General features: G+C 74.0%; 47 protein-coding genes (1 of these 47 running past the window's edge). 21 read left to right on the plus strand and 26 right to left on the minus strand.

The genetic code is table 11. From position 1 onward, the window contains the following. Window positions 1–3,026, minus strand: the 5' portion of a protein-coding gene (locus tag C9F11_RS32945) for an NACHT domain-containing protein (RefSeq protein WP_138962680.1). 202 nt of this gene lie to the left of the window's left edge; 3,026 of the gene's 3,228 nt are visible here — the first part of the coding sequence; the start codon lies at window positions 3,024–3,026; the stop codon falls past the left edge of the window. Window positions 3,027–3,117: 91 nt separating this feature from the next. Here C9F11_RS32945 and C9F11_RS32950 point away from each other — a divergent pair, with 91 nt between their 5' ends. Continuing rightward, a complete protein-coding gene (locus C9F11_RS32950) occupies window positions 3,118–3,987 on the plus strand; it encodes a metallophosphoesterase (RefSeq protein ID WP_138962681.1) in 870 nt (289 codons plus the stop codon). Window positions 3,988–4,012: 25 nt separating this feature from the next. Here C9F11_RS32950 and C9F11_RS32955 read toward each other — a convergent pair whose 3' ends face one another. Beyond that, entirely contained in the window at window positions 4,013–4,639 is a 627-nt protein-coding gene (locus C9F11_RS32955; RefSeq protein WP_171075900.1) for a response regulator transcription factor, read from the minus strand. Between the two features lie 247 nt (window positions 4,640–4,886). On the opposite strand from C9F11_RS32955, the gene C9F11_RS32960 reads away from it, so the two are divergent. The 3 genes from C9F11_RS32960 (at window position 4,887) to C9F11_RS32970 (ending at window position 8,599) form a co-directional block, all read left to right on the plus strand. Then, a complete protein-coding gene (locus C9F11_RS32960; RefSeq protein WP_138962683.1) occupies window positions 4,887–5,645 on the plus strand; it encodes an SDR family oxidoreductase in 759 nt (252 codons plus the stop codon). 70 nt (window positions 5,646–5,715) lie between these two features. Then, window positions 5,716–6,864 carry a galactonate dehydratase gene (gene dgoD / locus C9F11_RS32965; protein WP_138962684.1) on the plus strand — a complete coding sequence of 383 codons (1,149 nt, stop codon included), beginning with the start codon at window positions 5,716–5,718 and terminating at the stop codon, window positions 6,862–6,864. A 91-nt stretch (window positions 6,865–6,955) separates the two neighbouring features. Next, entirely contained in the window at window positions 6,956–8,599 is a 1,644-nt protein-coding gene (locus C9F11_RS32970; protein ID WP_138962685.1) for a cytochrome bc complex cytochrome b subunit, read from the plus strand. Between the two features lie 11 nt (window positions 8,600–8,610). Here C9F11_RS32970 and C9F11_RS32975 read toward each other — a convergent pair whose 3' ends face one another. Further along, window positions 8,611–10,845, minus strand: coding sequence for a terpene synthase family protein (locus C9F11_RS32975; RefSeq protein WP_138962686.1), 2,235 nt, complete (start codon window positions 10,843–10,845; stop codon window positions 8,611–8,613). A 177-nt stretch (window positions 10,846–11,022) separates the two neighbouring features. Between C9F11_RS32975 and C9F11_RS32980 the strand changes: the two genes are divergently transcribed. Together C9F11_RS32980 and C9F11_RS32985 are read left to right on the plus strand one after the other, a co-directional pair. After that, window positions 11,023–11,520, plus strand: a complete 498-nt coding sequence (locus C9F11_RS32980) for a thioesterase family protein (protein ID WP_138962687.1) — start codon at window positions 11,023–11,025, stop codon at window positions 11,518–11,520. A 66-nt stretch (window positions 11,521–11,586) separates the two neighbouring features. Next, on the plus strand, window positions 11,587–12,927 hold the full coding sequence (locus C9F11_RS32985) for a 6-phospho-beta-glucosidase (RefSeq protein WP_138962688.1): 1,341 nt from the start codon (window positions 11,587–11,589) through the stop codon (window positions 12,925–12,927). 14 nt (window positions 12,928–12,941) lie between these two features. On the opposite strand, the gene C9F11_RS32990 is transcribed toward C9F11_RS32985, so the two are convergent. The 3 genes from C9F11_RS32990 to C9F11_RS33000 form a co-directional block, all read right to left on the minus strand. Beyond that, window positions 12,942–13,454 (minus strand): FBP domain-containing protein, encoded by a 513-nt coding sequence (locus C9F11_RS32990; RefSeq protein ID WP_138962689.1) that lies wholly within the window; start codon window positions 13,452–13,454, stop codon window positions 12,942–12,944. Between the two features lie 13 nt (window positions 13,455–13,467). Continuing rightward, the gene (locus tag C9F11_RS32995; protein ID WP_138967294.1) at window positions 13,468–14,235 is read right to left on the minus strand and encodes a GNAT family N-acetyltransferase; all 768 of its coding nucleotides are present in this window, start codon (window positions 14,233–14,235) and stop codon (window positions 13,468–13,470) included. A 122-nt stretch (window positions 14,236–14,357) separates the two neighbouring features. Then, window positions 14,358–15,278: an NADP-dependent oxidoreductase gene (locus tag C9F11_RS33000; RefSeq protein WP_138962690.1), complete on the minus strand. Its 921-nt coding sequence runs from the start codon at window positions 15,276–15,278 to the stop codon at window positions 14,358–14,360. 242 nt (window positions 15,279–15,520) lie between these two features. On the opposite strand from C9F11_RS33000, the gene C9F11_RS33005 reads away from it, so the two are divergent. Both C9F11_RS33005 and C9F11_RS33010 read left to right on the plus strand, forming a co-directional pair. Next, window positions 15,521–17,578 carry a phospholipase C, phosphocholine-specific gene (locus C9F11_RS33005; RefSeq protein WP_138962691.1) on the plus strand — a complete coding sequence of 686 codons (2,058 nt, stop codon included), beginning with the start codon at window positions 15,521–15,523 and terminating at the stop codon, window positions 17,576–17,578. A 188-nt stretch (window positions 17,579–17,766) separates the two neighbouring features. Further along, window positions 17,767–18,663, plus strand: a complete 897-nt coding sequence (locus C9F11_RS33010) for a phospholipid scramblase-related protein (protein WP_138962692.1) — start codon at window positions 17,767–17,769, stop codon at window positions 18,661–18,663. A 112-nt stretch (window positions 18,664–18,775) separates the two neighbouring features. Here the strand turns inward: C9F11_RS33010 and C9F11_RS33015 are convergent, their stop codons facing one another. Further along, on the minus strand, window positions 18,776–19,696 hold the full coding sequence (locus C9F11_RS33015) for a DMT family transporter (protein WP_138962693.1): 921 nt from the start codon (window positions 19,694–19,696) through the stop codon (window positions 18,776–18,778). Next, the gene (locus tag C9F11_RS33020) at window positions 19,693–20,607 is read right to left on the minus strand and encodes a phosphatase PAP2 family protein (protein ID WP_138962694.1); all 915 of its coding nucleotides are present in this window, start codon (window positions 20,605–20,607) and stop codon (window positions 19,693–19,695) included. The genes C9F11_RS33015 and C9F11_RS33020 overlap by 4 nt, the downstream gene beginning before the upstream one ends. A gap of 174 nt (window positions 20,608–20,781) precedes the next feature. On the opposite strand from C9F11_RS33020, the gene C9F11_RS33025 reads away from it, so the two are divergent. Then, on the plus strand, window positions 20,782–21,423 hold the full coding sequence (locus tag C9F11_RS33025) for a TetR/AcrR family transcriptional regulator (protein WP_138962695.1): 642 nt from the start codon (window positions 20,782–20,784) through the stop codon (window positions 21,421–21,423). Between the two features lie 179 nt (window positions 21,424–21,602). Here the strand turns inward: C9F11_RS33025 and C9F11_RS33030 are convergent, their stop codons facing one another. The 4 genes from C9F11_RS33030 to C9F11_RS33045 all read right to left on the minus strand — a co-directional run bounded on the left by C9F11_RS33030 (window position 21,603) and on the right by C9F11_RS33045 (window position 26,800). Beyond that, entirely contained in the window at window positions 21,603–22,601 is a 999-nt protein-coding gene (locus C9F11_RS33030) for a DUF2510 domain-containing protein (RefSeq protein ID WP_138962696.1), read from the minus strand. Between the two features lie 475 nt (window positions 22,602–23,076). After that, a complete protein-coding gene (locus C9F11_RS33035) occupies window positions 23,077–24,261 on the minus strand; it encodes an anhydro-N-acetylmuramic acid kinase (protein ID WP_138962697.1) in 1,185 nt (394 codons plus the stop codon). A gap of 353 nt (window positions 24,262–24,614) precedes the next feature. Then, window positions 24,615–25,613: an acyl-CoA dehydrogenase family protein gene (locus C9F11_RS33040; RefSeq protein ID WP_138962698.1), complete on the minus strand. Its 999-nt coding sequence runs from the start codon at window positions 25,611–25,613 to the stop codon at window positions 24,615–24,617. Continuing rightward, window positions 25,613–26,800, minus strand: coding sequence for an acyl-CoA dehydrogenase family protein (locus C9F11_RS33045; RefSeq protein WP_138962699.1), 1,188 nt, complete (start codon window positions 26,798–26,800; stop codon window positions 25,613–25,615). The genes C9F11_RS33040 and C9F11_RS33045 overlap by 1 nt, the downstream gene beginning before the upstream one ends. A gap of 107 nt (window positions 26,801–26,907) precedes the next feature. Between C9F11_RS33045 and C9F11_RS33050 the strand changes: the two genes are divergently transcribed. The 4 genes from C9F11_RS33050 to C9F11_RS33065 all read left to right on the plus strand — a co-directional run bounded on the left by C9F11_RS33050 (window position 26,908) and on the right by C9F11_RS33065 (window position 32,406). Continuing rightward, window positions 26,908–27,690 carry an SDR family oxidoreductase gene (locus tag C9F11_RS33050; RefSeq protein WP_138962700.1) on the plus strand — a complete coding sequence of 261 codons (783 nt, stop codon included), beginning with the start codon at window positions 26,908–26,910 and terminating at the stop codon, window positions 27,688–27,690. Between the two features lie 60 nt (window positions 27,691–27,750). Further along, entirely contained in the window at window positions 27,751–28,365 is a 615-nt protein-coding gene (locus C9F11_RS33055; RefSeq protein ID WP_171076147.1) for a TetR/AcrR family transcriptional regulator, read from the plus strand. Window positions 28,366–28,410: 45 nt separating this feature from the next. After that, window positions 28,411–29,568, plus strand: a complete 1,158-nt coding sequence (locus C9F11_RS33060) for an acetyl-CoA C-acetyltransferase (protein ID WP_138962702.1) — start codon at window positions 28,411–28,413, stop codon at window positions 29,566–29,568. 192 nt (window positions 29,569–29,760) lie between these two features. Further along, complete coding sequence (locus C9F11_RS33065; RefSeq protein WP_138962703.1) at window positions 29,761–32,406, plus strand: AAA family ATPase; 2,646 nt, start codon at window positions 29,761–29,763, stop codon at window positions 32,404–32,406. A 137-nt stretch (window positions 32,407–32,543) separates the two neighbouring features. Here C9F11_RS33065 and C9F11_RS33070 read toward each other — a convergent pair whose 3' ends face one another. Genes C9F11_RS33070 through C9F11_RS33085 form a run of 4 tightly spaced genes read right to left on the minus strand, consistent with a single transcriptional unit; the run spans window position 32,544 to window position 36,143 of the window. Further along, a complete protein-coding gene (locus C9F11_RS33070; protein ID WP_138967296.1) occupies window positions 32,544–33,590 on the minus strand; it encodes a nitronate monooxygenase in 1,047 nt (348 codons plus the stop codon). A gap of 14 nt (window positions 33,591–33,604) precedes the next feature. Next, complete coding sequence (locus C9F11_RS33075; protein ID WP_138962704.1) at window positions 33,605–34,372, minus strand: CoA-transferase; 768 nt, start codon at window positions 34,370–34,372, stop codon at window positions 33,605–33,607. Beyond that, the gene (locus C9F11_RS33080) at window positions 34,369–35,361 is read right to left on the minus strand and encodes a CoA-transferase (RefSeq protein ID WP_138962705.1); all 993 of its coding nucleotides are present in this window, start codon (window positions 35,359–35,361) and stop codon (window positions 34,369–34,371) included. Before C9F11_RS33080 ends, C9F11_RS33075 begins: the two co-directional genes overlap by 4 nt. Next, window positions 35,358–36,143: an enoyl-CoA hydratase family protein gene (locus C9F11_RS33085; RefSeq protein WP_138962706.1), complete on the minus strand. Its 786-nt coding sequence runs from the start codon at window positions 36,141–36,143 to the stop codon at window positions 35,358–35,360. The genes C9F11_RS33080 and C9F11_RS33085 overlap by 4 nt, the downstream gene beginning before the upstream one ends. Before the next feature lie 71 nt (window positions 36,144–36,214). Here C9F11_RS33085 and C9F11_RS33090 point away from each other — a divergent pair, with 71 nt between their 5' ends. Next, window positions 36,215–36,979 (plus strand): SDR family oxidoreductase, encoded by a 765-nt coding sequence (locus tag C9F11_RS33090; protein ID WP_138962707.1) that lies wholly within the window; start codon window positions 36,215–36,217, stop codon window positions 36,977–36,979. An 85-nt stretch (window positions 36,980–37,064) separates the two neighbouring features. Further along, the gene (locus C9F11_RS33095; RefSeq protein ID WP_138962708.1) at window positions 37,065–37,991 is read left to right on the plus strand and encodes an SDR family oxidoreductase; all 927 of its coding nucleotides are present in this window, start codon (window positions 37,065–37,067) and stop codon (window positions 37,989–37,991) included. Window positions 37,992–38,015: 24 nt separating this feature from the next. Here the strand turns inward: C9F11_RS33095 and pcaG are convergent, their stop codons facing one another. From pcaG to C9F11_RS33115, 4 genes are read right to left on the minus strand one after another with little or no spacing between them, the layout of a single operon-like run. After that, window positions 38,016–38,582 carry a protocatechuate 3,4-dioxygenase subunit alpha gene (gene pcaG, locus C9F11_RS33100; protein ID WP_138962709.1) on the minus strand — a complete coding sequence of 189 codons (567 nt, stop codon included), beginning with the start codon at window positions 38,580–38,582 and terminating at the stop codon, window positions 38,016–38,018. Further along, on the minus strand, window positions 38,579–39,355 hold the full coding sequence (pcaH, locus tag C9F11_RS33105; protein WP_138962710.1) for a protocatechuate 3,4-dioxygenase subunit beta: 777 nt from the start codon (window positions 39,353–39,355) through the stop codon (window positions 38,579–38,581). The genes pcaG and pcaH overlap by 4 nt, the downstream gene beginning before the upstream one ends. 39 nt (window positions 39,356–39,394) lie before the next feature. Beyond that, on the minus strand, window positions 39,395–40,033 hold the full coding sequence (locus C9F11_RS33110; RefSeq protein ID WP_138962711.1) for a 3-oxoacid CoA-transferase subunit B: 639 nt from the start codon (window positions 40,031–40,033) through the stop codon (window positions 39,395–39,397). Next, window positions 40,033–40,788, minus strand: coding sequence for a CoA transferase subunit A (locus tag C9F11_RS33115; protein ID WP_138962712.1), 756 nt, complete (start codon window positions 40,786–40,788; stop codon window positions 40,033–40,035). Before C9F11_RS33115 ends, C9F11_RS33110 begins: the two co-directional genes overlap by 1 nt. A gap of 162 nt (window positions 40,789–40,950) precedes the next feature. On the opposite strand from C9F11_RS33115, the gene C9F11_RS33120 reads away from it, so the two are divergent. Beyond that, window positions 40,951–41,406, plus strand: coding sequence for a MarR family transcriptional regulator (locus C9F11_RS33120; RefSeq protein WP_138962713.1), 456 nt, complete (start codon window positions 40,951–40,953; stop codon window positions 41,404–41,406). Window positions 41,407–41,444: 38 nt separating this feature from the next. Here the strand turns inward: C9F11_RS33120 and C9F11_RS33125 are convergent, their stop codons facing one another. From C9F11_RS33125 to C9F11_RS33135, 3 genes are all read right to left on the minus strand, one after another. Further along, window positions 41,445–42,410 (minus strand): DUF3048 domain-containing protein, encoded by a 966-nt coding sequence (locus C9F11_RS33125; RefSeq protein ID WP_138962714.1) that lies wholly within the window; start codon window positions 42,408–42,410, stop codon window positions 41,445–41,447. 29 nt (window positions 42,411–42,439) lie between these two features. After that, a complete protein-coding gene (locus tag C9F11_RS33130; protein ID WP_138962715.1) occupies window positions 42,440–44,224 on the minus strand; it encodes an FAD-dependent oxidoreductase in 1,785 nt (594 codons plus the stop codon). A gap of 178 nt (window positions 44,225–44,402) precedes the next feature. After that, a complete protein-coding gene (locus tag C9F11_RS33135; RefSeq protein ID WP_138962716.1) occupies window positions 44,403–45,476 on the minus strand; it encodes an ATP-dependent DNA ligase in 1,074 nt (357 codons plus the stop codon). 75 nt (window positions 45,477–45,551) lie between these two features. Between C9F11_RS33135 and ligD the strand changes: the two genes are divergently transcribed. Further along, complete coding sequence (gene ligD / locus C9F11_RS33140) at window positions 45,552–46,574, plus strand: non-homologous end-joining DNA ligase (protein WP_138962717.1); 1,023 nt, start codon at window positions 45,552–45,554, stop codon at window positions 46,572–46,574. A 21-nt stretch (window positions 46,575–46,595) separates the two neighbouring features. On the opposite strand, the gene C9F11_RS33145 is transcribed toward ligD, so the two are convergent. Together C9F11_RS33145 and C9F11_RS33150 are read right to left on the minus strand one after the other, a co-directional pair. After that, entirely contained in the window at window positions 46,596–48,824 is a 2,229-nt protein-coding gene (locus C9F11_RS33145; RefSeq protein ID WP_138962718.1) for a family 16 glycoside hydrolase, read from the minus strand. After that, on the minus strand, window positions 48,821–51,277 hold the full coding sequence (locus C9F11_RS33150; RefSeq protein WP_138962719.1) for a ThuA domain-containing protein: 2,457 nt from the start codon (window positions 51,275–51,277) through the stop codon (window positions 48,821–48,823). Before C9F11_RS33150 ends, C9F11_RS33145 begins: the two co-directional genes overlap by 4 nt. A gap of 324 nt (window positions 51,278–51,601) precedes the next feature. Between C9F11_RS33150 and C9F11_RS33155 the strand changes: the two genes are divergently transcribed. Then, the gene (locus C9F11_RS33155) at window positions 51,602–52,615 is read left to right on the plus strand and encodes a multicopper oxidase domain-containing protein (protein WP_249401974.1); all 1,014 of its coding nucleotides are present in this window, start codon (window positions 51,602–51,604) and stop codon (window positions 52,613–52,615) included. Between the two features lie 25 nt (window positions 52,616–52,640). Here the strand turns inward: C9F11_RS33155 and C9F11_RS33160 are convergent, their stop codons facing one another. Further along, on the minus strand, window positions 52,641–53,159 hold the full coding sequence (locus C9F11_RS33160) for an RICIN domain-containing protein (RefSeq protein ID WP_138962720.1): 519 nt from the start codon (window positions 53,157–53,159) through the stop codon (window positions 52,641–52,643). 177 nt (window positions 53,160–53,336) lie between these two features. Here C9F11_RS33160 and C9F11_RS33165 point away from each other — a divergent pair, with 177 nt between their 5' ends. The 3 genes from C9F11_RS33165 (at window position 53,337) to C9F11_RS33175 (ending at window position 56,751) form a co-directional block, all read left to right on the plus strand. Beyond that, the gene (locus C9F11_RS33165; protein WP_138962721.1) at window positions 53,337–54,413 is read left to right on the plus strand and encodes a LacI family DNA-binding transcriptional regulator; all 1,077 of its coding nucleotides are present in this window, start codon (window positions 53,337–53,339) and stop codon (window positions 54,411–54,413) included. Between the two features lie 120 nt (window positions 54,414–54,533). Continuing rightward, a complete protein-coding gene (locus tag C9F11_RS33170; protein ID WP_138962722.1) occupies window positions 54,534–55,295 on the plus strand; it encodes an NAD(P)H-binding protein in 762 nt (253 codons plus the stop codon). A 298-nt stretch (window positions 55,296–55,593) separates the two neighbouring features. After that, window positions 55,594–56,751, plus strand: a complete 1,158-nt coding sequence (locus tag C9F11_RS33175) for an acyltransferase (protein WP_138962723.1) — start codon at window positions 55,594–55,596, stop codon at window positions 56,749–56,751. Window positions 56,752–56,753 lie beyond the last annotated feature (2 nt).

The following is a 56,753-nucleotide window of genomic DNA, read 5'->3' on the forward strand; positions in this document are numbered from 1 at the left end:
CGCGCCCGCACCTCCAGGCGCGTCAGCTGCGGGATGCGCGCGCCGGGCGGGAACAGCATGATGCTCAGCTGCTCGTGGGACAGGCGCAGCGAGCGCAGGGCGGGCAGCCGGGCGAGCAGCGCGTCCCAGTCGTCGGGCCGGAGCCGGTCGCTCGCGTTGTGCAGACGCAGCTCGCGCAGTTCGGTGAGGTCGGTGACGGCGGCCAGCTCCACGGCGTCCGGGGGCAGCGAGAGGAGCCGCAGCGCGCCGGGCCGCGGCAGGTCGCGCAGGCCCCGCCACGGCACGGCCGCGCCGAGCAGCAGCTCCTCCAGGCGCGGGCAGGCCGAGAGCCGGGCGAGCGGCTCCAGTTGGGGCAGGTCGGCGAGGGTGAGCCGGCGCAGGCACGGAAGGCGGGTCAGCGGCGCGGTGTCGCTGACGGCGCGGCAGCCGTGCAGGGCGAGCGTCTCCAGGGCGGGGAACGCGGCGAGGAAGCCGAGACCGGTGAGGCGCAGATTGCCGCGCAGGCGCAGCTCGCGCAGGGCGGCGGGGGCGAGCGCGCCCAGGATGTCCTGCTCGCTGAAGTCGCCTTGCAGGGCTACGCGTGCGTAGCCGGACAGGGCGCTCAGCGCCTTCAGTTCGGCGGGCGAGCGGACCGTGACGGGCTCGCCCGCCCCGGCGGCGAGCAGGGGCCGCACGATCTCCTCGGCGTAGGCGTCGGTGTCGAAGCGGTCCCAGTGGGCGAGGAGCTGGGCGCGCACCGCGGGCTGCGGCGAGGCCAGGAACTCGCGGAGCCGGGCGAGCGCCGCGTCGCCGCCGATGCGGCAGATGGCGTGCACGGTCGTCACCTCGGCGTCGCCGGTCAGGGTGTCGGCGGCGGGCAGCAGGCCGAGCAGCAGCGTGCCGGTCTCGGCGAGGGCCCGCGCCTCGCGCATGCCGCGCGGCGGCAGGAGCTGCGCGGCCCGCTCCTCGACGGTGGCGCGGACGGCGGGGTCGAGCCGGGTGGCCTGGTCGAGCGAGGCGAGGGCGAGCAGGCGCAGGCGGGTGCGCACCCCGTCGTCCTCCTCGCGGTCGGCCCGGCCGGTCAGCCGCGTCAGGAGCTCGGCGCGCTCGTCGGGCCGGGCCTGCGCGACGGCCATCTGCAGGACGTCCTCCCAGGGGTCCAGGTGCGCGTGCGCGACGAGCGCCCCGATGTCGTGCTCCTCCAGGGCGGCCTTGGCGCCGAGGAAGTCCTGGAAGGTGCGGTGGATGAAGTCCACGGCGTCCGCGGCCGGTTCGCGCAGCAGGCCGGAGCGGTCCAGGAGCAGCCGCAGCACGTCCTCGGCGCTCCCGGCCCGGGCCAGCTGCGGCACCGAGGGGCGCAGTTTGTCCAGGAGGTCGACGGCGGTCTGCCGCTTCAGCCGGGTCCGCTCGTTGCGGATCAGCCAGTACGCGAACCTCTTCAGCGGCTCCGTCGCGGACTTCTCGTCCAGCTTCGGCGGGAGCCTGCCGTACAGGTCGCGTTCGCGGTCACGGCGCTCCAGGAGCATCGAGAGCGCCGCCTCGTACAGCGCCACCCGACCCTGCGGCAGAAAGCCCCTGCGTTCGCGGTGCAGGGCGCAGATCAGCGCGCACAGCAGCGGGTTGGTGGCGAGGTGGCTCAGCTCCGGGCTGGCGCGCACCGACCGCAGCAGGGTCGTGGCGAGCTCCTCGTCCGCGCCCGCCGCCTCGTGCCAGCGCCGCACGAACCGCCGGACGTCCCCGGGTCGCATCGGCGTGAGCGTGAACTCGCGGAACCCCTCGCGGCCCAGCCAGTCCCGGGGCAGCGCCGACGGCCGGGTGGTGACGAGCCACAGGTTGCCGGGGAAGGCGGCGTGCAGCGTGGCGAGCCAGGCCCGCGCGCGGGGGCGCTCCGCCTCCGGGATCTCGTCCACGCCGTCGATCAGGAGCACGCCACGCCCGGCCTGGAGGACCCGCACCGCCCACCCCGCGGGCTCGGTGCCCGTCAGGGGGCAGCCGATCCAGCGCAGGAAGCCGTCGGGCACGGGCAGTTCGGCGTCCTCGCGGGCGAGGGTGCGCAGCGGCAGCACGAACGGCACCCGGCCCAGGAGCTGCGGCAGATGTCCGGGCACCTCCTCCTGCCGGGCGGTGGTGAGGGCCAGCCACTGCACCAGGGTCGTCTTGCCGGTGCCCGCGACGCCGCGCAGCAGGACCCGGTCGTGCCCGGCGAGCGCGGCCTCGACCGGGCCGGCGGCGCGCTCGGAGTCGGGGTCGGCGCCGCCGGGGTCCCCGTCGGCGTAGCCGTTGCCGGACCCGGGCACCGGCTCGCCCGGCTCGCGCGCGGGCACCGCCTCCAGGCTCAGATAGGCGGTCTCCAGGGGCCAGGCCTGGCTCTGCGCGTCGTGCAGGTCCACGCCGTGGAGGGTCAGGGTGCGGTGCTGGGCGGCGACGTAGCGGGCGTAGCGCGCCTCGAAGGCGGTGTCCTCGACGGCGGTGGCGGGCAGCCGCTCCAGGAGCAGCCGCAGCTGCTCCTTCTGCTCGCTCACGGAGCGGCGCAGCTCGACCTGGGTGCGGGCCTCGAAGCCGGGGCGCTTGCTGAACTGGTGGACCAGGTGCAGACAGGCGGTGACGAGCAGCCGGTCGTGCAGGTGCGCGGCGTCGGCGCTCAGCAGCGCCCGGGTCTCCGGGGCGCTGGCCCGCACCAGGGCCTCGGCGAGCCGCTGCGGGCCGAGGTCGAAGGCCTGCACGTCGTCCATGTCGAGGTCGCCGAGGGCGCGCAGGGTGTGGCCGAGGGCGTAGCCCACGGCGTTCTGCTCGTCGGGGGCGATGGGCGGGTCGTGCGGGCCCGCCGCGCGGACCGCGCGGCGCACCAGCTCCCGCGCGAGCTGGTAGAGGTCGGCCTCGCTGAGGGTGCGGCGGTCGCCGGTGAAGGACAGGAGCCGGCCGAGCCGCACCGGCCGTTCGCCGAACTCCGCGCCGGGGCCGCCCTTCGGCGCCAGCAGGAGGCGCTTCACGAGCGGCACCACGACCGATGCCGCGATCCGTAGGCCCGCTGTCGTGCCCGCGTCCACCCCGGCCCCCTCTGCGGTCGCGCTTCCGGGTCCCGGCCCACTATCCCGGCCGGGCTAGGGGAGATCCAGCCCCTTCGGTTAGCCTCACTTGGTGACGACATCTGCAGCACCACGGAGGGCACCGAGGCTGTTCGCCATCAGTGACCTGCACGTGGCGTATCCCGAGAACAGGAAGTTCGTCGACGAGCTCTGGCCGGAACACGAGGGCGACTGGCTGATAGTCGCCGGTGATGTCGCGGAGATGGCGGCCGACATCGAGTGGTCGCTGCGCACCCTCGCCGAGCGCTTCGACACCGTGATCTGGTCGCCGGGCAACCACGAGCTGTGGACGCCCCGGGACGACCCCAACCAGCTGCGCGGCGAGCCCCGCTACCGCCACCTGGTCGAGCTCTGCCGCGAGTTGGGCGTGCTGACCCCGGAGGACCCCTTCCCGGTCTGGCGCGGCGAGGGCGGCCCGGTGACCATCGCACCGCTCTTCCTCCTCTACGACTACACGTTCCGGCCCGAGGGGACGTACGCGAAGCGCGACGCGCTGGAGTACGCGTACGAGACCGGGGTCGTCTGCACGGACGAGGTGCTGCTGCACCCGGACCCCTACCCCAGCCGCGAGGACTGGTGCCGGGCCCGGGTCGCGATCACCAAGGAGCGGCTCGACGCGGTCGACCCCGCCCTGCCGACGGTCCTGATCAACCACTGGCCGGTCGTGCGCGAGCCCACCCGGATCCTGCGCTACCCCGAGTTCGCCCTGTGGTGCGGCACGGAGGCCACCGCCGACTGGCCGGTGCGCTACCGCGCCGCGGCGGTGGTCTACGGACATCTGCACGTGCCCCGCACCACCTGGCACGACGGGATCCGGCACGAGGAGGTGTCGGTGGGCTACCCGCGCGAGTGGAAGCGCGACTGGCACCCGTCGCCGAAGCTGCGGCAGATCCTGCCGGCGCCCGCCCGCTCCGCGCGGTGACGGGCCGGCCGGGGACGGGGGCGGCTCAGGAGCCGACGCGGATCAGCTCCTTCTCATAGGCGAAGATCACCGCGTGCACCCGGTTGCGGAGCCCCAGCTTCTCCATGATCCGCTGGATGTGGAACTTCACGGTGCTCTCGCTGAGCGTCAGCTCCCGGGAGATCTCCGCGTTGCTGAAGCCGCGCGCGACCAGCTTGAAGACCTCCGTCTCCCGGTCGGTGAGGCGGCGCAGCGGCGCCGCGCCGACGCCGGGCGCCCGCGCGGGCCCGCCCGCGGGGCGCCCCGCCGCCGTCGCGCGCACGGCGGCGGCCAGCTCGCCCGAGCCGCTCGCGCTGGACAGCAGGCCGCGCACGCCGACCCGGAGGACCTGTCCGGCCGCCGCGTCCACGTTGTCGAGCAGCACCAGGACGTTCGCGGGCCGCGGCGGGGCCGGGCGGGACAGGGCGCACACGCAGGAGAGCGCCTCCGCCGCGCCGGTGTGCGAGTTGACCACGACGACGTCGGGGCGCAGCTCGCGGAAGCGGACCGCGGCGCCCGGGCCGTCCTCGGCGACGGCGACCACGTCGAGATCGGGACAGGCGTCGAGGATGGTGCGGAGCCCCGTCAGTGAGATGGGATGCGAATCGACCAGGAGGATCCTGGTACACGCCAAGCCTGACATCAATTCCCCCGGTTGCTTGGAGCGTTCGGCCCGTCCCGCCCCCCCGGCGACTGTTCCCCGGCGGCGCGGAACAGTACTCCAGGATAGGACGGGCCGCGCCCTTCACACCGTCGCCCCACACCCGTGCGCGGCGCCGCACGGCCGTTCGCGCGCCCGCGCGGGGTACCGTGCCTGCGAACGACGTGGCCCGCTGCCGCCGGAGGGGAGACAGCCCTCCGCAGAAGGGGACGACCTCGCCATGCACGCAAGCGCTCGCTTCACCGGCCGGGTGGCCGTCGTCACCGGCGCCGCCTCCGGCATCGGCGCCGCCACCGCCGTGCGCCTCGCCGCGGAGGGCGCCGCCGTGGTCGTCGCCGACGTGGCCGCCGAGCGCGGCACGGCCGTCGCCGAGGGCATCCGGACCGAGGGCGGACGGGCGGCCTTCGTCCGCGCCGACGTCGCCGACGCCGCCGACTGGGAGCGCGTCCTCGCCGCCGCCCACGGCTTCGGCCCGGTCGGCGTCCTCGTCAGCAACGCCTACGCCTCCGAGATCGCCCCCGCGCACGCGATGACCCGGGCGTCCTTCGAGCACCAGCTCGCCGTGAACGTGACCGGCGCCTTCCTCGGCGTCAAGGCGGCCCTGGCCGATCTGCGCGCGCACCGCGGCGCGGTCGTCGTCACCTCCTCCGTGCACGCCACCCACGGCATCCCCGGCCACCCCGGGTACGCGGCCAGCAAGGGCGCCCTGGTGTCCCTGTGCGGGCAGCTCGCCGTCGAGTACGGGCCCGAGGTGCGGGTCAACGCGGTGCTGCCGGGGCCGATCCTGACGCCCGCCTGGGACCGGATGACCGAGGCGGACCGGGAGCGGAGCGTCGTGGGCACCGCCGCGCGCCGGTTCGGCTCGCCCGCGGAGGTGGCGGCGGCCATCGCGTTCCTCGCCGCGGACGAGGCCTCGTACGTCACCGGCACGAGCCTGGTCGTGGACGGCGGCTGGAGCGTGGTCAAGGACTCGGCCTGACCCCGCGAGGGCGGCCCGCCCGAGAACCCGCCCGAGAACCCGCCAGGAAGAGGCGTCGAAGGAGCGGCAGTTGAAGATCACCCGGGTGGAAACCTTCCTCGTCCCGCCGCGCTGGCTGTTCTGCCGCGTGGAGACCGACGACGGCGTCGTCGGCTGGGGCGAACCCGTCGTCGAGGGCCGCGCCGAGGTCGTGCGCGCCGCCGTCGACGTCCTCGCCGAGTATCTGCTCGGCAAGGACCCCGCCCGCATCCAGGACCACTGGCAGGTGCTCAGCAAGGGCGGCTTCTACCGCGGCGGCCCGGTGCTCTCCAGCGCCGTCGCGGGCCTGGACCAGGCGCTGTGGGACATCGCGGGCAAGGCCTACGGGGCGCCCGTGCACGCGCTGCTCGGCGGGCCCGTGCGGGAGCGGGCGCGCGTGTACGCCTGGGTGGGCGGCGACGAGCCGAGCGCGCTCGCCGACCAGGTCGCCGCGCAGGTCGACGCGGGCTTCACGGCGGTCAAGATGAACGCGGCGGGGGTGACGTCGCCCCTCACCACCCCCGCTGAGACGGCGGCCGTCGTCGAGAGGGTCGCCGTCGCCCGCGAGGTGCTCGGCGCGCACCGCGACGTCGCCGTCGACTTCCACGGCCGCCTCACCCCCGCGAGCGCCCGCCGCGTCCTGCCCGCACTCGCCCCGCTGCACCCGCTGTTCGCCGAGGAGCCGCTCCTTCCCGACCAGGCGCACCTCCTTCCGGGCCTGGTCGCCGCCAGCCCCGTGCCCCTCGCCACCGGCGAACGGCTCTACTCCCGCGCCGACTTCCTGCCCGCGCTCACCGCGGGCATCGCCGTCGCCCAGCCCGACCTCAGCCACGCGGGCGGCATCACGGAGGTGCTGCGCATCGCCGCGCTCGCCGAGACCTACGGCGCGCTGCTCGCCCCACACTGCCCGCTCGGCCCGATCGCCCTGGCCGCGAGCCTCCAGGTCGCCTGGGTCACGCCCCACTTCCTCATCCAGGAGCAGAGCCGGGGCATCCACTACAACAGGGAGGACGCCGACCTGCTGTCGTACGTGGTGGACACCGAGCCGTTCCGCTTCACCGAAGGGCACGCGCACCGCACGGACCTGCCGGGCCTCGGCGTCGAGATCGACGAGGCCGCGGTGCGGGCCGCGGACCGGCGCGGGCACGCCTGGCGCAACCCGGTGTGGCGGCAGCCGGACGGCTCGTTCGCGGAGTGGTGACCACCGGCCGCCTCGACGCACGGGCGGGTACGCACTGTTGGCCCCGCCCGGACGCGCGCCTACGCTGGTAGCCGCCCGAGGGGGGAGCCGCATGAGCGAACGCACCCAGGACCACGGTCAGGACGGACGCCCCACCCCGCCCGCCAAGGGCGAGCGCCTCGCCGACTGGGCCGACGGCCGCCTCGGCATCCACACCCTCGGCAAGTCACAGCTGCGCAAGGTCTTCCCGGACCACTGGTCGTTCATGTTCGGCGAGATCTGCCTCTACAGCTTCCTGATCCTCATCCTCACCGGCGTCTGGCTGACCCTGTTCTTCGAGCCGAGCGGCCTGGAGGTCGAGTACAACGGCCCGTACGAACCGCTCAAGGGCGTCCTCGTGACCCGCGCCTACGAGTCGACCGTCGACATCAGCATGGAGGTGCGCGGCGGCCTGCTCATCCGGCAGATCCACCACTGGGCGGCGCTCGTGTTCGTCGCGGGCATGCTGGTGCACATGATGCGGGTGTTCTTCACCGGCGCCTTCCGCAAGCCGCGCGAGCTCAACTGGCTGTTCGGCTGGACCCTGCTGATGCTCGGCCTGATCACCGGCCTGACCGGCTACTCGCTCCCCGACGACCTGCTGTCCGGCACCGGCGTGCGCTTCGCGCAGGGCGCCATCCTGTCGATCCCCGTCGTGGGGACCTACCTCTCCTTCTTCCTCTTCGGCGGGGAGTTCCCGGGGCACGACATCATTCCGCGCCTGTTCGCGGTGCACGTGCTGCTGCTGCCGGGGATCATGCTGGGCCTGGTCGTGGCCCATCTGATCCTGGTCTTCTACCACAAGCACACCCAGTTCGCGGGGCCCGGCCGCAGCGAGCGGAACGTCATCGGGGCACCCTTCTTCCCCGTCTACGTCGCCAAAGCGGGCGGCTTCTTCTTCCTCGTCTTCGGCGTCCTCGCCCTCATGGGCGCGGTCGCCACCATCAACCCCGTGTGGGCGCTCGGCCCCTACCGGCCCGACATGGTCGGCACCGGAGCCCAGCCCGACTGGTACCTCGGGTTCTCCGAAGGGCTGATCCGGGTGATGCCGAGCTGGGAGATCAACGCCTGGGGGCACACGCTCGAACTGGGCGTCTTCATCCCGTTCGCGCTGTTCCCGCTGATCATGATGGCGATCGCGGTGTATCCCTTCGCGGAGGCCTGGGTCACCAAGGACCGGCGCGAGCACCACATCGCGGACCGGCCGCGCAACGCGCCCGCGCGCACCTCGTTCGGCGTCGCCTGGCTGTCGCTGTACGGGGTGCTCATGGTCGGCGGCGGCAACGACATCTGGGCGACGCACTTCCACCTGTCCATCAACGCCATCACGTGGTTCGTGCGGATCGCGTTCTTCGTCGTGCCGCCGCTCGCCTACGCCGTCACCTACCGGGTCTGTCTCGGCCTCCAGCGGCGCGACCGCGCCAAGGTGCTGCACGGCCGCGAGAGCGGCATCATCAAGCGCCTCCCGCACGGCGAGTACGTGGAGGTCCACCAGCCGCTCAGCCAGGCGGAGCGGTACACGCTCACCGCCCACGAGCAGCCCGTGCCGTTCGAGGTCGGGCCGCTCGTCGACGCGAACGGCGTGGCCCGCAAGGTCCCCCGCGCCGACCGCCTGCGGGCCCGGCTCTCCCGCGCCATGTACGGCCCCGGCACCCAGGTGCCCAAGCCGACGGCGCAGGAGTACCGCCAGGTCCACAGCGGCGACGGCCACCCCTGAGGGCGGTGCCCTCAGGCCGGCAGGGGCCGGGGCGTGGCGGCGAGCTCCCGCAGCCAGGCGGGGCGCACGACCTCCATGCCGAGCCCCGTCGGCACCGGCAGGGGCCCGCGCGTGAGGTACTCCTCGCGGTAGCGGCCGCAGTCGCGGTGCCAGCGGAGGATGCCCGCCATCCAGTTCTCCAGGTGCCGCACGTGGCCGTCGAGGGCGCTCCGCGTGCGCGCGTCCAGGCCGAGGTCCGCGCACAGGACCGGCAGCTCGTGCGCCACCACGTGCTGGAACTGCCTCATGCGGGAGCGCATCAGGTCGTCGACGATGTGCAGCGCGGTGGGGTAGTCGCAGTCGAAGAAGCTCTGCACGACGAGCACGGCGTTGTGCAGCTCGCCCTCGTACTCGATCTCCTTCTGGTACGAGAAGACGTCGTTCACCAGGGCCGCGTAGTCGGCGGCGGCGTTCTCCAGGGTGCGCAGCGGACCGCTGTCCAGGACCTCGCGCGGGATCGGCTCGCCGTGGGCCAGACGGCTCAGTTTCATCGTGAACTCGGAGCCGAAGGTGTGGCGGCGCATCTCGATGTAGTCGACCGGCTCCGGGACGCGGTGCTGCGCCTGGTTGGCCAGCTCCCACAGCCAGCTGTCCGTCATCTCCACCAGGGACCGGCGCAGCGCGGCCCGCCCCTCCGCGTCCATCGGGGCGGTCGTGCGCGCCCACAGGTCCGCGAGGCCGCGCTCCAGCGCGTTGGCCGGGGGCGGGGGAGGGGAGCCGTCGAGCGGCATGAACAGCGTGAGGCGGTCGGTGCACACCTTCGCGCCGAGCAGATCGCGGGACCTGCCGAACACCGCCGGGTAGTAGTCGTCCCCGTACGTCCCCCACGCCAGCCAGCAGGAGTCCAGGTCCAGCTGCTCGGCGGCGGCGTCCGGGCGGATGCCCGCCGCGCACAGCGCGAAGTCGAACCGGGCGAGCTTGTGCGCGTCCCAGATGTGCGAGGCCGGCACGCCCGGCTGCGGCTGGAGCAGGCCCGTGCGCAGACACCAGTCGACGACCTCGCGCCGGGAGTGCTCCAGGTGCGGGGAGAGCGACGTCGTGAACGGCAGGTCGAAGTCCGGGATCCGGGAGGGGCCCACGCGCTGGAACGGCACGTGCGTGAAGCGGCGCCGACGCTGCGCACCGGTCGCGGACAGCAACTCCTTGACGCCCGTCGCGGCGGTGCCGAGGCCCGAGGGGCCCGCCGGCGGCGAAGCCGTGGCGGTGGCGCCCTCGTTCATGTAGCGGCTGGAGCGCAGGTGCCACTCGTGGCCGCCCGACTGCCAGTCCTGGAGGCCCTTGGCGTACGCCAGGACGTCCGCGCACTGGCCCGGCGGCAGCGCCTTCTCTGCGAACAGCGGCGCCAGCTCCGTGAACAGCGTGTCCTCGAACTGCTGCATGCGCGCCGTGAGGAGCTCGTTCACGGAGTCCGCCGCCTCCTGCGTCGTACAGCCGAGGAAGGTCTCCAGGACCAGGACGCCGTTGCTCAGCTCGCCCTCGTCCTCGACCTCGCGCTGGTACGAGAACAGGTCGTTGCGCAGGTGCACCGCGTCGGCGAACGTGTCCTTGAGGACCCGCAGCGGGCGCGCGTCCGCGACGGCGGCCGGCACCTCGGCGCCCGTCGCGTACTCGATCAGCCCCGCCGACCAGGGCGCGCCGCCCACCTTGCGGCGCATCTCGATGTACTCGACGGGGTTCGCGACCCGGTGGGCGTGGATGTTGGACAGCTCCCACAGCGACTCGTTCAGGAGGTTGCGGGTGCTCTCCGCGAAGCGGGCGCGCCAGTCGAGGGACATGTGGGGCACCGTGCGCCGCCAGAGGTCCGCGAGGCCCGCCTCCACCGGGTTCTCCGGCTTCGGCACCGGTGTCGCCAGGTCCATCGGCATGAACGCGGGCAGCCGGTCGAGGTAGGCCTTGCCGCCCTCGCGGTCCTGGGTGCGCTTGAACAGCTCCAGGAAGTGGTCGTCGAAGAAGAAGACCCACACGTACCAGTCCGTGACCAGCGAGAGCGCGCGGCCGTCGCAGTCGGGGTGGGTGTACGCGCACAGCAGCGGGTAGTCGTGCGCGTCCAGGTCCGCCTGCTCCCAGACGCCCGAGCCCTCCAGCATGCCCATCCCGCGCGCCCACCGCAGGGAGTGCGAACGCGCCTCGTCCACATGGGGATTGAGGCGTGCCGGATGCACCATGTAGAAGTCCGGCAGTTCGAAGGGGCGTGTCGGCCGCGGCATACGGAGGTCTCCTCAGACAGGGGGCGTACGGCAGCCAGGCACTACCCCCGGCGCGCCGCTCGAAGCGGCGCGGGGCTCGCGGTCACACCATCGCGTGATACGCCGATGCGAAAGTGTGGTGCGCCCCAAACGCCCGTGCGAGCTGCCGTGCGCCGGAGCGAACCGTGAGGAGAGCGCATGACCAGGGAAGTCCGGCACGACCTGCCGCTGTACCGCCGGGTCGTGCCGCCCGAGTGGATCGACCGCGACGGGCATCTGAGCGAGGCCCACTACTCCGTGGCGTTCGCCTCCGCCACGGACAGCCTGATGGAGGCGACGGGACTGCACGCCGACTACCGCGCCGCCACGGGCGCCACCCTGTGGACCGTCGAGACCCATGTGCGGCTCCTGCGCCAGGTCGCCGAGGGCGCCCACCTGGTGATCCGCAGCCGCGTCCTCGGCTCCTTCGCACGCCGGCTGCACTTCGCCCACGAGATGTACGTCGTCGAGGGGCCCGGGGCCGCACCCGCGCCGGGCGCCGAGCCCGTCGCGACCTCCGAGCTGCTCGCGGTGCACGTCGACCGGGAGCGGGGCCGTTCGGTGCCGTTCCCCGCGCCCGTGCGGGAGCGGCACGAGGGCCTCGTCGAGCGGCCGCCGCCGTGGGCGGGCAGGGCGGTCGGCGCGCCGCCCCGCTGAAGTGGTAGGAGTTCAGGGGAGCGCCCTGTGCGGCGCAGGGCGACTGGAGGGCAAGGTGGCGCAGACGTGAGGCTGACGATTCTCGGCGGCGGCGGGTTCCGCGTACCGCTGGTGTACCGGGCGCTGCTCGACGACCACGAGGAGGGCCGCGTCACCGACGTCGTCCTGTACGACGTGGACGCCGCGCGGCTCGGCGCGATCGCGCGGGTGCTCGCCGAGCAGGCCGAGGGCGTGCCGGACGCCCCGCCGGTGCGGGTCACCACCGACCTCGACGAGGCGCTGCGCGGCACCGACTTCGTGTTCTCCGCGATCCGCGTCGGCGGCCTGGAGGGCCGCGCCGCCGACGAGCGGGTCGCCCTCGCCGAAGGCGTGCTCGGGCAGGAGACCGTGGGCGCGGGCGGCATCGCGTACGGCCTGCGGACCGTGCCCGTCGCCCTCGACATCGCCCGGCGCGTGGCGCGGCTCGCGCCCGACGCCTGGGTCATCAACTTCACCAACCCCGCCGGGCTCGTCACCGAGGCCATGTCCCGGCACCTCGGCGACCGGGTCATCGGCATCTGCGACTCGCCGGTGGGCCTGGCCCGCCGCGTCGCGCGCCTCCTCGGGATCGCGCCGGGCCGCGCCTGGGCCGACTACGTGGGCCTCAACCACCTGGGCTGGCTGCGCGGCCTGTGGGTCGACGGCCACGACGAGCTGCCGCGCCTGCTCGCCGACCGGGATCTCCTGGAGTCCTTCGAGGAGGGCAAGCTCTTCGGCGCCGACTGGCTCCAGTCACTGGGCGCGATCCCCAACGAGTACCTGCACTACTACTACTTCACCCGTGAGGCCGTCGCCGCCTACCAGCGGGCCGAGCGGACGCGCGGGGCCTTCCTGCGCGACCAGCAGGCGCGGTTCTACGACGCCCTGGGCGGACCCGCGGTGCCCGCCCTGGAGACCTGGGACGCCACCCGCGCCGAACGCGAGGCGACGTACATGGCGGCGAGCCGGGAGGCGGCGGGGGCCGGGGAGCGGGCCGCGGAGGACCTGGAGTCCGGCGGCTACGAGCACGTCGCCCTGGCCCTGATGCGGGCCGTCGCCCGCGACGAGCGGACCACGCTGATCCTCAACGTCCGCAACCGCACGACCCTGCCGGTGCTCGACGCGGACGCCGTGGTGGAGGCGCCCTGCTTCGTCGACGCGAGCGGGGCGCACCCGGTGTCCGTGGATCCGCTGCCGGGGCACGCGGTGGGGCTCGTCTGCGCGGTGAAGGCCGTGGAGCGCGAGGTGCTCACCGCGGTGGAGAGCCGCTCCCGCGCGGCGGCGGTCAAGGCGTTCGCCCTGCACCCCCTGGTCGACTCGGTCACGGTGGCGCACCGCCTGACCGCCGCCTACCAGCAGGCCCACCCCGCCCTGGCGTACCTGACGTAACTGGGCGGTCGCGACTAGGCGGTCGCGCGGACCTGGTCCAGGAAGCCGTGGAGGTTGCGGAGCGTCCGCTCGTTCTGCTCCTCCGGGCTCAGGCTCTCCTCGAACCGCCGGGCCAGGGCCGACGTCTTCTTGCCCCGTACGTACAGCGAGCAGGCGAGGTCGGCGCAGATGTAGAGCCCCACCGAATTCCCCTGGCGCCCCGCCTCGCCCGCGCGGGGCGCCACGAACAGCGTGATCCCCGACCCGGCCTGCGGGGTCACGCACACCGAACAGATGCTGGACTTGAGCAGGCTCCGGCGCGCCCCGGCGGACGCCCGCAGCGCCACCCCGACGGGCTCGCCCGCCCCGCTCCGCCGCCGCGCGACCACATAGCCGCGCTCGGGCGCCTTGGGGTCGCGCCAGCCGAGGAAGTCCAGGTCGTCCCAGGGGGTCTCGGCGAACCCCGGGGGCAGCGCGAGGCGCCGCGCCTCGCCCTTGGAGCAGTTCACGAAGGACGCGCGGATCTCTTTCTCGCCGAGTGGTTCCATGATCCGGAAGTTATCAACCGGAACGGACGGTCGTCCTCCCATTTTCCGCCGCCGCCCCCGTCCCGGGGTCCGGCGCCCTGCCCGCCGCCACCGCCACCAGCGGCGGCCGCGCCGCCCGGAACGCGAGGGTGCGCCGCAGCTCGAAGCCGAGGGCCTCGTACAGGCGGATCGCCCCGGTGTTCCGCGCCGAGGTGTGCAGGAAGGGCGTGTCACCGCGCTCCCGGATGCCGTGGGCGACGGCGCGCACGAGCCGCGCCGCGAGCCCGCGTCCCCGGTACGCCGGGTCGGTGCACACCGCGCTGATCTCCGTGAACCCCGGCGGCCGCAGCCGCTCCCCGGCCATCGCGACGAGCGCGCCGCCCTCCCGCAGGCCCAGATACGTGCCGAGTTCGACGGTGCGGGGCAGGAAGGGGCCCGGCCGGGTGCGCGCGACGAGGTCGAGCATCTCGGGCACGTCGGCGGGCCCGAGCCGCACCGCCTCGGCGTCGGGCACGGCCGCCACGCCCCCGCCGACGAGCTGCACGCCCGGCACGTCGAAGGTGAGCTCCCAGCCCGTGGGCACCCGGGCGCCGACGCCGGGCAGCGGCACCGACCCGTCGGCCCCGGCGAAGGCGGCCAGGTCCGCCCAGTCCGCCGCGTCCGGCTCGGCGGGAAGCCCGAGCCAGGGCGAGACGTCCACGGGGTAGCGCAGCACGCGCCCGCGCCGCTCGGCGAAGCGGGCGTGCGGGCCGGTGAGGGAGGCGAGGCCGGGGTTGTCCAGGGGGTGCGCTGCGTTGTCCAGGGAGCGCGCGCGATTGTCCGGGGGGTGCGCGCCGTTGTCCCGGGGGCGCGCGCCGATGTCCAGGGGCTGCGCGCCGTCGTCCAAGGGGTGCGTGCCGTCGTCCAGGGGGTGCGCGCCGCCCGTCACCGCCCGACCTCGATCACGACCTTGCCGCGCGCGTGCCCCGACTCGACGGACCGCAGGGCCTCGCCCGCCCGCGGAAGCGGATACACGGCCGTGATGTGCGGGCGCAGCACGTCCGCCGCGGCGAGCGCGGCCACCGCGTCCAGGACCTCGGCGGTGCGGGCCCGGGCGACGGGGGAGCCGCCCAGTTCGCCGACGATCCCCTTGCCGCCCGCGGTGATCAACTTCGTGCGGTCCGCCACGAGCTCGGCGACGGTCCGCAGGTGCTCGCCGCCGACCAGGTCGAAGACACCGTCGACGCCGTCCGGAGCCAGGGCCCGGATCCGCTCCACGAGGTCGGGTCCCGGCGCGACGTGGGTGACGCCGAGCGACTCGACGTACTCCTTCTTGCCGTCGCTCGCGGTGCCGATGACGCGCAGCCCCTCGTGGACGGCGAGCCGCGCCACGAAGCCGCCGACCCCGCCGCCGACGCCCGTGACCAGGAGCGTGGCCCCGGCGGGCAGGGCGAGCTGGCGGACGCCGTCGTACGCGGTCGCGGCGGCGACGGGCAGGGCCGCCGCCTCGGCGAACGAGAGCCCCTGCGGCTTGTGCGCGGCGACCGCCACCGGAAGCAGCGTGTACTCGGCGTACCCGCCGGTCAGCGTGGACCCGAACACCGGGTCCCCGACGGCGAACCCGGTGACGCCCGGGCCCACCTCCGCCACGACGCCCGCCGCCTCGCTGCCCAGGACCTCCGGCAGTTCGGCGGGAGCCTGGCCCGGCCTGCGGTAGCCGCCGCGCAGCTTGTGGTCGACGGGGTTGACACCCGCGGCCCGTACGGCCACGAGCAGCTGTCCCGGGCCCGGCCGCGGCGGCTCCCGGTCGATGAGGGCCTCCACCTCGGGTCCGCCGTGCCGGGTGTACACATACGCCTTGGCCATGCGCTCCTCGCTTCCTCCTCGGACGGGTCGGGCGGCGCCGGGCACCGCCGGGCCACCGCACCAACGATCACAAGGCCGGGCCGCCGTGCGGGCATTCCCCGGCCGCGGAGTGTTCACGGGGCCGCAACGTTGGCCTTCCGGTCACACGGCGGTCATCGCACCGCCCACCTCTTCCGTCAGCCTGACTCCCTTGGCACACTGCATCCGCCCACGCCCCCCACTTCACGTGAGGTCCCTTTCCCATGCCCGAACTCAACCGGCGCAGGTTCCTGCAGCTCGCCGGCGGCACCGCAGCGTTCTCCGCCCTCTCCGAGAGCATCGGCCGCGCCGCGTCCCTGCCCGCCCGGCGCCGCTCCGGCTCCATCGAGGACGTGGAGCACATCGTCGTCCTGATGCAGGAGAACCGTTCCTTCGACCACTACTTCGGCACCCTCAAGGGCGTGCGCGGCTTCGGCGACCCCCGGCCGGTGACGCTGCCCGGCGGCAAGCCGGTGTGGCACCAGAAGAGCGGCGCCAAGGAGGTCCTTCCGTTCCACCCGGACGCGGACGACCTGGGCATGCAGTTCATCGCCGGGCTGGACCACGACTGGGCGGGCGGCCACCGGGCGTTCAACAACGGCGCGTACGACCAGTGGATCCCCGCCAAGTCCGAGCGGACCATGGCGTACCTCACGCGCGGGGACATCCCCTTCCACTACGCGCTCGCCGACGCCTTCACCATCTGCGACGCCTACCACTGCTCGTTCATGGGGGCCACCGACCCCAACCGCTACTACATGCTCACCGGACACGTGGGCAACGACGGCACCGGCGGCGGCCCCGTCCTCGGCAACCAGGAGGCGGGCTACGGCTGGACCACGTACGCCGAGCGCCTGGAGAAGGCCGGGATCTCCTGGAAGGTCTACCAGGACATCGGCGACGGCCTGGACGCGGCGGGCACATGGGGCTGGATTCCCGACGCCTACCGCGGCAACTACGGCGACAACTCCCTGCTCTACTTCAACGCCTTCCGCGGCGCCAAGCCCGGCGACCCCCTCTACGACAAGGCCCGCACCGGAACCAATGTCAAGGCGGGCGACGGCTACTTCGACATCCTGAAGGCCGACGTCGAGGCGGACCGGCTGCCGCAGGTCTCCTGGATCGCCGCCCCGGAGGCGTTCAGCGAGCACCCCAACTGGCCCGTGAACTACGGCGCCTGGTACATCGCGCAGATCCTGGACGCGCTCACCGCCAACCCCGAGGTGTGGGCGAAGACCGCCCTGTTCCTCACGTACGACGAGAACGACGGGTACTTCGACCACGTCGTGCCGCCCTACGTCCCCTCCTCGGCGAACCAGGGCCTGTCCACCGTCGCCACCGCGCTCGACCACTTCCCCGGCAACGCCCAGTACGCCGCCGGGCACTACGGCCTCGGCCAGCGCGTGCCGATGGTCGTCGTCTCGCCGTGGAGCACCGGCGGGTTCGTCTGCTCACAGGTGCTCGACCACACGTCGATCATCCGCTTCATGGAGCGCCGCTTCGGCGTGCGCGAGCCGAACATCTCGCCGTGGCGCCGGGCCGTCTGCGGCGACCTGACCGCCGCCTTCGACTTCACGGGCAGGGACACCGCCCCGGCCGCGCTGCCCGACACCTCCGGCTACCGGCCGCCGGACCACGCGCGCCACCCCGACTACTTCCCGAAGGCGCCCGCGAGCCCGGCCCTGCCGAAACAGGAGCGCGGCTCCCGGCGCACCCGCCCGCTGCCGTACGCGCCGCTGGTCGACGCCGCGGCCACGCCCGCCGACGGCAAGCTCCGGCTCACCTTCGGCGGCGGGGACGCGGCGGGCGTCTGCTTCCACGTCCGCTCCGGCAACCGCGGCGACGGGCCCTGGACATACACGACCGAGGCCGGGAAGACGATCTCCGACGCCTGGAACTCGGCGTACTCGGGCGGCAGCCACGACCTGTCCGTGCACGGCCCCAACGGGTTCCTGCGCACCTTCAAGGGCCCCGGCAAGAAGGCGGGGCCCGAGGTCACCGCCCGCCACGACCGCGCCACCGGCAACCTCCAGCTGACGTTCACCAACGCGGGGGCCGTGACCTGCGCCCTCACGGTGACGAACGCCTACGGAGGCCGCAAGGACACCGTCCGGGTCGCGCCCGGGGCGACCGTCCGCCACACGGTCGACCTGCGCGCCGGCAAGCGCTGGTACGACCTGACCGTCCTGGCCGACACCGACCCCGGCTTCCTGCGCCGCCTCGCAGGCCACGTGGAAACCGGCACCCCCGGCGTCAGCGACCCGGGCCTCACCACGGCCTGATCCCCGACCGCTCCACCGCCGCCGCGCCGGTCGTTCTCCCCCTCGCCCGCCCCGCCCGGGGGCGGGTGAGGACGGTGGTGGTGCGTGAGGCCGATGGGGAGGTGCGTGTGGAGGTGGGGCTCGTGTCGTTCCACTGAGCGGAACGCGGGGCTGGCGGAGCCCACAGGGGGGCGGGGTAGTGTGCCCGGGTGACAACGCAATCGAACACTCCTGCAGGCTGGTACCCGGATCCCCAGGGCGCCTCCCAGCTGCTCCGCTGGTGGGACGGCGCGCAGTGGACCGACCACACCACGGCGGCCCAGCAGGGCACGCCCGGCCAGCAGGTCCCCTCCCAGGCGGGCCCGGCGGCGCCCGCCCCCGCCCGGGCCGTCGCCGAGCAGGCGCCCTTCGCCGCGCCGCAGCAGGCGGCCCCGGCGGCCGACCCGGCGAAGGTCCAGCGCCAGGTCCAGCAGCAGGCGGGCATCACGCCGACCGCGCAGGGCGGCGGCACCCTGTTCACCGAGCCGGTCCTGGTGGTGAACCAGAAGGCCAAGCTCATCGAGCTGACCAACGAGTACAAGGTCATGGACCAGGGGGGCAACCAGCTCGGCTCGGTCACCCAGGTCGACCAGAGCGCGCTCAAGAAGGTCGCCCGCTTCGTCTCCAGCCTCGATCAGTTCATGACGCACACGCTGGAGATCCGCGACGTCCACGGCCAGCCGCAGCTGCGCCTGACCCGCCCCCGCAAGTTCATGAAGTCGCGGGTCATCGTGGAGCGCCCGGACGGCCAGCAGGTCGGCGAGATCGTCCAGCAGAACGTCTTCGGGAAGATCAACTTCGCGATGATGGCCAACGGCCAGCAGGTCGGCGCCATCAAGGCGGAGAACTGGCGCGCCTGGAACTTCTCGATCGTCGACCACACCGACAACGAGGTGGCCCGGATCACCAAGACCTGGGAAGGCCTCGCCAAGACGATGTTCACGACGGCGGACAACTACGTCCTCCAGATCCACTTCCAGCTCCCGGAGCCCCTCCTGAGCCTGGTGGTGGCGACGGCGCTGACCGTCGACACGGCCCTCAAGCAGGACTCGCGCGGCCTCGGCTGACGAGCGCCCGTCCACGTACGCACGGAACCACGTACGCACGGAACCACGTACGCACGGAAGCGGCCGCACTCCCCTGGAGGGAGCGCGGCCGCTTCCGTATGTACTGGGGGCGTTAGCCGCGCCGTACGGACAGTGCCTTCGCGGGCGGTGCCTCCGCGGGCTCCGGCTGGCCCGGGATCGACGGCAGCGATCCGGCGACGGGCGCGGGGGACCGCGGCGACCGGGTCAGGAGCACCACCCCGTACGCGGCGAGCGCCGCACCCGCCACCGCGAGGAGGACCCCGCCCGCGCCGCCCCGCAGCCGCTCGCCGAGCAGCGCGACGCCGATCGCGGACGCGGCCACCGGATTGGCGAGCGTGACCACGGCCAGCGGGGCGCCCAGGCCGCCGCGGTACGCCGTCTGCGACAGGAAGAGACCGCCCACGGCGAACGCCGCGACGAGCAGCGCCACGACCACGACCCGCGCGCTGAACAGCGGCCCGGAGGTGTCGGTCGCCGCGACCGTCACGGTCTGCGTGAGCGCGGAGGCGACCCCCGAGGCGAAGCCGGACGCCGTCGCGTGCCGCAGCCCCGGGCGGGCGCCGCGCCGGGAGAGCATCCCGATGACGGCAGCCGTCACCGCGGCGACCGTGACGGCCTCCGGCAGGGTCAGGGTGTCGTCGGGCGCCGGGCCCGAAGCGGTGAGCAGCAGCGCGCCCAGGCCGATCAGGGTGAGCCCCGTGCCGCGCCACTCCAGGCGGGTGACGCGCCGCCCGGCCAGGCGCGCGCCCAGCGGCACGGCGGCGACCAGGGTGAGCGCGCCGAGCGGCTGCACCAGCGTGAGGGGCCCGTACTTGAGGGCCGCGACGTGCAGCAGCGCGGCGGAGGCGTTGAGCCCGACGGACGACCACCAGGCCCCGCTGCCGAGCAGTCGGAGAACCCGGGGCCCGCTGTCCGTGAGGCGCGCGGCCAGGCGCTCCTGGGCCACGGCCGCGGTGGCGTACGCGACGGCCGACACCAGGGAGAGCGCGACGGCCAGCAGGGTGGCGCTCACCGCCCGGCTCCGGAGCCGACGGGTTCGGGGACGACGGGTTCGACAGGTTTGGAGCCGACGGGGACGGGGCCCGGAGCGGGGGCCGGTGCGGGCACGGAGCGGCGTACCACCCGCGAACGCGCCGGGCGCGGCGGCCGGACGACGGCCAGCGCGATCCCCAGGAGCGCGGCGGCCGCGAGCGCGTCGAGCCAGTAGTGGTTGGCGGTTCCGACGATCACCAGGAGCGTGACCAGCGGGTGCAGCAGCCACAGCCAGCGCCAGCGGGAGCCGGTCGCCACGATCAGGCCGATCGCCAGCATCAGGGCCCAGCCGAAGTGCAGCGACGGCATGGCCGCGAACTGGTTGGCCATGGTGTCGGCCGCGGGCTTCGCCGCGTACACGGAAGGCCCGTACACCTGCGCGGTGTCCACGAGGTGGGCCGCGGGCAGCAGCCGGGGCGGCGCGAGCGGGAAGCCGAGGTGCAGCGCGAGCGCGGCGGCGGTGAGCACGGCGAGGACGCGCCGCGCCCACACGTAGTGCCGGGGCCGGCGCAGATACAGCCACAGCAGGAAGAGCAGCGTCGCCGGGAAGTGCACGGCCGCGTAGTAGGTGTTCGCCACCTGGACGAGGCCGTCGCCGTGCAGCAGCGCGTTCTGGACGAGGCCCTCGCCGGGCAGCCGCAGGGTCCGCTCGGCGTCCCAGACGCGGTGCGCGTTGCGGAGCGCCTCGCCGGTGTGGCCGTTCGCGAGCTGCCTGCCGAACTTGTAGACGAGGAAGAGCCCCACGACGAGGAGGAGCTCGCGGACGAGGGGCGGCCGGGCGGCGGCGCGCTCGGCCGCCCCGACCGGCGGTGCGGCGGCTGCCCCCGGCGGCCCCGGGGGTATCCCGGGCTCCCCTGCGGCGGCCTCGGTGCGGGATTCGCGGGCTTCCATGCCCCGGCCCCTTTACGTGACGACTGGGTGGTGCGGTGATGTGGGCACCCCTGAACGCGCACATCGATACGCAAGTGTACCGATACGTCAGTGTACCGATACGGAAGCGTACCGGTACACTGGCGTATCGATAAGGTGGCCACGGCGGGCCGCCCCACCGAGGAGTGAAGAGCCATGACGTCGCGGGAACCGGTACGTGAGCACGGGTGCGGCCAGGCGTCCGCCTCGCGCCGCTCCAAGCTCACGCCCGAGCGCGAGCAGGAGTTCTACGACGCCGTCCTGGAGCAGCTCCGCGAGTGCGGCTACGAGGCCGTGACCATGGAGGGCGTCGCCGCCGCCACCCGGTGCAGCAAGTCCACGCTCTACCGCCAGTGGAAGACGAAGCCCCAGTTCGTGGCCGCCGCGCTGCGCGCCAACCGCTGTGTGCGGTTCGCGGGCATCGACACCGGCTCGGTCGCCGGTGACCTGCGGGAGGCGGCGCGCTCGGCCGCGGCCTGGAGCGAGCGCGACACGATGCTGGTGCAGGCGCTGAGCCACGCCGTCCAGCAGGACGAGGACCTCCAGCGGGCGCTGCGCGAGGCGCTCGTGGAGCCGGAGGTGCAGGCGATCGACGCCATCGTCCGGCGGGGCGTCGACCGCGGCGAGCTGCCCGCGGACCATCCGGCGACGGAGTTCGTGGCCGCGCAGCTCTTCGGCGTGCTGCGGGTGCGGCCGATGCTGGAGGGCAAGAACGCGGACGCGGAGTATCTGACGCGGTTCGTGGACGCGGTGCTGCTGCCCGTCCTCGGTCTCGCGGGCGGCGCCGCCGCCGACTGAAGCGTGGGCCCGGGGCCGGGGGATGACCGGACCGGGGCCCGCCCGCGCCGCACCGTGGGGACGGGGGCGGCGCGCCACCACCGCCGGGCGGGCCGAGCGTGCTCGGCCCGCCCGGCGGTGGTTCCGGCCACCGGCGCGCCCGCGAGGGCCGTCGCCGTCGGTCCCCCGGCGGGGCGGTCCTACCGCTCCCGGCCGTTCGCGGGGGCCTGGACCTGCTGTCCGTCGCCGCCCCCGCCGCCGCGGGCCTTCTTGATGCCCTTGGTGATCTCGTCCATGGACGACAGGGGCGGTGCGTCGTCGTGGATGTCGATGCCGAAGCGGACGAGGACCATCGTCATCTCGTCGGCCGGGGACTTGAACGCGAGCGACTGGACGTAGCCGTCGGGGCCCTTGCGCGCGTCGACCTTCCAGCGGACCAGATAGCCCTTCTGCCCGGCCACCGTGACCGCCTTCGAGGCGAGCTGGTCGTGCGACTTGGGGGCGCCGCCGTAGATCGCGCCGCCGTAGGACTCTGCGGCGTTCTTCTTGATGTCGGCCTTGGCCGCGGCCTCCGGCGTCGACGCGGTGATCTTCATGCGGACCGCGGGCGTGGAGAAGGCGCCGCCGCGCACGCACTGTTTGGCGGAGTCGCCGGGGCAGGGGTACTTGCCGGTCGTCACGCCCGCGCCGGAGCCGCTCGACTGGCCCTCCCAGCCGTCGGGGACGGGCATGCTGATGCCGCTCGCGCCGTCGGTGGCGTACCCCTTCTCGGTCCGGGGTCCGTCGGACGGTCCGGACGGCCCTGGCGACGGCGAGTCCTCGGGCCGCTCGCCCTTGCCGTCGTCCTCCGGGCCGGGCTTCGAGGACGCGGACGGGGCCGGGGCCTTGGCGCCGTCCTTGTCGTCGTCGCCGTCGGCGGTCAGCGCGTAGACCCCGCCGCCGATGCCCGCGAGCACCGCGAGGGCGATGACCACGCCTATCGCCGTACGTATGCGGCGGCGCGGCGGGCCCGGCGGCTGCTGGGGGTAGCCGGGGGCCGGGGGGCCGGGGACGGAGTAGCCGGGGGTGGGGAAGCCGCCCCCGCCCGGCGCACGGACGTGATCCGTCCACGTGTTCCCGTCCCACCACCGCTCGGACGGCGGGGCGCCAGGGGTCTGCCCGGGGTCCGGATACCAGCCGGGAGGAGTCGCGTGCGTCATGGGCGTCAGCGTATGGGCCCCGCCTGAAAGCCCGATGAGAGGGGGGCCGCCGGATCGGGCCAACTCCGGCCGGGCGAAGGGGATTCGCCCCTGTCGCACGCATATGCCCGGGGTGGGCGGGAGGCGGTGGCCGGAGTGCTTCCCTTTGGCGGTGCGGTGCTTGGCCGTGCCGTGCCGTGCGGTGGCCGGGGCTACCGGGCCGGTGCGCGAGCGGCTGCCGCCGGTCTCTGGCCGCCGCGGGGCCGCTGCCCGCTGCCGGTCCCTGCCACGGGCCGCTGCCCGCTGCGGTCTCCGTCGCGGTGTGGTGCGAGCGCCCGTTGCGGGTTTCAGGCCGTCACGGGGCTCTGTCCGTCGCCGGCTTCCGCCCGTCCCCGGGCCCGGCCGCGGTGTGGTGGCCGGGGCTCAGGGGGGCGTACGAGAGGCCGCCGCGGGTCTCTGTCCGTCGCCCGGCCCCGCCCCGCGTGCGCCTGGCCGTTCAGCGCGTGTGGCCGTTCACCACGAGGCGTGTCGGTGCGCCCGCCTCCGTGGGGGCCGGCAGACGGAAGCCCGCGCGGCCCGGGGTGAGGGAGCCGAGCACGCTCGGGTGCCGGGCTCCGGTGCTCGTCGCCACCGTGCCGGGCAGGCCGTGGGCCGTCAGGAAGCCCAGGACGGCGAAGGCGTACGCCTCCTTGGCCGCCGAGGGGAGGCCGAGGTCGTCGGAGCCGCGGACCGGCACGGCCGTGCCCAGCTCGGAGCGGAGCATCGCCATGAGCGTGGGGTTGCGGACCCCGCCGCCGGAGGCGATGACCTCCGTGGCACCGGTCGTGCGCACCGCGTCGGCGACCGTCACGGCCGTGAGCCGCGTCAGCGTCGCCACCACGTCCTCGGCGCCCAGCGGTCCGAGGCCCGCCAGGGCCTCGCGCAGATACGCCGGATGGAACAGCTCCTTGCCCGTCGTCTTGGGCGCGGGCAGCGCGTAGTACGGCTCGGCGAGCAGCCGGGCGAGGAGGCCCTCGTGCACGGTGCCGCGCGCGGCGAGCTCCCCGTCCCTGTCGAAGGGCAGATGGGCCGCGCGGCCCTGCGGCGTGAGCTCCCGCACCGCCGCGTCGATCAGCGCGTTGGCCGGGCCCGTGTCGAAGGCGGTGCCGTCGGGGGCGGTGATGTTGGCGATGCCGCCCAGGTTCAGCGCCACGGGGGTGCCCGGCCTGCCGCGCAGCCACATCTGGTCGACCAGGCTCACCAGGGGCGCGCCCTGGCCGCCCGCGGCCACGTCGCGCGGGCGGAAGTCCGCGACCACGCAGAGCCCCGTGGCCTCCGCGATCCACGCGGGCTGCCCGATCTGCAGGGTGCCGCGCACCCGGCCGTCCGCCACCCAGTGGTAGACGGTCTGGCCGTGCGAGGCCACCAACTCGGCGCGGCCGTCGCACAGCTCCCGGTCCGCCTCCACGGCCGCCGCGGCGAAGGCCTGCCCGATGAGCGTGTCGAGGCGGCAGACGTCGGCCAGGCTGGTGGTCGCCGGGGGCAGGGCGGTGGCCAGGGCCGAGCGGAGCGCGTCGTCGTAGCCGCGGCTGATGAGGCCCAGGGGGGTCATGACGAGGCGGTCGCCGTCGAGGGCGAGGTCGACGGCGCCGGCGTCGATGGCGTCGTAGGAGGTGCCGGACATCAGGCCGATCACACGCACGCGAAGTCTCCTCTTTCCGGTTCGGCCAGCCCGTGCGCCGGGCCCGGGTCCCTCCCACTATGCCCGCACCTCACGGGGCCCCATCGAGCCGCCCTGGCCCGCCAGGCTCAATTCCCCCCACTCACCCGCCCTTTCCGCCCGCCTCCGTGCCCGCGCACAACCTCAGGGCAGCCATGCCTTCCCTGACCGCCCGCCCGTTTCGCGGCGCCGCCGCGCCCGCCCCGCCGCGGCGCCGACGCACGCGTCCCGCGCCGCCGGACCGGCTTGAATTCCCCCGCGCGTCCGGGACCGCCCCGCGCCGCCGCGTGCCCCCTTTCGCCGCGCCGGTGCGCCTGTCGGAGGCCGTGAGGGAGTCAGGGCGGCGGGGGCACGACCCGGGCGCGCCACTGGCCGGGACCTCCCCAAGCGCCGCGCAGGGCACGGGCCTTGAGGAGCCAGAGGGATATGTCGTACTCGGCGGTGTACCCGATGGCGCCGTGCAGTTGGAGCGCGGCCCGCGCCGAGCGGTACGCGGACTCGGCCGCGCAGACCTTGGCGGCGGCCACGTCCCCCCAGGCCTCCTCCGCGCCGAGCGACACCGCGGCTCCGAACACCAGGGGCCGCGCGAACTCGAGCCCCACGAGCACCTCGGCGAGGCGGTGCTTGACGGCCTGGAAGGACCCGACCGGCACCCCGAACTGCGTCCGCTGCCGCACATGGGCCACCGTGCGGTCGAGCAGCGCGCACCCCACGCCGAGGCACTGCGCCGCGGTGGTGAGCGCCGCCCAGCGCAGGGCCCATCGCGCCGCCTCCTCCACCGCGGGCCCGGACGCGAGCACCTCCCCGCCGGGCAGCGGCCGCGCGAGCCGCCGCGCCGGGTCGAGGGAGGCCCGCACGCGCGCGTGCCCGGGGGCGAGCCGCAGCCGCCCGGCGTCGACGGCCAGGAGGAGACCGGCGGCGTCCGCGTCGAGGACGTACGGCCCGGTGCCGGCGAGGGCGAGGGTCGCCCGCGCCTCGCCCGTCACCAGGGACGGAAGGAGCCGCTTCGCGGGCCCCGGCACGCCGAGTTCGGCGAGGCGGGAGAGGAGCGCGGCCGCGGCCACGGTCTCGACCAGCGGCCCGGGGACGGCGTGCCGCCCCAGCTCCACGAAGGCGACGGCGGTGTCGACGGGCAACTGCCCCACGCCCTCGAACTCCTCGGCCGCCGCGAGGGCGAACACCCCCGCGTCCGCGAGGCGTCGCCACACCGCGGCCCCCGGCGCGTGGTCCCCGGCGGCCCAGGCCCGCGCCACCGCGGGGGTGTCCGCGGCCTTCAGCGCGCCGTCGAGACTCCGGGCGAACGCCCGCTGCTCGTCGTCCAGAAGGAACCTCATCAGCGCCGCCCCTTGGGGAGGCCGAGCAGGCGCTCGGCGATGATGTCGCGCTGGATCTCGTTCGTCCCCGCGTAGATGGGGCCTGCGAGGGAGAAGACGTACCCCTCCGTCCAGGGCGCGGGGTCGGGGGCGTCCGGGGCGGGGCCGGGGCGCTCACCGGTGTCCGTCAACTCCCCGTCCGCGCCCAGGAGGTCGAGGGCCGCCTCGTGCACCGCGATGTCGTACTCCGACCAGAAGACCTTGTTCAGGCTGGAGTGCGCGCCGAGCTTCTCGCCCGCTTCCGCCCGCGAGGCGTGGGCCCAGGTGAAGAGCTGGTAAGCGCGGGCGCCGATCACCGCGTCCGCCACCCGGTCGCGCAGCGCCGTGTCGGCGGGGTCGCCGTGGGCGTGCCAGAGCCGGACGAGGCGGTCGGCGGTGGCGAGGAAGCGGCCGGGGGAGCGCAGGGCCAGACCGCGCTCGTCGCCGGTGGCCGCCATGGCGATGCGCCAGCCGTCGCCGGGGGCGCCGATCACGTCCTCCTCGGGGATGAACACGTCGTCCAGGAAGACCTCGGCGAAGGCGGGCTTGCCGTCGAGGCGGCCGATGGGGCGGATGGTGACGCCGGGCGCGTCGAGCGGGAACATGACGTACGTGAGCCCCTGGTGCGGCCGCTCCGCGCGCGGGTCGCTGCGGAACAGGCCGAAGGCGCGGTCGGCGAAGGCGGCCCGCGACGACCACGTCTTCTGCCCGCTCAGGCGCCAGCCGCCGGGCGCGGTCCTGGCCGTGGAGCGCAGCGCCGCGAGGTCGGACCCGGCCTCCGGCTCCGACCAGGCCTGGGCCCAGACGACCTCGCCGCGCGCCATCGGCGGGAGGACCCGGGCGCGCTGCTGAGGGGTGCCGTGGTCGAAGAGGGTGGGGGCCAGGAGGCTGATGCCGTTCTGCGAGACGCGGCCAGGGGCGCCCGCCGCGTAGTACTCCTCCTCGAAGAGGAGCCACTTGACGAGGTCGGCGCCCTGTCCGCCGAACTCCTCGGGCCAGGACACCACCGACCAGCGGTCCGCCGCCAGCGTGCCCTCCCAGGCGCGATGGGCGGCGAAGCCCTCCGCGGTCTCCAGGGACGGCAGCGGAGCGCGGGGGACGTGCGCGGCGAGCCAGGCCCGGGCCCGCAGTCTGAACTCCTCTTCCTCCGGGGTGAAGTCGAGGTCCATCGCCCTGCTCCCGTCTCTGGCCCGCCCGTCCGCTCTTCCCTAACAAGTGTTTGGTAGATTATCGTGGGAGCGGTCAGCCGTCGAGCACTCGATCGGGGGAATCGCCCATGGCAGCGCCGCCGTACGAGCCGGGGCACGGTCTGCTCACCGGCCGCTCCGCCGTCGTCACCGCCGCGGCCGGCGCGGGCATCGGCGCGGCCACCGCCCGCCGCTTCCTGGAAGAGGGGGCCCGCGTCGTCATCGGCGACGCGCACGCCCGCCGCACCAAGGAGGCGGCGGCCGCGCTCGCGGACGAGTTCGGCCCCGACCGTGTCGACGGCCTCCGCTGCGACGTCACCGACGAGTCCGACGTGACCGCCCTCCTCGACCTCGCCGAGCGGCGCCACGGAACCCTGGACATCGTGGTGAACAACGCGGGCCTGGGGGGCACCGCCGTCCTCACGGACATGACCGACGACATGTGGCACAAGGTCGTCGACACCACCCTGACCGGCACGTTCCGCTGCACCCGCGCCGCCCTGCGCCGCCTGCGCGCCACCGGCACCGGCGGCGTCGTGGTGAACAACGCCTCGGTGCTCGGCTGGCGCGCCCAGGAGGGCCAGGCGCACTACGCCGCGGCCAAGGCGGGCGTCATGGCCCTCACCCGCTGCGCCGCCCTGGAGGCCGCCCCGCACGGCATCCGGGTCAACGCGGTCGCGCCGAGCCTCGCCCTGCACCCCCACCTCGCCAAGGTCACCACCGCCGACGTGCTCGACGAGCTCACCGCGCGCGAGGCCTTCGGGCGGCCCGCCGAGCCCTGGGAGATAGCCAACGTCATCGTCTTCCTCGCCAGCGGCTACTCCTCGTACATGACGGGCGAGACGGTCTCCGTCAGCAGCCAGCACCCCTAGGCGGAGAATGAGCCCGTGCCGACCCAGAAACAGCCGACCCAGAGCCCCGTCGCGTCCCCCGTGGCCCGGAAGCAGAAGAAGCCCCCGGTGCCGCCCTCGCCCGAGCGCCGCGCCGAACTCCTCGGCATCGCCGCGGAGGTCTTCGCCGAGCAGGGGTACAACGCCACGACCGTCCGCAAGATCGCGGACGCCGCGGGCATGCTCGCGGGCAGCCTCTACTACCACTTCGACTCCAAGGAGTCGATGCTCGAAGAGATCCTGCGGACGTTCCTGACGGAGCTGTGGGACGGGTACGACGCGGTCCTGGCCGCGCCGCTCGGCCCCCGCGAGACCCTGGAGGCCCTCGTCACCGAGTCCTTCCGGGAGATCGACCGGCACCGCGCGGCCGTCGCGATCTACCAGAAGGAGTCCCGCCACCTGGTCACCCAGACCCGCTTCGAGTACCTCCTGGAGTCCCAGCGGCGCTTCGAGAAGACCTGGCTCACCACGCTCGAACGGGGTGTCGCCGACGGCGCCTTCCGCGCCGACCTGGACGTCCGCCTCACCTACCGGTTCGTGCGCGACACCGTCTGGGTCGCCGCGTCCTGGTACCGGCCGGGCGGCGGCCACAGCCCCGAGGAGATCGCCCGCCAGTACCTGTCGATGGTCCTGGACGGCATCGCCGTCCGCGCCTAGCCCCGCGCCGCCGCGCGGCGCCCGTCACGCGAGGAGTACGCAGCCATGGCCGAGGCCTTCATCGTCGAGGCGGTCCGCACGCCCGTCGGCAAGCGCGGCGGCGGCCTCGCCGCCGCGCACCCCGCCGACCTCGGTGCCCATGTGCTCACCGCGCTCATGGAGCGCAGCGGCGTCGACCCCGCCGCCGTCGACGACGTCGTCTTCGGCTGTCTCGACGCGGTCGGGCCGCAGGCCGGGGACATCGCCCGCACCAGCTGGCTCGCGGCCGGGCTCCCCGAGGAGGTGCCCGGAGTGACCGTCGACCGGCAGTGCGGATCGTCCCAGCAGGCCCTGCACTTCGCCGCACAGGCGGTCCTCTCCGGCACCCAGGACCTCGTCGTCGCGGGCGGCACGCAGAACATGTCGATGGTCCCCATCGCCTTCGCGTCCCGGCAGGCGGCAGAGCCCCTCGGGCTCACCGAGGGCCCCTTCGCGGGCAGCGAGGGCTGGCGCGCCCGCTACGGGAACCGGCCCGTCAACCAGTTCCACGGCGCCCAGCTCATCGCCGACAAGTGGGGCATATCCCGCCAGGACATGGAGGAGTTCGCGCTCCGCTCCCACCGGCGCGCCCTGCGCGCCCTCGACGAGGGCCGCTTCGGCCGCGAGACCGTGGCCTATGGAGACGTCGTCGCCGACGAGGGCCCGCGCCGCGACACGACCCCGGAGAAGATGGCGTCCCTCGCCCCCGTCATGGAGGGCGGCAGCATCACCGCCGCCTGCTCCTCCCAGGTCTCCGACGGCGCCGCCGCCCTGCTCATCGCCGGTGAACGGGCGGTGCGGGACCACGGGTTGACCCCCCGCGCCCGCGTCCACCACCTCTCCGCGCGGGGCGAGGACCCGATCCGCATGCTCTCCGCCCCCATACCGGCCACCGCGCACGCCCTGAAGAAGACCGGCATGACGCTCGACGCCATCGATCTCGTCGAGATCAACGAGGCGTTCGCGCCCGTCGTGCTCGCCTGGCTGCGGGAGACCGGCGCCGACCCGGAGAGGGTCAACGTCAACGGCGGCGCCATCGCCCTGGGTCACCCCCTCGGCGCCACCGGTGCCCGCCTGATGACGACGCTCCTGCACGAACTGGAGCGCACCGGCGGCCGGTTCGGCCTCCAGACGATGTGCGAAGGAGGTGGCCAGGCCAACGTCACCGTCATCGAACGGCTGTGACCGCGCCGCCCGCCGACGCGCGCCGTCCCGGGCGCCGCCCCGGCGCGCCGCACCCGTACCCCGCAGGTGGCCTGGCATATGACCGTGTGTCACCCGTGCGGGAGGAGCTGGCCGGACCACGCTCCGCGGCGGCCCCGGCCCGGCTAGTCTCAAGTTCTGTACGTCGATTGAGCGACCCCGGGAGGTAGCGCGATGACGCAGGGACGGCCCGGAGGTGGCACCTGGGCCCCGCTGTGGGAGCGCGACGAGGAAATCGGCGCGGCCGAGCGGGCCGTGTCCGGACTGTGCTCGGACATGACGACCGAGGGCGGCCTGCTCGTCTTCAGCGGTGAGGCCGGACTCGGCAAGACCGCGCTCATGGCCGAAGTGCGTCGCATCGCCCACGGCCGGGCCACCGTATGGGCGGCACGCGGCGGCCCCACCCTCAAAACCGTGCCCTTCAACGTCGTACGACAGCTCCTCCAGCCCGCCCTCGTGGCCCTCACCCCCGACGAGGCCCGTGAGTACCTCGGCGACTGGTACGAGATCGCGGGGCCCGCCCTCGGCATAGCCGAGCCCGGTGGCGGCAGGCCCGAGCCGCAGGCCGTGTGCGACGGCCTGAGCGCGGTGGTCTCCCGCCTCGCCCACCTCCACTGGCCGCTGGTGCTGCTCGTCGACGACGCGCACTGGGCGGACCAGGAGACGCTGCACTGGCTCGCCGCGTTCGCCGAGCGCCTGGACGACCTGCCGGTGCTCGTCGTGGTCGCCTACCGCCCCGGCGAGGCCGAGGGCGACAGCGTCCGCCACCTCGCGCGCATCGGCGCCGCCGCCCGCCCGGCGACCCAGCTGCGCAAGCTCACGCCGGACGCCACGGCCGGGCTCACCCGCGCCACGCTCGGCGAGCACGCGGACGGCCCGTTCTGCCGCGAGGTCTGGGCCGTCACCGACGGCAATCCGTACGAGTCCGTGGAGCTCCTCGCCAAGGTGCAGGACTGCGAGCTCGAACCGGTGGAGGGCTCGGCCGCCGAACTGCGCGCCCTGAACCGCTCCGCCCGCGGCCGCGGCCTCGTCGCCCGCCTCGAAGAGCTCGGCACCGACGTCACCCGCTTCGCCTGGGCCGCCGCGATCCTCGGCTCCGCGATCTCCGTCGACCTCGCCGCGTCCCTCGCCGGACTGCGCAGGGACGCGGCCGAGCGGTGCGCCGAGCGGCTGCGCACCGCCCGGATCGTGACCGGCGGCGAAGAGGGCCTGGAGTTCGTGCACCCGCTGATCGCCCACGCCGTCTACCACTCCATCCCGCCCGCCACCCGCACCGCGATGCACGGCCAGGCCGCCTGGGCGGTCACCCGCTCCGGGCGCGGCGCCGCCGCGGCCTCCCGGCACCTGCTCGAAGTCATCCCGGACGACGATCCCGAACTCGTCGAGCAGCTGCGCGAGGCCGCCACCGAGCACCTCGCGGTCGGCGCGCCCGACGCCGCCCGGCGCTGTCTGGAGCGGGCCCTGCGCGAGCCGCCCCGGCCCGACGTACACGCCCGCGTGCTCTACGAACTCGGCTGCGCCACCCTGCTCACCTCGCCCGTCACCACCATCGGGCACCTGCGCGAGGCCCTGTCGACGAGCGGCCTGAGCCAGGAGCTGCGCGTCGACGCCGTGTGCCGCCTCTCGCAGGCCCTCGTGCACAACGACCAGCTCGGCGACGGCCTGCGCGCCATCACCGAGGAGGCCGCCCGGCTGCCCGCGGGCACCGACCGGCTCCGCCTCCAGGCCGTGCACTTCATGTGGGAGGGCATCCACGCGGGCGAGGAGGACGCACCGGGGCGCTCGCGCAGGCTCGCCGCCCTCGCCGGACCCCTCGCCGGGCGCGACAACGCCGAGCGCGCCCTGCTCATCCTGCGCGCCTTCGACGCGATGACACGCGGTGAGAACGCCGAAGAGGTCGTCGAGCTCTGCGACCGCGCCCTCGTCAACGGCCGCCTCGCGCCCGGGCTCGGCTGGACCGACGCCGAGTGGAGCTTCGAACTGCGCCTGATGCTCGGCGGTTCGTACGCCTTCGCCGACCGGCTCGACCGCGCCGAGAGCCTGTTCACCGAGGCCGTCAAGGCGTACGAGACGGCGGGCTGGAGCGGCGGCCACCTCGCGCTCGCGCACGCCTTCCTCGGCTATGTGTACCGCAGGCGCGGGCGGCTCAGGGACGCCGAGAAGTCGCTGCGCGAGAGCCTGCGGCTCGCCGACCGCGTGGGCCAGGGCGGGCTCCCGATGCACTGGGAGGCGGCCAGCATGCTCATCGACACGCTGCTCGCCCGCGGCCACGCCGAACAGGCCAGCGCCGTCGCCGACCGCTACGGCTTCGCGCCGCCCAACGCCTCCACGATCTACGTCCCCGACGCGATGTCCGTCCGCGGCAGGCTCCTGCTCGCCCTCGGCCGCCGGGAGGAGGGCCTCAACGAACTGGAGGCCACCGCCAAGGCGCTGACCGCGCGCGGCCAGTACAACACGGTGCTCGCGCCGTGGGCGTACGACCTGGCGCGGGCGCTCGCCGACGAGGATCCGCGGCGCGCCGCCGACGTGGTCGCCGACGCGCGCGTGCAGGCCGAGCGGTTCGGCACGGACACGGCGATCGGCGAGGCGCTCCGGTGTGAGGCCGCGCTGGCCTCGGGACCGCGCTCCGTGACGCTCTACGCGAAGGCCGTGGCGTATCTGGAGGCCTCGCCCTGCGCGTACGAACACGCGGTCGCGCGCGTGGAGTACGGGGTCGCCTCGGGCAGCGTGGCGGAGCTGGAGCGCGGGCTCGCGCTGGCGCGCAGCTGCGGGGCCGATGGGCTGGCCGACCGGGCCGAGCGGTTCCTCGCGGCGGTCTAGCGCTTCACGGGGCCGCGGCCGGCACACGGGTCGGGGCCGGGGCCGGAGTTGATCGGCCTCCGGCCTCGACCTCGAACGCCGGACGGGCTCGACGGGCTCGACGGGCTGGAACCCGTCCCTGTCGGTCGGCACAGCGGCTAAGGCCCTTCCAGGCGCTTCAGCGTCTCCTCGGCCTCCCCCATGATCCTCCCGATCAGCTCCTCGCAGGTCGGGACGTCGTCCAGGACGCCTGCCACCTGGCCCGCGGCCATGATGCCGCGGTCCGGGTCGCCGTCCACCATGGCCGACTTGAGGAGCATGGGGGTGTTCGCGGCGAGCAGGGCCTGGGACCAGGTCAGCCGCTTGGCGCGCTGCAGGGCCCGGCCGTCGCGGGCCAGATCGGGCCAGCTCAGGCCCGACATCCGGCGGAACGCCGCCGCGTGGCGCAGCGCGCGCAGCAGCGTCGCGGCGCGGCCGGAGCGCTCCAGGGACGTCACCAGGTCCGTGCGGAGCATCCGGTGCGGGAGGCCGTCCACGCGCGAGGTCAGCGTGACGTCCTTGACCGTGGCCGCGAGATAGCGGGCCTTCACGGCGTCCGGGACGGGGGACTCCGCGGTGAGGAGGAAGCGGGTGCCCATGGCCACGCCCGCCGCGCCGAAGGCCAGGGCGGCGACCAGGCCCCGGCCGTCGTGGAAGCCGCCCGCCGCCACGACGGGGATGTCGACGGCGTCCACGACCTGCGGCAGGAGCACGGTCGTGGCCACGTCACCGGTGTGGCCGCCGCCCTCGCCGCCCTGGACGACGACCGCGTCCGCGCCCCACGCCGCCACCTTCTCGGCGTGTCTGCGGGCGCCCACGGACGGCATCACGACGACTCCGGCCGCCTTGAGCTCCCCGATGAGGGCCTCGGACGGGGCCAGGGCGAAGGACGCGACCCGTACGCCCTCGGCGATGAGGAGCCGGACGCGGTCGCGCGCGTCGGCCGCGTCCGCGCGGAGGTTCACCCCGAACGGGGCGGACGTGCGGGACCTCACCTCCCGTATCGCCGAGCGCAGTCGCTCCAGGGACATCGTGGCGGAGGCCAGGACGCCGAGCGCGCCCGCGTCCGCCGCCGCCGAGACCAGACGCGGGCCCGCGACCCAGCCCATGCCGGTCTGCACGATCGGGTACCGGACGCCGACGAGCCGCGTCAGCGGTGTCTCCAGGAGCGGCGCCGCCGTCATGGGCGGACCTCGCGCTCGCGCAGCCGCGCGGGGTCCAGGACGTCGCGGATCAGCCGCAGTTCGGCCGGTGCGGGCTCGCGGGTGCGGGGCGGCTCGTCGGGGACGGGAAGTGCGAAGGACGTCGCCTCGCGGACCTGCGCCGCCGGCACGCCCGGGTGGACGGACACCAGGCGCATCGAGCGGTCGGGCGTGGCGAAGTCGAAGACGCCCAGGTCCGACACGACGCGGCGCAGGTCGTGGTAGCGGGTCGCGGAAGGGCCCGCCGCGGCGGCGCTGTCGTGGCCGACGCCGCTGACCATGTCGACCTTCTCGACGAACACGCGCCGCGCGTGCTTCGGTATCCAGTAACTGACCGGGTTGTTCAGCGTGTTCACCGGGGCCCCGCGGACTCCGAGGAGCTGCCGGGTGGGGCGGTGCCAGTCGCCTACACAGGAGATGTTCTGGTTGCCGAAGCGGTCGATCTGGCTCGCGCCCATCATCACGTGCCGCCGCCCGCCCATCACCATCGTCAGATGGCGGCGGAACGGCAGCCAGCCCTCCGTCACCGCCGAGGGCTCCCCGAGCGCGGGCACGTCCCCGATGAGCAGGGCCTCGCCGTCCGTGAGCAGCAGGTCCGGGGCGAACGTCAGCTTCGCGAGCCGGGCCGCGAGGGTGGGGACGGTGCCCATGGGGGCGGCCAGGACCTCGCCGTCGCCGCGCCACGCCTCGGCGCAGGCGATCACGCAGTACTCGGCGCGGGTGACGGCGGTCGTGGTGCGCGTCATCGCTGCTCCTTGTGCCAGGTGCGGACGGCCTGTCGGTAGTCCTCCTCGTCGCCGGACAGGAAGCGGTCGTGGAACTCCGCCCAGGCGTCGGGGGCGGCCGCCGCCGTGGCGTAGGCCTTCTGGAAGGGCTCGTCGCGGCCGTAGTCCGGCACGCACGAGGTGAAGTGCGCGCCCCCCGGGGTCTCGGTCACGCCCGTCACGCTGTGCCGCGAGACGAGCAGGGTCTGGGGTGCCGCCTGTGACGTCGGCGCGGGGGAGGCGGCTGTCGGCCCGGGGGAGGCAGGGGAAGCGGTGGGGGCTGGGGAGGCGGTGGACGTGGCCGGAGCGGCGCCGTCCGCAGGGGCGCCGAAGTCGACCAGGCGCTCGCACGACACGTACGCCGCGTCGGCCGCCTCGCAGAACAGGTCGTCGACGTACGGGTCGGGGCCCAGATACTGGCCGTTGCCCCGGCGGTCCGCGCGGTTCAGGTGCACCAGGGCGGCGTCCAGGCGCAGGGCCGGGACGGCGACGAGCTCCTCCCCGTCCCCGTACGGCGACGTGACCGTGCGCAGCTGGGGGTTGACCCGCAGGACGTCCGAGCCGAGACCGGCGCGCACGGGCAGGAACGGCAGGCGCTGGGCGGCGGCGGTGAGACCTTGCAGGAACATCGCCTCGTCCAGCTCGACGAGGTCGAGGCCGCCCCGCTCGCGGGCCGCCCGGAAGTGCGGCTCCAGGGGGATCGAGTCGAGCGTCACGAAGGCCGTGACCAGCTTGCGGATCCTCCCGGCGGCGAGGAGCAGGCCGACGTCCGGGCCGCCGTACGCCACGACGGTCAGGTCGGTGACGTCCGAGCGCAGCAGGGCCCGGACCAGGGCCATCGGCTTGCGGCGCGAGCCCCAGCCGCCGATGCCGAGCGTCATCCCGCTCTCCAGGCGCCCCACGACGTCCTCGGGAGCCATGGTCTTGTCCCGGCCGCCCCGGGCCCGAGGGGTGTCTGCCGGATCGCTCATGCCGTGTCCTCCCCGGCCGGTACGGAGCTGTCGGGCGGCACGGAGGGCGCGCCGAAGCCTTCGCGGACGCGGGCGGCCACGCCGCTCAGGCTCGCCTCGAAGGTGAAGCCCTGCTCGAAGCGGTAGCTGCGGCGCACGTCCACCGGGTCGATGCCGTTGATCGCGGCCTTGGCCAGGCGCAGCAGCGTGCCGTCCTTGCGGGCGATCTCGCGCGCGAGGGCGAGGGCCGCCGCGCGCAGGTCGGCGCGCGGCACGACCCGCCACACCGAGCCGTGCGCGTGCAGCTCGGCCGCGGTGGCCGTGCGCGACGTGTAGAACAGCGCGCGCATCAGGTGCTGGGGGACCAGACGGGCCAGGTGCGTGGCGGCGCCGAGCGCGCCGCGGTCCAGCTCCGGGAGGCCGAACGTGGCGTCGTCGCTCGCCACGATCGCGTCCGCGTTGCCCACCAGGCCGATGCCGCCGCCCAGGCAGAAGCCCTGGACGGCCGCGACGACCGGGACCGCGCAGTCGTACACCGCCGCGAAGGCCTCCGCGCAGCCGCGGTTGACGCCGAGCAGCGCGCCGTGGCCGGGGTCGCGGCGCAGCTCCTTGATGTCCACGCCCGCGTTGAACCCCCGGCCCTCGGCGGCGAGCAGTACGCAGCGCACGCCGGGGTCGCGGCCCGCGGCGCGCACCGCGTCCGCCAGGGCGAACCACCCGTGCACCGGAAGGGCGTTGACCGGTGCGTAGTCGACGGTGACGACGGCCACGCCCTCCTCGGGGGGCGAAGTGGAGACAGGCATCAGAGGATCCGCTACCTTTCAACCAGCGCCTTCAACCAAACATTTGTTAGTTGCTCAGGAAGGTAGCAGCGATGACTGACAATCGACAGGTGGTCGTGGTCACCGGCGGCACCCGCGGCGTCGGGGCCGGGATCGCCCGCGGCTTCCTGGCCACCGGCGCGCACGTCGTCATCTGCGCCCGCAAGCCGCCCGAGCGGGCCGTCGAAGTGCCGGGCGCCACCGCGGAGTTCCGCCCGGCGGACCTGCGGGACGCCGCGGCGGCGCACGCCCTGATCGCCGGGGTCGCCGCCGACCACGGACGGCTCGACGTCCTGGTGAACAACGCGGGCGGCACGCCCTTCGGCCTCCTCGCCGGGACCACCGCCGCCCGTCAGACGAAGATCGTCCAGCTCAATCTGCTCGCCCCGCTGTACGCCTCCCTCGCCGCCCACGAGGTGATGAGCCGTCAGGAGACGGGCGGCGCCGTCATCATGATCGGCAGCGTCAGCGGCACCCGCCCCTCGCCGGGCTCGGGAGCCTACGGCGCCGCCAAGGCGGGTTTGGCGAACCTGGCCCGCACCATGGCCGTCGAATGGGCCCCGCACGTGCGCGTGAACACCGTGGTGCTCGGCCTGGTCCGCACCGAGAGCACCCATCTGCACTACGGCGACGAGGAGGGGGTCGCCGCGGTGGCCCGGACGATCCCGCTCGGCCGCCTCGCCGACCCCGCGGACGCCGCCGACGCCTGCGTGTTCCTCGCCTCCGCCGCCGCGCGGTACATCAGCGGCGCGGCCCTCCAGGTGGACGGCGGCGGCGAACGGCCCGCGTTCCTGGACGCCGCGACCGTGAACCACTGAGCCCGTACGCCTGACCCTCGTACCACTCACCCCCGCGCCGCCCGCCCGGCGCGCCGGACACCCCGCCCGTACGAAGGAGATCCGTATGACCGCAGCCGTCGATTCCGGGATCTGCGCGGGCCGCGTCGTGATCGTCACGGGTGCGGGCCGGGGCCTCGGCCGGGCGCACGCGCGCGCGTACGCGGCCGAGGGCGCGCGGGTCGTCGTCAACGACCTCGGGGCGGCCCGCGACGGCTCCGGCGTCTCCGGAGGCCCCGCGCAGGACGTCGTCGAGGAGATCCGCGCGGCGGGCGGCGACGCCGTCGCGCACTGCGGCGACGTCGCGACCCCCGAGGGCGCCGCATCGCTCGTCCAGGCCGCCCTGGAGACCTACGGCCGCCTGGACACCCTCGTGAACAACGCGGGCTTCCTGCGCGACCGCATGCTGGTCAACCTCGACGAGGACGACTGGGACGCGGTGCTCCACGTGCACCTCAAGGGCCACTTCCTGCCCCTGAAGCACGCGGGCGCGCACTGGCGGGCCGCGGCCAAGGCCGGGCGCGCCCCGCACGCGTGCGTGGTCAACACCAGCTCCGGAGCGGGCCTCCTCGGCAGTGTGGGGCAGGGCAACTACAGCGCGGCCAAGGCGGGCGTCCTCGGCCTCACGCTGGTCGCCGCCGCCGAACTCGCCGCCTACGGAGTGCGCGTGAACGCCCTCGCGCCCGCCGCCCGCACCCGCATGACCGAGCAGACCTTCGCCGAGGCCATGGCCGCCCCCCAGGAGGGCGCCTTCGACGCCATGGCCCCGGAGAACGTGTCCCCGCTGGTCGTCTGGCTCGGCTCCACCGCGTCGGCCGGGGTCACGGGCCGCGTCTTCGAGGCCGAGGGCGGCCGCATCACCGTCATGGAGGGCTGGCGCCCCGGCCCCAGCGCCGACAAGGGCGCCCGCTGGAGCCCGGCCGAGGCGGGCGAGGCGGCCCTGAAGCTGCTCTCCCGCGCCGAGCCGCCGCAGCCGGTGTACGGGGCGCGCTGACCGCCCGCCGCACGGACGAGAGGGTCACCCGAAGGCCAGGAACACCGTCTCGTCGTCTCCCTGGAGGTGGATGTCGAACCGGTACGTGCCGTGCGGACCCGGGCGCGCGAGCAGTGTCGCGCGCCGGTCGGGGGCCAGCGAGCGGAGCAGGGCGTCGTCCGGGTCGTCCGTCAGGTACGCGCGCGTGTACAGATGGTCCAGGAGCCCGCGCGCGAACACCGCGAGGCAGACGTACGGGGCGCCGCCCGGCCTGAGGGTGCGTACCGCCCAGTGCCCGTCCGGGTCCGTCGGCACCCGGCCGAAGCCCGTGAACGTGACGCCGTCGCGCCCCCGCGGCACCCCGCTGACCGCGTCCTGGCGCAGCGATCCGGGCGCGCCCGCGCGCGAGCCGTCCGGGGCGGCCTGCCACGTCTCCACGAGGCCGTCGTCCACGGGCACGCCCTTGCCGTCGTACACGTATCCGTGAAGGGTGACGGCGTCCGGATGGCCCGTGGGCGCGATCTCGCCACCGCGCGGGAACGGCAGCGCGTAGCCGTGGTAGGGACCGATGGTCTGCGAGGGCGTCGGCGCGTGCGGCGGCGTGGCGCTCATGCGGCACCGTCCTCGAAGCGGGTGGCGGACGGGCCGTCCAGGACGATGTCCCAGCGGTAGCCGAGCGCCCACTCCGGCACCGTCAGACCGTGGTCGTACGCGGCCACCAGACGGGCCCGCGCCGCCTCGTCGGGGATCGACAGGAAGACGGGGTCGTAGGCGAGCAGCGGATCGGCCGGGAAGTACATCTGGGTCACCAGGCGCTGCGCGAACGCCCGGCCGAACAGCGAGAAGTGCAGATGGGCGGGGCGCCAGGCGTTGTCGTGGTTGCGCCAGGGGTAGGCGCCGGGCCGGATCGTGGTGAAGGAGTACGCGCCGTCGTCGTCGGTCAGACAGCGGCCGAAGCCGGTGAAGTTCGGGTCGAGCGGCGCCGCGTGCCCATCGCGCCGGTGCACGTATCTGCCGGACGCGTTGGCCTGCCACATCTCGACCAACTGGCCGCGCAACGGGCGCCCGTGATGGTCTGTCAGGCGCCCCGAGACGGTGATGCGCTCGCCGAGGGGCTCGCCCGTGTGCTGGCGGGTCAGATCGCGCTCGAAGTCGGTGACGTCCGCGACGCCGAAGACCGGCCCGGTCAGCTCCACGGCCTCCGGGTCGCGGACGGGCACGGCGGAGTGGTGCGGATGGCGCAGCAGGGCCCCGCGGTAGGGCGGGACGCCGTGGGGCGTGCCGGGTCGCGAGGGCGCGGCGGCGCCCGGTGCGGCCCGGCCGCCGCCCGGCACGGCGCCCCTCCGGCGCGCGCTCAGGTCCTCGTACGGGGGATGGGGGGTCATGGTGGCTGCCGCTCCCTTCCGGACCGGTCGGGCCGGTCCTCACGCGTCGGGGACGCGCACCTTCGCCGCCGTCCGCGCGACGATCTCGGTGACGCCGACTCCCGGCGCGCGCTCGGTCAACTGAAGTCCGTCCTCGGTGACGTCGAAGACGCCGAGGTCCGTGATGACGCGGTGCACACACCGCCTGCCGGTGAGCGGCAGGTCGCACTCCTGCACGAGCTTGGGCGAGCCGTCCTTGGCGGTGTGGGCCATCGTCACGATCACCCGGCGGGCGCCGTGCACCAGGTCCATCGCCCCGCCGATCCCCGTCACGAGCCGCCCGGGGACCGCCCAGTTGGCGAGGTCCCCGCGCGCGGAGACCTGCATCGCGCCCAGGACCGCCACGTCGAGGTGGCCGCCGCGGATCATCCCGAACGACAGCGCCGAGTCGAAGTACGCCGCCCCGGGCAGCGCCGTCACCGTCTCCTTGCCCGCGTTGATCAGGTCCGGGTCGACCGCGTCCGCCGTGGGGTAGGGGCCGACGCCCAGGACGCCGTTCTCGGACTGGACGACCACCTCCACGCCCGGCGGCAGGAAACCCGGGATCAGCGTCGGCAGGCCGATGCCCAGATTGACGTACTGGCCGTCCCGCAGTTCGCCCGCCGCCCGGGCCGCCACCTGCTCGCGGGTCCACGCCATCAGCCGCTCACCGTCCGCTTCTCGACGCGCTTGGCGGCGGCCTCGCGCGGGCCGAGGGCGACGACGCGGTGCACGAAGACGCCCGGCAGGTGCACCGCGTCCGGGTCGATGGCGCCGGGCTCCACCAGCTCCTCCACCTCCGCGACGGTGACCCGCCCGGCCATCGCGGCCAGCGGGTTGAAGTTGCGGCTCGCCTTGGCGAACACCAGGTTGCCGTGCCGGTCGCCGCGGGCCGCCCGTACCAGGGCGAAGTCGGTGCGGATGCCGTGCTCCAGGACGTGCGGCACGCCGTCGAACTCCCGCGTCTCCTTGGGCGGCGAGGCCACCGCGACCCCGCCCGCCGCGTCGTACCGCCAGGGAATCCCGCCGTCGGCGACCTGCGTGCCCACTCCGGCCGGGGTGTAGAAGGCGGGGATGCCGCAGCCTCCGGCGCGCAGGCGCTCCGCGAGGGTGCCCTGCGGGATCAGCTCCACCTCCAGCTCGCCCGCCAGGTACTGGCGCGCGAACTCTTCGTTGCCGCCGATGTACGAGGCCGTCACGCGCGCGACGCGGTGCGCCGCGAGCAGCGCGGCCAGGCCCGTGCCGAGCGCGCCGCAGTTGTTCGACACCACGCGCAGGTCCGTGGTGCCGCGCCGGTGCAGCGCCTCGATCAGGACGTTCGGCACGCCGCTGAGCCCGAAGCCGCCGACCGCGAGGGACGCGCCGTCCCCCACGTCGGCCACCGCCGCTGCGGCCGTGGCGACCACCTTGTCCATCCGGGCAGCCTCGTCTCCCTGCGATCGTCAGCACACTGACTACTGGCATCTGCCGTACCGCGAACTCAAGTTCACGCTGCCACCGACCCGTAGGGCCGTCAAGGCTGCCTCAGGTCGGCTATCGTTCAGTGCACAAACTGTCGTGTCAGGGAGGGGGCCGCCATGGCCGCGGTGGATCTGACCAGCCATCCGGGGCACCTCGCCCGCCGCCTCCAGCAGGCCCACCACCTCCTGTGGACCACGATGGTCTCGGAGGAGACCACGTCCCCCCAGTTCGCGGTCCTCAACAGCCTGGTGGCCGAGCCCGGCCTCGATCAGCGCGGCGTCGGCGAGCGCGTGGGCCTGGACCGGTCGACCGTCGCCGAGGTCATCAGCAGGCTCAGCCGCCGCGGCCTCGTCGACAAGGTCCGCGACCCGCAGGACGGCCGCCGCGCCCTGCTGCGGCTCACCGCCGAAGGGCGGCGCGTCCACCGCAAGCTGACGGTGCGCACGGCCCGGATGAACCAGATCTTCCTCGCCCCGCTGAACGACGAGGAGCGCCGGCTGTTCCTCGGCCTGGCCCAGCGGGTCGCGGACGCCGCCGAGCACCTGCGGTCGGCGCCCCTGACGCCCTCCTGAGCACCACCGCGCTCACGCCTTGGCGCGCGCCACCGCGCTCACGCCTTGGTGAACACCACCCACACCGGCCCCTTCGCGAACGCGAGCGGCTTGCCGTCGCGGGTCGTGAACGTGGTGCCGTCCTGTGCGGTGTCCCGGCGCCACCGCGCCTCGTACGCGCGCCCGTCCCGCAGCACCCACGCGCTGCCCGAGCCCACCGTGCGGCTGAACGGCGACGCGCTGCCCGAGCGGTCGTGGAAGCGCGAGTCGCGGATGTCGACGCGCTGCTCGACCACCGTGGCGGCGCCGAGCGCGGCCCCCGACGCGGTACGGGCGGGCGTGCCGTCCATCGCGATGTGCCAGCGCCCCTCGTACTCGACCCAGGTGAAGGTGAAGCGCGCGGAGGGGAAGCGCAGCGCGAGCCGGGTCGTGGGCGTGCCGCCCGCCGGGCGCGGCCCGAACCGGAAGCCCGTGCTCTCCAGGCCCTCGGCCGACACCCGGGCGCCCAGCGCGTCCGGGCGGACGTAGAGGTTGTGCGGCGCGGGCTTGGCGCCGCCCCGGTAGTAGGCCCTGCCGGGCGCCCCGTCCGGGGGCAGGGCGCGCAGCGGGGCCGCGTCGATCAGCGGGAGCAGCTTCGACTGCGCCCCGGAGAACGCGAGCGCCGGGTCGTCGAACTGGCGAAGGAGCTCCAGGTCCGTCTCCCGGGCGCTGCGCACCGGCCCCACCACGGGCGGCAGCCGGCGCGCGTAGACGGCCATCAGGCGGCTCAGCCCGGCCTCCACCCGCTCCACGTACACGACGTCCGCCGCCTCCAGGCCGGTCTGCGGGCGCGCGGGGCCCACGTTGTCGACCTTCACGGCGAGCACCCGGCCGCCCGCGTCCCGGCCGCTCGGCCGCCCGTCCGTGCCCGCCCTGTCGAGGGTGCAGGCGGGCGCGAGCGCGGCGAGTGCCAGCGCCGCGACCGCCGCACGCCACCCCCGCGCGCCTCGCGCCGTCGTGTGCCCCACGCGTGTTCGCCGTTCCATGCCGGGGACGTACCCGCATCCGGCCGTGGTCAGCCGAGGTCGAAGGCGTTTCGCAGACCGAGGCGGTAGCGGGTGCGGTCGGCGCGCTTGAGCCCTTCGAGCTCCGGCGGGCGGTAGCGGGACGTCACCGTGCACCGCCGCGCGCTCGAACCCACCCGGTCCAGAAGGGCGTTGACGGCCTGGCGCGCGGCCGCGTTGGCGCCCTCCATGGTGGCCAGGTCGATGTCCACGGCCACGTAGTCGCCCGCCAGGAAGAAGTTGGGGATCTTCGTCGCGGCCGACGGGCGGTTGTGCAGCGTGCCCACCGGGTGGATCAGGAGCTCGTCGTCGTTGCGCGGGTTCGGGCCGCCGGTGCCGTCGACGCCCGGGTCCAGGTGCCAGGAGTGCAGCTTGCCGTCGCTCAGGACCTGCTTGCCGGTGTCGTTGAGATGGGCCTTCAACTGGGCCCACACCTCGCGCGCGATCTCCTCGCGCGTGCAGTTCTTCGCCGTCTTTCCGTACAGGATCCCCGGCTTGTCCCATTCGGAGACGTCCACCGACAGACAGTCCACCGCGACGCCGTCGCCGTACTCGGCGGGGAAGTCGCGGCCCTTCCAGTGGGCGGCCTGGGCGATGCCCGTGAGCGACCAGGGCGAGTCGACGCAGTTGAAGTGCCCGTCGACGACTTTCGGCCGCTCGGTCAGATAGAACTGGATGCCCGTCATCCAGTCCGTGCGCAGCTTGTCGCAGCGCGCCAGCTGCGGATCCGCCGCGCGCAGCGCGGCGCCCCACGTCCTGCGGGCGTGCTCCACCGGCATGGCCTGCACGTAGTGGTCGGCGGTGACGTCCTGGCGGGCGCCCCGGGCGTCCTCGACCACCGCCTTGGTCACCCGGCCGTCGCCGTACGCGACCTCGCGCACGGTCCAGCCGACGCGGAACTCCACGCCGAGGGACTTCAGATGCGCCACCCACGGGTCGATCCACGCCTCGTTGGTCGGCGCGTTCAGGATGCGGTCGGGCGGGCCGTCCGCGCCCCGGCCCAGGGCGTTGAACACGAAGGCCTCGCCGAGCGTCCCGACGGTACGGGTGCTCGCGACCTCCGCCTTCGTCGCGACGATGTTGCGCGTCACGCCGATCGCGAGGATGCGCTGGTAGTCGTACGACATGTCCTTGGCGCGCACGAAGTCCCACCAGGGCTTGGCCTCCCACTGGTCGTCGCGGCGCTCGTCGCAGCTGGTGAGGAAGACCAGGGCGCGGTTCACGAAGTACGCGATCTCGTGCGCGGGGATGTGGAAGGCGGTGTCGAGGAACGCGGTGAGGGCGCGCGCGATGTCGTCGGGCGTCAGGTCGGCGGGGTCGCCGTCGCGTCCGGGGATGGGCAGGCGGATGTCCTCGCGGCCGCCCGCGCGGGTGAAGCTCATCTCCGGCGGCGCGATCAGGTTGTCCCAGACGCCGTTGCGGTTCCCGGGGAAGGGGATGCGGCGCAGCGTGTCCGGCAGGTTGTGGTAGATGCCCGGGATGAAGCGGAAGCCGTGCTCGCCCGGGAGCGGCTTTCGGGTGCCCTTCGCGCTGTCCGGCACGTCGAAGCTGCGGGCCTTGCCGCCCAGGGCGCGGCGCTCGTGGACGGTGACGGCGAAGCCGCGCTCGGCGAGTTCGTGGGCGGCGGTCAGCCCGGCGACGCCGCCGCCGAGCACGGCCACGGACGGTCTGGCGCGCCGGGCCGCGCTCGCGGAGCCGGGCGGCCCGGCGAGGCCGAGGGCGGCCGCGCCGCCCGCTGTCGCCGCGCCCTTGACGAAGGTCCGGCGTGTGCTTCCTGATGCGTGCGGGCGCCCCATCGAGCCCTCCCCTTACCGTTGGTAACGCCTGTGTCAGGCGCGGAGCCTACGGCCGTGCTCTGCGGGGTGGAAGCGGGCGGGTGGGCTTGGCCGGAATTCGTCTGCGGGCGGGTGGGGCGCCGCCGCTGCCGCGGCGGGTTCCTCCCACCCGCCCACCCGTTCCACCTCGCCCGTCCGTTCAGGCGGGCGCCGAGCCAAGGACCTCCGCCAGGTCGTACCCGGCCGGTTCCTCCAGTTGGGCGTACGTGCACGACTCCGGGTCCCGGTCGGGGCGCCAGGTGCGGAACTGGGCCGTGTGACGGAAGCGGGCCCCGTTCTCCATGTGGTCGTAGGCCACCTCGCACACCCGCTCGGGCCGCAGCGGCACCCAGGTCAGGTCCTTCTTGCCCGACCACCGGTTCACCGCCCCGGGAAGGCGCGCGCTCTCGTGGGCCGCCTCGTCCGCCCAGGCCGCCCACGGATGCCCCGCGACGGAGTCCATCCGCAGCGGCTCCAGCTCCTCCATGAGCTGCTCGCGCCGCTTCATGGAGAAGGCGGCGCACACCCCGACGTGCTGCAGCGCGCCCGCGGCGTCGTACAGGCCGAGCAGGAGCGAGCCCACGACGGGCCCGCTCTTGTGCGGGCGCAGGCCCGCGACCACGCAGTCCGCCGTCCGCTCGTGCTTGATCTTGTACATGAGGCGTTCGTTCTGGCGGTACCTGAGGTCGAGGGGCTTGGCGATCACCCCGTCGAGCCCCGCCCCCTCGTACCGCTCGAACCACTCCCGCGCCACCTGTTCGTCGAGGGTCGCGGGCGCCAGGTGCACCGGCGCGGTGGCGTCTTCGAGCGCCTTGGCGAGCAGCCGGCGCCGGTCGCGCAGCGGGAGGTCCCCCAGGGGCTCGTCGAACAGGGCGAGCACGTCGAAGGCGACGTACGACGCCGGGGTCCGTTCCGCGAGCAGCCGCACCCGCGAGTCCGCCGGGTGGATCCGCTCGGTGAGGGCGTCGAAGTCCAGGCGCCCGCCGCGCGCGAGCACGATCTCGCCGTCCAGGACGCAGCGCTGCGGCAGCCGTTCCCGCAGGGCCTCGACGAGCTCGGGGAAGTAGCGGGTCAGGGACTTCGTGCCCCGGCTGCCGATCTCCACCTCGGGGCCGTCCCGGAAGACGATCGCGCGGAAGCCGTCCCACTTGGCCTCGTACTGCATGCCCGGCGGGATCTTCGCGACGGACTTGGCGAGCATGGGCTTCACGGGGGGCATCACCGGCAGGTCCATGATCCCGATTCTGCTCCGGGACGGGGCGGATCGCCCGATATGCGGGGTCGTGCGCGGGCGTCTAGCGTGGCTCGCATGGGTGGCGCGGGCGCGGCGGTGGAGCTGACGGCGGGAGAGCGGACGGTACGGCTCTCCAGCCCGGACCGGGTGCTGTTCCCCGAGCACGGCTTCACCAAGCGGGACCTCGCCACGTACTTCATCGCGGTCGGCGACGGGATCCTGCGGGCCCTGCGCGACCGGCCCACCACCCTGGAGCGCTACCCGGAAGGCGTCGGCGGCGAGTCCTTCTACCAGAAGCGCGCGCCGAAGAACCTGCCCGACTGGATCCCGACCGCCACCATCACCTTCCCCAGCGGCCGCACCGCCGACGAGATCTGCCCGACCGAGGTCGCCGCCGTCGTCTGGGCCGCCCAGTACGGCACGCTCACCTTCCACCCCTGGCCGGTGCGGAGCGCCGCGCCCGACCACCCCGACGAGCTGCGCCTGGACCTCGACCCGCAGCCCGGCACCGACTACGCCGACGCCGTCCGCGCGGCCCACCAACTGCGCGCGGTGCTCGACGGGTTCGGCCTGCGCGGCTGGCCCAAGACCTCCGGCGGGCGCGGCCTGCACGTCTTCGTGCCCATCGAGCCGCGCTGGACCTTCGTCCAGGTGCGGCGGGCCGCCATCGCCTGCGGGCGCGAGCTGGAGCGGCGCATGCCGGACGCCGTGACGACCGCCTGGTGGAAGGAGGAGCGCGGCGAGCGGATCTTCGTGGACTTCAATCAGACCGCCCGCGACCGCACCATCGCCTCCGCCTACTCGGTGCGCGCCCGCCCGCACGCGCCCGTCTCCGCGCCCCTGCGCTGGGAGGAGCTGGACGACGCGGTGCCCCGCGACTTCGACCTCGCCACCATGCCCGGCCGCTTCGCGGAGGTCGGTGACGTGCACCGGGACATGGACGAGCACGCCTTCTCGCTCGAGGGCCTGCTCGAACAGGCGGACCGCGACGAGCGCGACCACGGCCTCGGCGACCTGCCGTATCCGCCCGAGTACCCGAAGATGCCGGGCGAGCCGAAGCGGGTCCAGCCGAGCCGCGCGAAGCACGACGACGGCTGAACCCGCCCCGGGGGAAGGCGCCTACAGCTCCTTGATCCGGATGTCCCGGTACGACACCACGTCGGTGACCCCGTGGACCTGGAGGCCCACGTAGCCGGACGCGAAGCGCCGCCCGTCCGTGCCCGGGTCGTCGCCGCGCGGCGGCTCGAAGACCTGGCCGCCGGTGTTGTCGAACTCGTTGATCAGGACGCCGTTGCGGTAGACCGCGTAGTGCTGGTCGACCACGCGGATCTCGTAGTCGTTCCAGGTGCCCTTGGGCGTCACGCCCGCGCCCGCGAGGCCGACCCGGTCGAAGCCGTACACCGACCCGGTCTTGTACATGTCGCCGTCGGGCCGGTCGAGGACCTGGACCTCATGGCCGTACTTGATGGCCACCCACTCCGGACGCGACTCCTCCGGGTGGTCGTACACCTGGGGGAAGCGCACGAAGACGCCGGAGTTGGCGTTGCCGGAGCCGGGCGCGTCGTCCCGCCACTGGAGCTTCAGCGAGAAGTCGCCGTACTTGCGCTCGGGGAACCACAGCATGCCGAGCCCGTTCCTCGTGGTGCCCGAGGTCATCGAGCCGTCGGCGTTCAGGCCGAACGAACCGCCGCCCACCTGGCTCCACCGGGCGAAGGACTTCTGCGTGCCGTCGAAGAGGGTGCGGTAGCCCTCGGTCTGGCCGGGCTCGCCGATGCCGGAGTCCCGCGCCGCTTTGTTGATCTTGTTGTACTCGCGCGGATCGATCTCGCCCGCCCGCTTCAGGCGGTCCGTGACCGTCTTGACGTGCTTGAGGAACAGCGCGTGCGACGACCAGTCCTTCTCGTCCTCGATCAGCTCGCCGATGCGGCAGCGGTTGTTGGTGACCCGGTTCGGGATGCCCGTGTCGACCGTGCCCACGAACACCGTCAACCGCTCGTCGTACTCGGGACAGTTGGGCCCGGGGACCCCGCCGCCCTCGTCGACGGTGAAGGACACCGACTTCGCGGGCGCGGTGTTGCCCGCCTTGTCGCTCGCCCGGTACGCCACCGTGTGCCGCCCGACGCGGTCGGCCACCACCGGCCCCGTGTAGGTCACGTAGGGGCCGCCGTCGAGGGAGTACTCGACCTTGTCGACGCCCGAGCCCGCGTCCGTCGCGGTCACCGTGACCTTCGCCCGGCCGATGTAGGCGCCGTCGGAGTTCTTGTCGCCCTCGACCTTCGCCGAGGTCTCGGGCGGGGTCCTGTCCTCCTGCGGCGGCGCGACCACCGTGAACTCGACGGCCTTCTCCGCCGCCACGTTCCCCGCCTTGTCGGCCGCGCGGTAGCGCACCTTGTGGGTGCCCACCGCGTGCACCATCACCGGTGCGGTGTAGGCCGTCCAGGCGCCGTCACCGAGCGCGTACTCGACCTTGTTCAGGCCCGAGCCCGCGTCGGACGCCGTCACCGTGACCGTCGCCATGCCCAGGTACTGGCCCTGGCCGTTCCGCTCGCCGCTGACCGTCGCCGAGGTCTCGGGCGGCGTCCTGTCGTCGGTCGGCGGCGCCACGACCCGGAAGTCGACCGCCTTCTCGGCCGCCACGTTGCCCGCGCGGTCGCTCGCGCGATAGCGGATCGTGTGGGTGCCGACCGTGTTCACCACGACCGGCGCGGTGTACGGCTGCCAGGAGCCGCCGGCCCCGACGGCGTACTCGACCTTGTCGACGCCCGAACCCTCGTCCGTCGCGGACACCGTCACGGTCGCCGAACCGACGTACGCGCCCTCGGAGTCGGTGACCCCGTCGACCTTCGCCCTCGTCTCGGGCGCCGTCGTGTCCGCGCCCCCGCCGTCGGTCACGACGAGGACGCCCTGCATCGCCCCGTGCCCCGGGATCGTGCAGTAGTAGCGGTAGCGGCCGGGCTTGAGCGTCACCTCGGCGGTCCACTTGCCGCCCTTCTCGTCGTTCGGATTGGCGAGGAGGTTCAACGGGACGTCGTTGTTGTACTCCGGGTCCGAGACGTCGAACGTCAGCGTGTGCGGCATGCCGGTGGTGTTGCCGGTCGCCACGCTGTTCTCGAAGACGATCGTGGCCTTGCCCGCGACCGCCGTCGTCGGCGCCGACGTGTACTTGCTGATGTCGTTGTCCGCGGTCCAGGTCAGGGTCTGCTGCTGCGCGCGCGGCCCGTCCGGGCGCGCCGCCGCCACCGAGGTCAGGCCGAGCACCAGGGCGAACGCGGCGAGCACCGCCGCCCAGGCGCTCACGGGCCGAGCCCGCCCGCGCGCGGGCCTCCTCGTCCCGCCGTGCGCTCTCATCGTCCCGCCTTCCGTGCCAGGTCACCCGCGGCCGGGGTCGCCCCGCCGCCGGTGTAGGTCACGCGCCACAGCGCGGACCTGGCGTCCGAGGTGAAGAAGCCGCGCCCGTAGTCGAGGACGTACAGCGAGCCGTCGGGGGCGAACTTCCAGTCCATGAGGTTCTTGATGCGGTCGTTGCCCACCGGAATGATCTTTCGGAGGGACTCGGCGTGCACCGGCAGGCCGCCCGTGCCGACCGTCCTCGGGTCGGTGAGCACCGCGTGCCGGGGCTGGTCGCCGTCGTAGAAGTCGCCGACGAACCACTTGCCGTCCCAGTACGCGGGCCATTTGTCCGCGCTGGTGCTCGCCGGGTCGTAGCGGTAGACCGGGCCGTTCATCGTCGCCTGGCCGCCGCCCTTGAGCCACGGCAGGAGCTGCTTCTGCTCCTCCGTCCGATAGCTCGGGACGCCGTTCGCGTCGCGCGGGTAGTCGATGCCGCCGCCCTGCGGGGAGTACCAGATGGTGTTGGGCTCGGCGGGCGGGATCTTCACCAGGCCGTCGTTGTTCGGCGACTCGTTGCGCAGGTTCTTGCAGTCGTACCAGCCCAGCGGCTTGCCCGGGTCGGGCAGATTGCGGTCGCGGTAGGGCTGGTTGTTGCCCATGCAGTACGGCCAGCCCCGGTTGGAGGCGTGGGTGATCGCGGCGAACGTGTCGTACTTCGCCGGGCCCCACGTCGTCGACGGCTGTCCCGCGTCGGGGCCGACCCAGCCCGCGTACAGGGTGTCGGTCTTCTTGTCGATGGAGATGCGGGCCGGGTTCCTGACGCCCATCACATAGATCTCGCCGCGGGTCTTGCCGCCGCCCTCGTCCGGCTCCTTGCCGGTGAAGAGGTTGCCCTCGGGGAGGGTGTACGTGCCGTCCGGCTCGGGGTGGATGCGCAGGATCTTGCCGTTGAGGTTGTGGGTGTTGCCCGCCGTGCGCCGGGCGTCGGCGAAGGAGACGCCCATGAAGTTCGGCTGCGGGTTGTTGCCGGAGTAGCCGTCGCTGGAGCCGGACGAGTTGTTGTCACCCGTGGCGATGTACAGGTTGCCCTTCGAGTCCCAGGCCATCCCGCCGCCCGCGTGACAGCAGCTGTGCACCTGCACGGGCCACTTGAGGAGCACCTTCTCGCTGTCCATGGCGAGCTTGCCGGACGCCTTGTCGTAGGTGAAGCGGGAGACGTAGCGCTCGCCCATGTGCGTCTCGCGGTTGATCCGGGCGTGCGGGGTGTAGTGCAGGTACACCCATCCGTTGGACTCGAACCGCGGGTCCAGCTCGATGCCGAGCAGGCCTTCCTCGTTCTTGGTCAGCTCACCGCCGCCGCCCTTGTTGCCGAAGACGCTCACGGCGCCCGCGAGCGTCACCTGCTTCGTCCGCGGGTCGTAGACGTGGATCTCGCCGCGGCCCTTGCCGACGTCGGGATCGTTCCAGTCGGTGACCACCGGCCGGGAGGAGTCGGCGCCGCCGCGGCCGATGTAGAAGACCGTGCCGTCGGGGGCGGTCACCAAGCCGTGCGGCTCGCCGATCTGGTCGTTCTGGCCGGGCTTGTTGGGCTGCGTCAGGCGCTCGGCCCGGTAGTTGTCGGTGATGGCCGCCTTGCAGTCGGCGCGCACCAGACGGGTCGTCCACAGCAGGGCCCCGCGCAGATGCGCCCGGAAGTCCGTCTCGTCGTACGCGTCGGCCGTGCCGCCCATGCCGGTGTAGAAGGAGCGGCCGCCGTCGTAGTCGCGGCACCAGGAGACCGGGTGGTCCCAGCCGTTCGCGCCCGCGCCCGGCTTGTACGTCGTCTCGCGCACCCGCGCCACGGTGTGCACGGTGCCCGACGGGTTGGTCTCCCAGTTGAGCCACTGGTCGGGGCGCTTCCACTCCAGGGGCAGGTCCTTGGTGGCCGGGCTCTGCCGGTCGCCGACCTCGACGGTGGCGCGCTGCACGGCCGCGGGGCTCTCGTCCTTGGGGCGGGCCCCGACCAGGCCCGTGAACCAGCTGGAGTACGGCTCGGCGCGGGCCGCGTCGTGCAGGCCGAGGAAGCCGCCGCCCGCCTCCATATAGGCCTCCAGGCCCGCTTCCTGCTCGGGGTCGAGCACATCGCCCCCGCCGGTCACGAACGCGACCGCGTTGAACGTGCCGAGCCGCCTCGCGTCGGTGAACACCGCCGGGTCGTCGGTCGCCGTGACGGTGAACCGCTGGGCGGTGGGGCCCGACCGGCCGATCTTCTCGATCGCGGCGATGGCGGCGTCGACGACCGGTGACTCGTCCCCGGGGGCCGCTGATCCGTAGAAGGCGAGGACCCGCACGTTCGCGCCACCGGGGGGCGCGGGCAAGGCCCGTGACATCGTTGTCTTCATCGCTTCGGCGTCGCCGGGCGGTTCGGGGAAGGGGCGCGCGGACGCGGCGGGCCCGGAGAGGACCCCGGCCGCGAGCACTCCCGCGGCCATGGCCGCGGCCCAGGAGCGACGGCTGGCTCTGTACCTGGATCTGCCGAACTCTCGTGTGGTTAAGGGTTGTTGACGCGGTGTGAGCCGCATGAGAACACCGACCCCTCGTTGGTCACGACTGCGGCGACTACAACAACAGCGCGGTTGAAGCTAGCCCTCTTTCGACGGCTAGCCAAGAGCTATGACGTCACTTCACTCGAACTTTGTCCTGCCTGTGGAGAAACGGGTGGGCTGCCGCTAGCGTGTGGCCGAATCCGGTGCCTCGCGCGCCACGGCCGTGCCTGACGAAGTGTCAGTTTCCATTCCACAGTGGGGGAGTTCGGCATGGACAGACGGAGCTTCAACCGACGGATGCTGGTGGGCGGAGCGGTCGCGGCGACCGGGGTGACATCGATGTCGGCCATGGCGCCCGAGGCGGTACCGGCCGAGGAGCCGCCCAGGCGGGCCCCGGCGGGCGGCGAGGTGCGCCGCGTCACGATGTACGCGGAGAAGCTTCCCGACGGGCAGCTGGGCTACGGCCTGGAGCGCGGCAAGGCGTCCGTGCCCGGCCCGCTGATCGAGCTCAACGAGGGCGACACGCTGCACGTCGACTTCGAGAACACCACGGACGTCGCCGTCAGCCTGCACGTCCACGGCATGGACTACGAGATCTCCAGTGACGGCACCAAGCACACCAGGTCCGACGTGGCGCCGGGCAAGAGGCGCACGTACACCTGGCGCACGCACGTGCCCGGGCGCCGCAAGGACGGCACCTGGCGGCCCGGCACCGCCGGGTACTGGCACTACCACGACCACGTGGTCGGCACCGACCACGGCACCGGCGGCCTGCGCAAGGGCCTCTACGGGGCGGTGATCGTGCGCCGCGAGGGCGACGTCCTGCCCGACAAGACCTGCGTGATCGTCTTCAACGACATGATGATCAACAACAGGCCCGCGCACTCGGGCCCGGACTTCGAGGCCACCGTGGGCGACCGGGTCGAGTTCGTGTCGATCACGCACGGCGAGTACTACCACACCTTCCACATCCACGGTCACCGCTGGGCGGACAACCGCACGGGCATGCTGACCGGGCCCGACGATCCCAGCCAGATCCTCGACGACAAGATCACCGGACCGGGGGACTCCTTCGGCTTCCAGGTGATCGCGGGAGAGGGGGTCGGGGCGGGGGCGTGGATGTACCACTGCCATGTGCAGAGCCACTCCGACATGGGGATGGTGGGGCTGTTCCTGGTGAAGAAGCCGGACGGCTCGATTCCGGAATACGAGCCGCATCATCCCCGGGCCGGGGCCGGGGCCGGGGCCGGGGCCGAGCCGGAGTCGGGCGGTGCCCATCACTAGGTGCCGCGCCCCGTGACGGCGGCCGTCAGCGCAGGAGACTCCACTTGTAGCGGGCGTCCTTGGGGTCCAGGTCGTGGCGGACCGTCACATAGGACGTGCCCTCGCGGTACGGCGTGCTCAGGAGCTTGCCGTCGTCGTGCGACACCCAGAACAGGTCACCCGCCTGGTTGCCGTTGAAGTGCCAGAACTGGTCGACGTCGTTCGCGTCGCATGTGCCGAGCCAGGCGAGGCCCCAACCGGCCACGTCCGCCAGGCACTTGCCGGTGCTGACGGAGGAGATCTGCCACGCGGGCTGGTTCGCCAGGTTCAGGCGCCAGCGCTGCCGGGGGTCGCCGAGGTCGCAGGGCGCGAAGGTGGCGGTGCCCTGGAAGGCGTTGGCGGGGTCGTCGGCGGTGGACATGCACAGGCCGTTGCCCGTGTTGCGGAACAGGCTCCCGGGGTCGGGCTCGGCGGCGCCCGCGGGCGCCGCCCCCGTGAGGAGGGCGCCGCTCGCGGCCGTGACCAGGGCCGCGGTCAGAGCGGTGAGCCGACGTGTGACCTTCATGGGGAGTCCTTCCGGTGGCGGTGGTGATCCCGATGCTGAGGCACGGCGCCGCGCGGCACCATCGCCGAAACGGGGGACAACGGGGGGCGCGAACCAGCCTGTGGGCCTGTTCGGGCGCGCTCCGGGCGCCGCCGCCGTGGCTATTCTGATCGGCAACCGCCGATGAGGAGTTCCGAGGTGAGCGAGGCAGGGGCGCGTCCCACCCTGGAGGCAGTGGCCGCGCGGGCCGGCGTTTCGCGCGCGACGGTGTCCCGGGTCGTGAACGGCGAGGCAGGGGTACGGGAAGTCCTCGCCGTGAAGGTCAGACGGGCCGTGGACGAGCTCGGCTACGTGCCCAACCGCGCCGCCCGCAGCCTCGTCACCCGGCGCTACGACGCCGTCGCCGTGGTCATCGCCGAGCCGGAGACCCGGGTCTTCGCCGATCCGTTCTTCGCGCTCCAACTACGCGGCATCAGCAAGGAACTGACGGCCCATGACGTCCAGCTCGTCCTGCTCCTCACCGAGGGGCGCGCCGACCACGCGCGCGTGGGCCGCTATCTGTCCGGCGGCCACGTCGACGGGGCCCTCGTCTTCTCGCTGCACCTGGACGACCCGCTGCCGGTCATCATCAACGGCGCGGGCGTGCCCACGGTGTTCGGCGGGCGCCCCGGCTGGACGGGCGGCGAGGACAGCGTGCGCTACGTCGACTGCGACAACCGCGGCGGCGCGCGCACGGCCGTGCGCCACCTCGCCGGGCTCGGCCGCACCCGCATCGCGCACATCACCGGGGCCCTCGACCAGACGTCGGCGGCCGACCGCCTCGACGGCTTCCGGGACGTGCTTCCCGCCGGGGACGCGCGGCTCGTCGCCGAGGGCGACTTCACGCCCGCGGGCGGCGAGCGCGCCATGCGGCACCTGCTCGACCGGTGCCCGGACGTCGACGCCGTGTTCGCCGCGAACGACCTGTCGGCCGCCGGTGCGCTGCGGGTCCTGCGCGCGGCCGGGCGGCGCGTACCGGACGACGTGGCGGTCGTCGGCTTCGACGACATGCTGCCCGTGGCCGAGCAGGCCGACCCGCCGCTGACCACGGTGCGCCAGGACATCGAGGAGATGGGCCGCCTGATGGCGGCCATGCTGCTCCGCGGCCAGGACCGGTGCCCCGCCCCGGACGACGGCCGCGTACGCCCGCGGGAACGGCCGCGGGGCGCCGACGACGTCGGGCACGCGGCGAGCGTCGTCCTGCCGACGGAACTGGTGCGACGGGAGTCGGCGTAGCCGAAGGTTTTCCGCGCACCCGGTCACACTTCTCTCCCGCCAGGGGTCATAGCGATAACTCCGCCGATACGGCGGCAGCGCCCGGGAGCCCCTCCCGGACCCCACGAGCGAGGAGTAGTCATGGCGGCATCGATCCTGGTCACGGGTGGTACGGGCACGCTCGGGCGGCTCGTCGTGCCGCTCCTGCGGACGGCCGGGCACGAGGTGCGGGTGCTCAGCAGGCACGCCCACGCGCCGGGCGACGGCATCACGTACGTCACCGGTGACCTGGTCAAGGGCGAGGGCGTGGCGGAGGCCGTGGCCGGGGTCGACACCGTGCTGCACCTGGCGGGCGGCCCCAAGGGCGACGCCGAGGCGGCCGGGCACCTGGTGCGGGCGGCCCGGGCGGCGGGGGTGCGCCACCTGGTGTACATCTCGGTCATCGGGGCGGACCGGGTGCCGCTCGGGTGGTTCCGCGCGAAGCTGCAGGCCGAGCGGGCCGTTGCGGAGTCGGGCATTCCGTGGACCACGCTGCGCGCCGCCCAGTTCCACGACCTCGTGCTCACCATGGCCGAGAAGATGGCGAAGCTGCCGGTGCTCCCGGTCCCCGGCGGACTGCGCTTCCAGCCGGTCGACGCCCGGGAGGTGGCCGCCAGGCTCGCCGAGTTGACGCTCGGCGAACCGGCGGGCCTGGTGGCCGACCTGGCCGGGCCGAAGGTGTACGGCATGGGCGAGCTGAACCGCGGCTATCTGAAGGCGCGCGGCAAGCACCGCCTCCTGATGCCGGTCCGCATGCCCGGCAAGGCGGGCCGCGCCTACCGCGCGGGCGAGAACCTCACGCTCGACGGCGCGTCGGTCGGCCGGCGCACCTGGGAGGAATTCCTCGCCGAACGCGTGCGATAGCCGGTCCTGGCCGGCGTCCCGCTGTGCGGTGCGCCGGTGCACGGCATTCCGGATTCCTCGTCCGCCCCCTCCGTACTGTCGGCGGTACACGGGCCGGGAAATCGGTGTGCCCGGGACAGCGAAAAGGCCGGGAAATCTTGCGGCCGGGATCTTCAACCGTCAGCCTCTATGGACGACTTGAGGATCTCGGGTGACCTGCTCGGCGGGGGCCGCTCGCGGTTCGGCACGCGCGGGCCCGGCGGGCCCGCCACGGGCACGCGGTGCCCGCGACGGGGCAGCAGCAACCGGAGGATTTCCCATGGCCACAGACGCCGTACGTCCAAAACTGTCCAGACTTCCGTCCCTGAGCGGGATGCGATTCATCGCGGCACTGCCGGTTTTCGCATTCCACGGGACCTCGGGGATGAATTTCCTGCGCGGTGACACCGGTGAGTTCTTCACCGACCTGTTCAAGGACGCGGGCACGCCGAGCGTGAGTTTCTTCTTCGTGCTGAGCGGCTTCATCCTGACCTGGTCGGCACGGCCGCGCGACACGGTGCCGGGCTTCTGGCGACGCCGGATGATCAAGGTCTATCCGAACCATCTGCTCGCCTTCGCGGCCACCGTCGTGATCATGCTGCTCGCGTCCGACCCGTTCGAGGCGAAGAAGTTCTTCACCAGCCTCTTCCTCGTCCAGTCCTGGGTGCCGGAGCTGCCGGTGCTCACGGGGATGAACCCGGTGGCCTGGTCGCTGTCCTGCGAGGTCCTCTTCTATCTGAGCTTCCCGCTGCTCCTTCCGCTGGTGCGGCGCCTCTCGGTGCGCGGCCTGTGGGTGGCGGCCGGGGTGCTCGTCGCCGTCCCCTGGCTCGCGGTGGTGTTCGCCCAGAACGTCATCGACGGCACCCCGCTGCTGCCGGGCCAGCCGCTCACCCACGAGCAGCTGTGGTTCGTGTACTTCTTCCCGGTGACCCGCATGGCCGAGTTCGTCCTCGGCATCGTGGTGGCGCGCCTGGTCCTCGGCGGGTCCGTGCCGCGCATCGGCCTGGTCCCGGCCGCGCTGTTCGCGCTCGGCGGCTACCTCCTCAACGCCCAGGTGCCCTACCTCTACAGCGTCGGCGGCACGGCGGCCTTCTGGGTCGCGCCGCTGGTCGTCGCCGGTGCGACGGCCGATGTGCGCGGCACGCGTTCGGCGATGCGCGGGCGCGTGATGGTCAAGCTCGGCGAGCTGTCGTTCGCCTTCTACCTGGTGCACGTGATGTTCCTGGTGTCGGCCCAGCGCTGGCTGGTCCAGGACATGTCGGACGGCGCCGCCCTCGCGACGTTCATCGGCTGCTTCGCGGGGAGCCTCGCCGTGGCCTACGCCCTCTTCACCTGGGTGGAGTCCCCCCTGGTCCGCAAGTTCGGCAGCGCCCCACGCCCGAAGCCGACCCTGGCACCCGCCCCCACCGCGGAACCCCTCACCGCCGCGAAGGACTAGGC

This window comes from Streptomyces sp. YIM 121038 (assembly GCF_006088715.1).
Classification (GTDB): Bacteria; Actinomycetota; Actinomycetes; order Streptomycetales; family Streptomycetaceae; genus Streptomyces.

Bases quoted from the DNA above. Each gene is read 5' to 3' on its own strand.
- ligD (WP_138962717.1), top strand. From the start codon at position 45,552: ATGGGTGGCGCGGGCGCGGCGGTGGAGCTGACGGCGGGAGAGCGGACG.
- C9F11_RS33150 (WP_138962719.1), bottom strand. From the start codon at position 51,277: ATGGCCGCGGGAGTGCTCGCGGCCGGGGTCCTCTCCGGGCCCGCCGCG.
- C9F11_RS32960 (WP_138962683.1), top strand. From the start codon at position 4,887: ATGCACGCAAGCGCTCGCTTCACCGGCCGGGTGGCCGTCGTCACCGGC.
- C9F11_RS33120 (WP_138962713.1), top strand. From the start codon at position 40,951: ATGGCCGCGGTGGATCTGACCAGCCATCCGGGGCACCTCGCCCGCCGC.
- C9F11_RS33030 (WP_138962696.1), bottom strand. From the start codon at position 22,601: ATGACGCACGCGACTCCTCCCGGCTGGTATCCGGACCCCGGGCAGACC.
- C9F11_RS33020 (WP_138962694.1), bottom strand. From the start codon at position 20,607: ATGGAAGCCCGCGAATCCCGCACCGAGGCCGCCGCAGGGGAGCCCGGG.
- C9F11_RS33075 (WP_138962704.1), bottom strand. From the start codon at position 34,372: ATGACGCGCACCACGACCGCCGTCACCCGCGCCGAGTACTGCGTGATC.
- C9F11_RS33175 (WP_138962723.1), top strand. From the start codon at position 55,594: ATGGCCACAGACGCCGTACGTCCAAAACTGTCCAGACTTCCGTCCCTG.
- C9F11_RS33085 (WP_138962706.1), bottom strand. From the start codon at position 36,143: ATGCCTGTCTCCACTTCGCCCCCCGAGGAGGGCGTGGCCGTCGTCACC.
- C9F11_RS33095 (WP_138962708.1), top strand. From the start codon at position 37,065: ATGACCGCAGCCGTCGATTCCGGGATCTGCGCGGGCCGCGTCGTGATC.
- C9F11_RS32980 (WP_138962687.1), top strand. From the start codon at position 11,023: ATGACCAGGGAAGTCCGGCACGACCTGCCGCTGTACCGCCGGGTCGTG.
- C9F11_RS32970 (WP_138962685.1), top strand. From the start codon at position 6,956: ATGAGCGAACGCACCCAGGACCACGGTCAGGACGGACGCCCCACCCCG.
- C9F11_RS32990 (WP_138962689.1), bottom strand. From the start codon at position 13,454: ATGGAACCACTCGGCGAGAAAGAGATCCGCGCGTCCTTCGTGAACTGC.
- C9F11_RS33115 (WP_138962712.1), bottom strand. From the start codon at position 40,788: ATGGACAAGGTGGTCGCCACGGCCGCAGCGGCGGTGGCCGACGTGGGG.
- C9F11_RS33110 (WP_138962711.1), bottom strand. From the start codon at position 40,033: ATGGCGTGGACCCGCGAGCAGGTGGCGGCCCGGGCGGCGGGCGAACTG.
- C9F11_RS33125 (WP_138962714.1), bottom strand. From the start codon at position 42,410: ATGGAACGGCGAACACGCGTGGGGCACACGACGGCGCGAGGCGCGCGG.
- C9F11_RS33135 (WP_138962716.1), bottom strand. From the start codon at position 45,476: ATGGACCTGCCGGTGATGCCCCCCGTGAAGCCCATGCTCGCCAAGTCC.
- pcaG (WP_138962709.1), bottom strand. From the start codon at position 38,582: ATGAGCGCCACGCCGCCGCACGCGCCGACGCCCTCGCAGACCATCGGT.
- C9F11_RS33025 (WP_138962695.1), top strand. From the start codon at position 20,782: ATGACGTCGCGGGAACCGGTACGTGAGCACGGGTGCGGCCAGGCGTCC.
- C9F11_RS33050 (WP_138962700.1), top strand. From the start codon at position 26,908: ATGGCAGCGCCGCCGTACGAGCCGGGGCACGGTCTGCTCACCGGCCGC.
- C9F11_RS33065 (WP_138962703.1), top strand. From the start codon at position 29,761: ATGACGCAGGGACGGCCCGGAGGTGGCACCTGGGCCCCGCTGTGGGAG.
- C9F11_RS33090 (WP_138962707.1), top strand. From the start codon at position 36,215: ATGACTGACAATCGACAGGTGGTCGTGGTCACCGGCGGCACCCGCGGC.
- C9F11_RS33045 (WP_138962699.1), bottom strand. From the start codon at position 26,800: ATGGACCTCGACTTCACCCCGGAGGAAGAGGAGTTCAGACTGCGGGCC.
- C9F11_RS33005 (WP_138962691.1), top strand. From the start codon at position 15,521: ATGCCCGAACTCAACCGGCGCAGGTTCCTGCAGCTCGCCGGCGGCACC.
- C9F11_RS33080 (WP_138962705.1), bottom strand. From the start codon at position 35,361: ATGAGCGATCCGGCAGACACCCCTCGGGCCCGGGGCGGCCGGGACAAG.
- C9F11_RS32975 (WP_138962686.1), bottom strand. From the start codon at position 10,845: ATGCCGCGGCCGACACGCCCCTTCGAACTGCCGGACTTCTACATGGTG.
- C9F11_RS33060 (WP_138962702.1), top strand. From the start codon at position 28,411: ATGGCCGAGGCCTTCATCGTCGAGGCGGTCCGCACGCCCGTCGGCAAG.
- C9F11_RS33145 (WP_138962718.1), bottom strand. From the start codon at position 48,824: ATGAGAGCGCACGGCGGGACGAGGAGGCCCGCGCGCGGGCGGGCTCGG.
- C9F11_RS33130 (WP_138962715.1), bottom strand. From the start codon at position 44,224: ATGGGGCGCCCGCACGCATCAGGAAGCACACGCCGGACCTTCGTCAAG.
- C9F11_RS33170 (WP_138962722.1), top strand. From the start codon at position 54,534: ATGGCGGCATCGATCCTGGTCACGGGTGGTACGGGCACGCTCGGGCGG.
- C9F11_RS33155 (WP_249401974.1), top strand. From the start codon at position 51,602: ATGGACAGACGGAGCTTCAACCGACGGATGCTGGTGGGCGGAGCGGTC.
- C9F11_RS33040 (WP_138962698.1), bottom strand. From the start codon at position 25,613: ATGAGGTTCCTTCTGGACGACGAGCAGCGGGCGTTCGCCCGGAGTCTC.
- C9F11_RS33000 (WP_138962690.1), bottom strand. From the start codon at position 15,278: ATGGCCAAGGCGTATGTGTACACCCGGCACGGCGGACCCGAGGTGGAG.
- pcaH (WP_138962710.1), bottom strand. From the start codon at position 39,355: ATGACCCCCCATCCCCCGTACGAGGACCTGAGCGCGCGCCGGAGGGGC.
- C9F11_RS33160 (WP_138962720.1), bottom strand. From the start codon at position 53,159: ATGAAGGTCACACGTCGGCTCACCGCTCTGACCGCGGCCCTGGTCACG.